This is a genomic window from Comamonas thiooxydans, from assembly GCF_000964545.1.
GTDB classification, from domain to species: domain Bacteria; phylum Pseudomonadota; class Gammaproteobacteria; order Burkholderiales; family Burkholderiaceae_C; genus Comamonas; species Comamonas thiooxydans.
The window spans coordinates 1-57671 of the sequence record NZ_BBVD01000018.1; the positions used below are offsets into that span (position 1 = coordinate 1).

General features: G+C 57.2%; 43 protein-coding genes and 1 tRNA gene (1 of these 44 running past the window's edge). 36 read left to right on the forward strand and 8 right to left on the reverse strand.

Going from position 1 to position 57671, the window contains the following annotated elements; genetic code table 11:
- The first annotated feature begins 38 nt into the window (after positions 1-38).
- Both uraD and Cth01_RS21235 read left to right on the forward strand, forming a co-directional pair.
- Entirely contained in the window at positions 39-1814 is a 1776-nt protein-coding gene (gene uraD / locus Cth01_RS21230) for a 2-oxo-4-hydroxy-4-carboxy-5-ureidoimidazoline decarboxylase (protein ID WP_034359668.1), read from the forward strand.
- Entirely contained in the window at positions 1811-3088 is a 1278-nt protein-coding gene (locus tag Cth01_RS21235) for a M20 family metallopeptidase (protein ID WP_003063718.1), read from the forward strand. Before uraD ends, Cth01_RS21235 begins: the two co-directional genes overlap by 4 nt.
- 84 nt (positions 3089-3172) lie before the next feature.
- Here the strand turns inward: Cth01_RS21235 and Cth01_RS21240 are convergent, their stop codons facing one another.
- Positions 3173-4147, reverse strand: a complete 975-nt coding sequence (locus Cth01_RS21240; RefSeq protein WP_052703412.1) for a LysR family transcriptional regulator — start codon at positions 4145-4147, stop codon at positions 3173-3175.
- Positions 4148-4274: 127 nt separating this feature from the next.
- Between Cth01_RS21240 and Cth01_RS21245 the strand changes: the two genes are divergently transcribed.
- The 10 genes from Cth01_RS21245 to Cth01_RS21290 all read left to right on the forward strand — a co-directional run bounded on the left by Cth01_RS21245 (position 4275) and on the right by Cth01_RS21290 (position 22013).
- Positions 4275-5459: an MFS transporter gene (locus Cth01_RS21245; RefSeq protein WP_045840331.1), complete on the forward strand. Its 1185-nt coding sequence runs from the start codon at positions 4275-4277 to the stop codon at positions 5457-5459.
- Positions 5460-6117: 658 nt separating this feature from the next.
- Positions 6118-7605, forward strand: a complete 1488-nt coding sequence (locus Cth01_RS21250; protein ID WP_003063711.1) for a nucleobase:cation symporter-2 family protein — start codon at positions 6118-6120, stop codon at positions 7603-7605.
- A 169-nt stretch (positions 7606-7774) separates the two neighbouring features.
- Positions 7775-10072 (forward strand): NADP-dependent malic enzyme, encoded by a 2298-nt coding sequence (locus Cth01_RS21255; protein ID WP_034359675.1) that lies wholly within the window; start codon positions 7775-7777, stop codon positions 10070-10072.
- 273 nt (positions 10073-10345) lie between these two features.
- Positions 10346-10435: transfer RNA gene (locus Cth01_RS21260), tRNA-Ser, on the forward strand.
- Positions 10436-11175: 740 nt separating this feature from the next.
- Complete coding sequence (locus Cth01_RS21265; RefSeq protein ID WP_045840332.1) at positions 11176-12093, forward strand: radical SAM protein; 918 nt, start codon at positions 11176-11178, stop codon at positions 12091-12093.
- Positions 12090-12518, forward strand: a complete 429-nt coding sequence (locus Cth01_RS21270) for a DUF6375 family protein (RefSeq protein ID WP_045840333.1) — start codon at positions 12090-12092, stop codon at positions 12516-12518. The genes Cth01_RS21265 and Cth01_RS21270 overlap by 4 nt, the downstream gene beginning before the upstream one ends.
- Positions 12511-16647 (forward strand): NACHT domain-containing protein, encoded by a 4137-nt coding sequence (locus tag Cth01_RS21275; RefSeq protein ID WP_045840334.1) that lies wholly within the window; start codon positions 12511-12513, stop codon positions 16645-16647. Before Cth01_RS21270 ends, Cth01_RS21275 begins: the two co-directional genes overlap by 8 nt.
- A 294-nt stretch (positions 16648-16941) precedes the next feature.
- Positions 16942-17853: a restriction endonuclease gene (locus tag Cth01_RS21280; RefSeq protein WP_045840335.1), complete on the forward strand. Its 912-nt coding sequence runs from the start codon at positions 16942-16944 to the stop codon at positions 17851-17853.
- A gap of 87 nt (positions 17854-17940) precedes the next feature.
- On the forward strand, positions 17941-20769 hold the full coding sequence (locus tag Cth01_RS21285) for a UvrD-helicase domain-containing protein (protein WP_233425248.1): 2829 nt from the start codon (positions 17941-17943) through the stop codon (positions 20767-20769).
- 236 nt (positions 20770-21005) lie between these two features.
- Positions 21006-22013 (forward strand): hypothetical protein, encoded by a 1008-nt coding sequence (locus tag Cth01_RS21290; RefSeq protein ID WP_139032129.1) that lies wholly within the window; start codon positions 21006-21008, stop codon positions 22011-22013.
- Between the two features lie 52 nt (positions 22014-22065).
- Here Cth01_RS21290 and Cth01_RS21295 read toward each other — a convergent pair whose 3' ends face one another.
- The 3 genes from Cth01_RS21295 to Cth01_RS24195 form a co-directional block, all read right to left on the reverse strand.
- Positions 22066-23364 carry a DUF3987 domain-containing protein gene (locus Cth01_RS21295; protein WP_055477419.1) on the reverse strand — a complete coding sequence of 433 codons (1299 nt, stop codon included), beginning with the start codon at positions 23362-23364 and terminating at the stop codon, positions 22066-22068.
- A complete protein-coding gene (locus tag Cth01_RS21300; RefSeq protein WP_169749774.1) occupies positions 23361-24557 on the reverse strand; it encodes a YagK/YfjJ domain-containing protein in 1197 nt (398 codons plus the stop codon). Before Cth01_RS21300 ends, Cth01_RS21295 begins: the two co-directional genes overlap by 4 nt.
- A 217-nt stretch (positions 24558-24774) precedes the next feature.
- Positions 24775-25176, reverse strand: coding sequence for a helix-turn-helix transcriptional regulator (locus Cth01_RS24195; protein WP_052703418.1), 402 nt, complete (start codon positions 25174-25176; stop codon positions 24775-24777).
- Between the two features lie 495 nt (positions 25177-25671).
- Here Cth01_RS24195 and Cth01_RS21310 point away from each other — a divergent pair, with 495 nt between their 5' ends.
- The 15 genes from Cth01_RS21310 to Cth01_RS21380 all read left to right on the forward strand — a co-directional run bounded on the left by Cth01_RS21310 (position 25672) and on the right by Cth01_RS21380 (position 45408).
- Positions 25672-26043 (forward strand): membrane protein, encoded by a 372-nt coding sequence (locus Cth01_RS21310; protein ID WP_045840338.1) that lies wholly within the window; start codon positions 25672-25674, stop codon positions 26041-26043.
- Between the two features lie 85 nt (positions 26044-26128).
- Entirely contained in the window at positions 26129-27121 is a 993-nt protein-coding gene (locus tag Cth01_RS21315) for a DUF932 domain-containing protein (RefSeq protein WP_045840339.1), read from the forward strand.
- Between the two features lie 147 nt (positions 27122-27268).
- The gene (locus Cth01_RS21320; protein ID WP_045840340.1) at positions 27269-28321 is read left to right on the forward strand and encodes a YqaJ viral recombinase family nuclease; all 1053 of its coding nucleotides are present in this window, start codon (positions 27269-27271) and stop codon (positions 28319-28321) included.
- A 92-nt stretch (positions 28322-28413) separates the two neighbouring features.
- Positions 28414-29526, forward strand: a complete 1113-nt coding sequence (locus tag Cth01_RS21325) for a recombination directionality factor (protein ID WP_045840341.1) — start codon at positions 28414-28416, stop codon at positions 29524-29526.
- 124 nt (positions 29527-29650) lie between these two features.
- Positions 29651-29974, forward strand: coding sequence for a helix-turn-helix domain-containing protein (locus Cth01_RS24520; RefSeq protein ID WP_082085698.1), 324 nt, complete (start codon positions 29651-29653; stop codon positions 29972-29974).
- Positions 29975-30127: 153 nt separating this feature from the next.
- On the forward strand, positions 30128-30823 hold the full coding sequence (locus Cth01_RS21335; protein ID WP_055477420.1) for a hypothetical protein: 696 nt from the start codon (positions 30128-30130) through the stop codon (positions 30821-30823).
- Positions 30824-30939: 116 nt separating this feature from the next.
- Positions 30940-33147, forward strand: a complete 2208-nt coding sequence (locus Cth01_RS21340) for an autotransporter outer membrane beta-barrel domain-containing protein (RefSeq protein WP_052703422.1) — start codon at positions 30940-30942, stop codon at positions 33145-33147.
- A gap of 506 nt (positions 33148-33653) precedes the next feature.
- A complete protein-coding gene (locus Cth01_RS21345; RefSeq protein WP_233425249.1) occupies positions 33654-34790 on the forward strand; it encodes a hypothetical protein in 1137 nt (378 codons plus the stop codon).
- 109 nt (positions 34791-34899) lie between these two features.
- Complete coding sequence (locus Cth01_RS21350) at positions 34900-35256, forward strand: hypothetical protein (protein WP_211267695.1); 357 nt, start codon at positions 34900-34902, stop codon at positions 35254-35256.
- Positions 35253-37307, forward strand: a complete 2055-nt coding sequence (locus Cth01_RS21355) for an ATP-binding protein (protein WP_045840382.1) — start codon at positions 35253-35255, stop codon at positions 37305-37307. The genes Cth01_RS21350 and Cth01_RS21355 overlap by 4 nt, the downstream gene beginning before the upstream one ends.
- Positions 37308-37482: 175 nt before the next feature.
- A complete protein-coding gene (locus Cth01_RS21360) occupies positions 37483-39267 on the forward strand; it encodes an ATP-dependent nuclease (protein WP_045840344.1) in 1785 nt (594 codons plus the stop codon).
- The gene (locus tag Cth01_RS21365) at positions 39248-41047 is read left to right on the forward strand and encodes an ATP-dependent helicase (RefSeq protein ID WP_045840345.1); all 1800 of its coding nucleotides are present in this window, start codon (positions 39248-39250) and stop codon (positions 41045-41047) included. Before Cth01_RS21360 ends, Cth01_RS21365 begins: the two co-directional genes overlap by 20 nt.
- A 157-nt stretch (positions 41048-41204) precedes the next feature.
- The gene (locus tag Cth01_RS21370; RefSeq protein ID WP_052703426.1) at positions 41205-42002 is read left to right on the forward strand and encodes a hypothetical protein; all 798 of its coding nucleotides are present in this window, start codon (positions 41205-41207) and stop codon (positions 42000-42002) included.
- Positions 42003-42500: 498 nt separating this feature from the next.
- Positions 42501-44591 (forward strand): AAA family ATPase, encoded by a 2091-nt coding sequence (locus Cth01_RS21375; RefSeq protein ID WP_139032130.1) that lies wholly within the window; start codon positions 42501-42503, stop codon positions 44589-44591.
- Positions 44578-45408 (forward strand): HNH endonuclease family protein, encoded by an 831-nt coding sequence (locus tag Cth01_RS21380; protein WP_052703429.1) that lies wholly within the window; start codon positions 44578-44580, stop codon positions 45406-45408. The genes Cth01_RS21375 and Cth01_RS21380 overlap by 14 nt, the downstream gene beginning before the upstream one ends.
- Before the next feature lie 424 nt (positions 45409-45832).
- On the opposite strand, the gene Cth01_RS21385 is transcribed toward Cth01_RS21380, so the two are convergent.
- Positions 45833-47047, reverse strand: coding sequence for a tyrosine-type recombinase/integrase (locus tag Cth01_RS21385; RefSeq protein ID WP_045840346.1), 1215 nt, complete (start codon positions 47045-47047; stop codon positions 45833-45835).
- Positions 47048-48026: 979 nt separating this feature from the next.
- Positions 48027-48794, reverse strand: a complete 768-nt coding sequence (locus Cth01_RS21395) for an IclR family transcriptional regulator domain-containing protein (RefSeq protein WP_045840347.1) — start codon at positions 48792-48794, stop codon at positions 48027-48029.
- 109 nt (positions 48795-48903) lie between these two features.
- Between Cth01_RS21395 and Cth01_RS21400 the strand changes: the two genes are divergently transcribed.
- Genes Cth01_RS21400 through tphA1I form a run of 5 tightly spaced genes read left to right on the forward strand, consistent with a single transcriptional unit; the run spans position 48904 to position 53553 of the window.
- The gene (locus tag Cth01_RS21400; protein WP_045840348.1) at positions 48904-49872 is read left to right on the forward strand and encodes a Bug family tripartite tricarboxylate transporter substrate binding protein; all 969 of its coding nucleotides are present in this window, start codon (positions 48904-48906) and stop codon (positions 49870-49872) included.
- A gap of 14 nt (positions 49873-49886) precedes the next feature.
- Positions 49887-51128, forward strand: coding sequence for a terephthalate 1,2-dioxygenase terminal oxygenase subunit alpha TphA2I (gene tphA2I / locus Cth01_RS21405; RefSeq protein ID WP_045840349.1), 1242 nt, complete (start codon positions 49887-49889; stop codon positions 51126-51128).
- On the forward strand, positions 51125-51589 hold the full coding sequence (tphA3I, locus tag Cth01_RS21410) for a terephthalate 1,2-dioxygenase terminal oxygenase subunit beta TphA3I (RefSeq protein WP_045840350.1): 465 nt from the start codon (positions 51125-51127) through the stop codon (positions 51587-51589). Before tphA2I ends, tphA3I begins: the two co-directional genes overlap by 4 nt.
- A complete protein-coding gene (gene tphBI / locus Cth01_RS21415) occupies positions 51586-52533 on the forward strand; it encodes a 1,2-dihydroxy-3,5-cyclohexadiene-1,4-dicarboxylate dehydrogenase (protein WP_045840351.1) in 948 nt (315 codons plus the stop codon). The genes tphA3I and tphBI overlap by 4 nt, the downstream gene beginning before the upstream one ends.
- A 9-nt stretch (positions 52534-52542) precedes the next feature.
- A complete protein-coding gene (tphA1I, locus tag Cth01_RS21420) occupies positions 52543-53553 on the forward strand; it encodes a terephthalate 1,2-dioxygenase reductase TphA1I (protein WP_045840352.1) in 1011 nt (336 codons plus the stop codon).
- 155 nt (positions 53554-53708) lie between these two features.
- Here the strand turns inward: tphA1I and Cth01_RS21425 are convergent, their stop codons facing one another.
- On the reverse strand, positions 53709-53846 hold the full coding sequence (locus tag Cth01_RS21425) for a hypothetical protein (protein WP_233425251.1): 138 nt from the start codon (positions 53844-53846) through the stop codon (positions 53709-53711).
- 6 nt (positions 53847-53852) lie between these two features.
- On the opposite strand from Cth01_RS21425, the gene Cth01_RS24475 reads away from it, so the two are divergent.
- Entirely contained in the window at positions 53853-53978 is a 126-nt protein-coding gene (locus Cth01_RS24475) for a hypothetical protein (protein ID WP_267884623.1), read from the forward strand.
- A gap of 167 nt (positions 53979-54145) precedes the next feature.
- Here the strand turns inward: Cth01_RS24475 and Cth01_RS21430 are convergent, their stop codons facing one another.
- Complete coding sequence (locus Cth01_RS21430) at positions 54146-54874, reverse strand: GntR family transcriptional regulator (RefSeq protein ID WP_045840353.1); 729 nt, start codon at positions 54872-54874, stop codon at positions 54146-54148.
- Between the two features lie 114 nt (positions 54875-54988).
- On the opposite strand from Cth01_RS21430, the gene Cth01_RS21435 reads away from it, so the two are divergent.
- The 3 genes in view from Cth01_RS21435 to Cth01_RS21445 are tightly spaced (at most 26 nt apart) and all read left to right on the forward strand, a layout consistent with a single transcriptional unit that may run on beyond the window.
- Complete coding sequence (locus tag Cth01_RS21435; protein ID WP_045840354.1) at positions 54989-55843, forward strand: fumarylacetoacetate hydrolase family protein; 855 nt, start codon at positions 54989-54991, stop codon at positions 55841-55843.
- A gap of 26 nt (positions 55844-55869) precedes the next feature.
- A complete protein-coding gene (locus tag Cth01_RS21440) occupies positions 55870-57645 on the forward strand; it encodes an FAD-dependent monooxygenase (protein WP_045840355.1) in 1776 nt (591 codons plus the stop codon).
- A 24-nt stretch (positions 57646-57669) separates the two neighbouring features.
- Positions 57670-57671, forward strand: partial view of a VOC family protein gene (locus Cth01_RS21445; protein ID WP_045840356.1) — a 2-nt sliver only. The gene runs 973 nt beyond the window's last position; just 2 of its 975 coding nucleotides fall inside the window; only part of the start codon is in view: it crosses the right edge, with 2 bases visible at positions 57670-57671; the stop codon falls past the right edge of the window.

The window sequence follows — 57671 nt, forward strand, 5'->3', positions numbered from 1 at the left end:
CTGGGCCGAGCGTTTCCCTTGCAAGGATTGATTGCGACATGGCTTTGACCCTGGAACAACTGAATGCCGCCGATGCGGCCACCGCCACCGACCTGCTCGATGGCCTGTACGAGCACTCGCCCTGGATTGCCGCCAAGGCACTGGAGCAGCGACCCTTCAAGTCCATGGCGCATATCAAGCACGCCATGGCCAAGGTGCTGGCCGAGTCCAGCGAGCAGGCCCAGCTCGATCTGATCCGCGCTCACCCGGAGCTGGCCGGCAAGCAGATGGAGACCAACACGCTCACCGCCGAATCGACGAATGAGCAGAAGAAGGCTGGCCTGACCAACTGCACGCCCGAAGAACTGGAGCACATCCGCAAGCTCAATGCCGAATACGGCAAGCGCTTCGGCTTCCCCTTCATCCTGGCCGTGCGCGGCGCGCGCGGTCTGGGTCTGAGCAAGGCCGAGATCATTGCGACCTTCGAACGCCGCATGTTCAACCACCCTGCCTACGAACAGGCCGAGGCACTGCGCAACATCCACCGCATCGCCGAGATCCGCCTGAACGACAAGTTCGGCTACGAGCCCGTCGAAGGCAACGAAGTCTGGGACTGGCAGGAACGCCTGTCCACCAACAGCGACCCCGGTTACGCCGAAAAAGGCCAGCTGACGGTGACCTATCTGACCGACGCCCACCGCGCCTGCGCCCAGCGCATCAGCCACTGGATGCGCGAGATCGGCTTCGACGAGGTCGAGATCGACGCCGTGGGCAATGTGGTGGGCCGCTACAAGGCCGCCACCGAAGGCGCCAAGACCCTGCTGACCGGCAGCCACTACGACACCGTGCGCAACGGCGGCAAGTACGACGGCCGCCTGGGCATCTTTGTGCCCATGGCCTGCGTCAAGCAACTGGCCGAGCAAGGCAAGCGTCTGCCCTTCAACATCGAAGTGGTGGGTTTCTCGGAAGAGGAAGGTCAACGCTACAAGGCCACCTTCCTGGGCTCGGGCGCCCTGGTGGGCGACTTCAAGCAGGAATGGCTGGAGCAAAAGGACGCCGACGGCATCACGCTGCGCGAAGCCATGCTGCATGCCGGCCTGTGCATCGACGACATCCCCAAGCTGGAACGTGACCCCGCCAAGTACCTGGGCTTTGTGGAAGTTCACATCGAGCAGGGCCCCGTGCTCAACGAGCTGGACATTCCCCTGGGCATCGTCACCTCCATCAACGGCAGTGCCCGCTATGTCTGCGAATTCATCGGCATGGCCAGCCACGCAGGCACCACGCCCATGGACCGCCGCCGCGACGCCGCCGCCGGCGTGGCCGAGCTGTCGCTGTACATCGAAAAGCGCGCCGGCCAGGATGGCGACAGCGTGGCCACCATCGGCCAGCTGAACGTGCCTTCAGGCTCGGTCAACGTGGTGCCCGGCCGCTGCCAGTTCTCGCTGGACCTGCGCGCGCCCACCAACGAGCAGCGCGACGCAATGATCAACGACATCATGGCCGAGATGGCTGCGATCGCCGAACGCCGCGGCCTTCGCTACACCACCGATCTGTCCATGAAGGCAGCGGCTGCGCCCAGCGCTCCCGAATGGCAGAAACGCTGGGAAAACGCTGTCGACGCACTGGGCGTGCCCCTGTTCCGCATGCCCAGCGGCGCCGGTCACGACGCCATGAAGCTGCACGAAATCATGCCTCAGGCCATGTTGTTCGTGCGCGGCATGAACGCCGGCATCAGCCACAACCCGCTGGAAGCCTCCACCTCCGACGACATGCAACTGTCCGTGGATGCCTTCACCCACCTCCTCCACCAACTGGCTCAAGAACAGCAATGACCAATATGAATCAAGACAAGCAAGCCACCTACGCCGCCATCGATGCATGGATTGACGAGCACTTCGACGAAGAAGTGAAGTTTCTGCAGGCCATGGTGCAAGTGCCCACGGACACGCCTCCCGGCAACAACGCACCCCACGCCGAACGCACTGCCGAGCTGATCAAAGGCTTCGGCTTCGACGCCGAGAAGCACGTCGTGCCCGAAGCCGACGTCAAGGCCTATGGCATGGAGTCCATCACCAACCTGATCGTGCGCCGCCCCTACGGTGACGGTGGCCGCACCATCGCCCTGAACGCCCACGGCGACGTGGTGCCTCCGGGCGAAGGCTGGACCAAGGATCCCTACGGCGCCGAGATCGAAGACGGCAAGCTCTATGGCCGCGCCGCTGCCGTGAGCAAGAGCGACTTCGCCTCCTTCACCTTCGCCGTGCGTGCTCTGGAAGCCGTGGCCAAGCCCTCCAAGGGCGCGGTGGAGCTGCACTACACCTACGACGAAGAGTTCGGCGGCATCATGGGCCCCGGCTGGCTGCTGGAAAAGGGCCTGACCAAGCCCGACCTGATGATCGCAGCAGGCTTCAGCTACGAAGTCGTTACTGCTCACAACGGCTGCCTGCAGATGGAAATCACCGTGCAGGGCAAGATGGCGCACGCCGCCGTGCCCCACACCGGCGTGGACGCGCTGCAAGCCACGGCCGTGCTGCTGACTGCTCTGTACGGCGAAAACGTCAAGTACAAGCAAGTCACTTCGCAAGTGCCCGGCATCAAGCACCCCTACCTGAACGTCGGCCGCATCGACGGCGGCACCAACACCAACGTGGTGCCCGGCAAGGTCATGCTCAAGATCGACCGCCGCATGATTCCTGAAGAGAATCCCGTGGAAGTCGAAGCCAGCATCCGTGCTGTGATCGCCAAGGCCATCGAAGACTTCAATACCCAGGGCGGCTACACCGGCGAAGACGCCGTGCGCGTGGACATCAAGCGCCTGCTGCTGGCCAACGCCATGACCCCCCTGGACGGCAACAAGCCCCTGGTGGACGCCATCCAGAAGCATGGCGAAGCCATCTTCGGCGAAGTGCCTCCTGCAGTGGGCACGCCTCTGTACACCGACGTGCGCCTGTACGTCGAGCGCGGCATCCCCGGCGTGATCTACGGCGCCGGCCCCCGCACCGTGCTGGAATCGCATGCCAAGCGCTCCGACGAGCGCCTGGTGCTGGAAGACCTGCGCCGTGCCACCAAGGTGGTGGCCCGCTCGCTGGTGGACCTGACTGCCTGAGCACCAAACACCGTTTGAACGCCTAGCCTTCTTCTGTCTGGATGGAGGTTTTTCAAGGAGCCGGGATTCGTCCGGGCTCTTTTTTTATGTGCGCGACACCAGCAGGCCGGCGGGCATTTGCTCGGCATGGCTCAGGTCCACATGGCTGGCCAGAAAATCCAGCACCGCCCGCGTCCTTACTGGCAACTGGCCGGGCTTGCCCACATACACGGCATGGATGGGCTGCAGATCCCCGGGATTGAATTCCTCCAGCAACACCTGCAGCCTGCCCGCATGCAAATCGTCCCAGGCGTGATAGAGCGACAGCCGCGCCAGGCCCGCCCCGGCCTTGGCCAGATTGGCCATGGCTTCGCCATCGTTGACGCGCAGCACCTCCCCCATGCTCACCGTCACCGCCTTGCCCGCCACCACAAACGGCCAGTGCGGTATGGCTCGCGGGTAGTTCCAGCCGATGCGCACATGGCCTGCCAGCTCATCGGGATGCGCCGGTCTGCCAAAGCGCTGCAGATAGTCCGGCGAGGCCACGATCACCTGGCGCGTGTGCCCCAGCTTGCGCGCCACCATGTCCGAAGACGGCAGCTCTCCCCAGCGCAAGGCGATATCGGCGCGAGCCGCTATCAGGTCCACGACATGATCGGTAAAGCTGAGGTCCAGCTGCAGGCCCGGCCAGGTCCGCATCAGCGGACCGACCAGAGGCACCAGCAGGCGGTTGCCCGTGGACGAGCTGGCATTGATGCGCACCACGCCGGTGGGCTGGCCCTGCCGGGTGACCGAGGATTCCAGCGCCAGCCAGTCCGCCAGCAACTGCCGGCCCTGCTCCAGCAACTGCTCTCCCTCGGCCGTCAGCTCCAGCCGCCGGGTGCTGCGGCGCAGCAGTTGCACGCCCAGCCGGGTTTCGAGCCTGGCCACGATCTTGCTGACCGCCGAGGGCGAGACCTCGCGCAGACGCGCCGCTGCCGAGAAGCTGCCCTGCTGGGCCACCTGCACAAAGGTCTGCAGCTCCACAAAGCGGTCCGCGCTGTGCTCCTGCAGCGAAGGCATAGCCATGGAATTCTTCATGAATCACATCATAAAGATGCCATTTATTCCCCACAGGAACAAATGCATGTCCGCATCAAGGGCTAGCGCACCTTCTGCCACAGGTTCACAGTTCAGCCCTTCGCGGAATTTTCACAAGGACGTTTTCATGCCTGCAGCATTGCTTGCTCTGGCCGCCGGTGCCTTCGGCATCGGAACCACGGAATTCATCATCATGGGCCTGCTGACCCAGGTCAGCCAGGATCTTCATATCTCCATCCCCACGGCGGGCACGCTGATCTCGGGCTATGCCGTGGGCGTCGCCGTGGGCGCTCCCGTTCTCACTCTGGCCTCGCGCCGCTGGCCGCGCAAGCTGCTGCTGCTGAGCCTGATGCTGCTGTTCATCGCCGGCAATGCCGCCGCCGCCCTGGCGCCCAGCTATGGCTGGCTGCTGGCAGCACGCGTGCTGACCTCGCTGACCCACGGCACCTTCTTCGGCGTGGGCGCAGTCGTCGCCACGCAACTGGTGGCGCCCGAGAAGAAAGCCTCGGCCATCGCGCTGATGTTTTCCGGCCTGACCCTGGCCACGCTGCTGGGCGTTCCCTTCGGCACCTGGATCGGCCAGCACTGGGGTTGGCGCATGGCATTTGCCAGCGTCAGCGGCATAGGCGTGGTCGCACTGCTGATCCTGCTGCGCCATGTGCCACGCGCACTCAGCATGCCCAGCCCTCAGGGCCTGACCCAGGAGCTGACCGTGCTGCGCAATGGCGCCATGTGGCGTGGTCTGCTGTTGACGGTGATCGGCTTTGCCGGCGTCTTCACCCTCTATACCTATATAGAGCCGCTGCTGACCCAGATCACGGGAATGGACAACCGCATGATCGCCTTCACCCTTCTGCTGTTCGGGGCGGGCCTGGCCCTGGGCAACCATGCGGGCGGCAAGCTGGCCGACCGCTTTGGCGTACAGCGCGCACTATGGGTATCGCTGGCCGCCCTGATGCTAGTGCTGATCGCGGGCCGCTGGATGTTTGCCAGCACGCCCCTGGCCATTGCCTTTGTGCTGCTGCTGGGCATTGCCGCCTTTGCCACCGTGGCGCCGCTGCAGATGGGCGTGCTGCAATCTGCAGGCGAGGCCGGTATGAATCTGGCGTCCAGCCTCAATATCGCGGCCTTCAATCTGGGCAATGCCCTGGGTGCCTGGCTAGGCGGAGCGGTGATCGCGCAGGGCATGAGCCTGACTTGGCTGGCCTGGGCTGCCGCCATGCCTGCAGCAGCAGCGCTGCTCATGGCCAGCTTCGCGCCACGTCAGAGCAGTCCAGATCAGACTTCGGCCATGGCGGCGGGAATGCACTGAAACTCAGGCGCGGCACCAAGGCGGCACAAGGCGGCAGCCTGCCTGCAGCAACGCAAACGAACTCCACTCCAAGGCGACCTCAAGGTCGCCTTTTTTGCTTGTGCAGCAACTCGGCATGGTTTTTGCAGCAGCTTAGGCCCCATGGCAAGGCATGAACTCTTTGCAGGCCCCATGCACGCTTTTGCACAGCGGTGCACCAATTCTGGGCTTGACGCCTTTTTTTTCACCTTCTTCAACGCTAATGCATGCAAGCTGCCTCAAGGTGGCAACGCACTTTCTTTCACTAGATGTTTCAAGACCCGAAACCTGCGCACGCATAACCGGAGCCAGATTCCTTGCAATTGCATATCGCGCAATTTTTGCTATTAAAAACAAAGCATCAATCGCTTGATATCAAATGATTTCAATATGTTTCATTCTGAAAATTAGAAAAACAAAGAGTCAGAAGCTACACATTTAATAGCAATCAGTAATTACCTTAGATGGTTATGCGTGAAAAACATAACTATTGATACCCCATCCAGAAACTGAATTTTGAGCAGGGTTTACCGCTAGATGCTGTGCGTTATGAGCTGTATACACTTTTTGTATGGATTGCATGCCATTCGCGAATCGCATGCCAACCTGAAGCCAATATAGAGTGAGGAGACATGTTTTTATGACATCCCAAGTGCATCCCGTGGATGAGGTTCTGCCATTTGGCAAGCTCACCGCCTTAGGTCTGCAGCACGTTCTGGTCATGTATGCCGGCGCCGTCGCCGTGCCGCTGATCGTGGGCCGTGCCCTGAACCTCCCCCCTGAGCAGGTCGCGCACCTGATCTCCGCCGACCTGTTCGTCTGCGGCCTGGTCACCCTGATCCAGGCCATGGGTGCGACCCAGTGGTTCGGCATCAAACTGCCTGTGATGATGGGCGTGACCTTTGCCAGCGTGGCCCCCATGGTGTCCATGGCACAGAGTACCGGCGGCAATGCCGGCGCAGGCCTGATCTTTGGCTCGGTGATAGGCGCGGGGGTGATCTCCATCCTCATTGCGCCGCTCATCAGCCGCATGCTGCGCTTCTTCCCACCGGTCGTGACCGGCACCATCATCGCCGTCATCGGCATCAGCCTGATGCGTGTGGGCATCAACTGGATCTTCGGCAACCCCGTGGGCCCGACCGCCCCCTCCGTGCCCAACCCCGAGCACCTGAAGTGGCTGGCCGAGGCCCAGGCCATGGCCGGCGCTCCCGGCTCCTCGCTGCCCGCCATCCCCAAGGGCTTCTCGGTGCTGCCCACCATGCCCAACCCCAAGTACGCCGATCTGCAAGGCGCGGCGGTCTCGGGCATCGTGCTGCTGTCCATCCTGCTGATCGCACGCTTTGCCAAGGGCTTCCTGGCCAATATCTCGGTGCTGATGGGCATCTTGATCGGCGGCGTGATCTCCGTGGCCATGGGCCTGATGAACTTCGAGAAGGTCGCCAAGGCCGAGTGGTTCACGCTGGTACTGCCCTTCCAGATCGCCATGCCCGTCTTCGACCCCATCCTGATCCTGACCATGAGTCTGGTGATGGTGGTCGTGATGATCGAATCCACCGGCATGTTCCTGGCCCTGGGCGACATGGCCAAGCGCGACATCACACAGGACGAACTGACCCGCGGTCTGCGCACCGACGGTCTGGGCACCCTGATCGGCGGCATCTTCAACACCTTCCCCTACACCAGCTTCTCCCAGAACGTGGGTCTGGTGGCCGTGACCGGCGTGCTCAGCCGCTGGGTCTGCGTGGCCGGTGGCGTGATCCTGATCGTTCTGGGCGTGCTGCCCAAGATGGGCGCGCTGATCGAATCCCTGCCCACCGTGGTTCTGGGCGGCGCGGGTCTGGTGATGTTCGGCATGGTGGCCTCCACCGGCATCCGCATCCTGGCCAACGTGGATTTCCGCAACAACAAGAACAACGCCATGATCGTGGCAGTGTCCATCGGCGTGGGAATGATTCCTCTGGTTGCCCCTAATTTCCGTCAGTGGATGCCCCATTCCATCCATCCGCTGATTGAATCCGGTATCCTGCTGTCCTCGATTACCGCCGTGGCATTGAATCTTTTCTTTAACGGAGCCGCCAAAGACAACAGCGCTGCCATCAACGCAGCACGTGAGGCTGACGCTCACTAAACGCCAGCCCGAAGCAAACGCTGGCTTACCCGCCGGCCCAAGCCCCCTGCCGCCCCACAGTGCGCCAGGGGGTTTATTGTCGATATAGTTGAAGCAAAACAGACCTGACTCAAAATGCTTCTTGCCATCCGGTAAGCTCCGAGAAGCAACTTGCTGATAAATATTTCGTATGACACAAAACCTGTCCTCCGCCGAACAAGCCCTGCGCGATGCGGCCCGCGAATACCACCGCAGCCCCGTCAAAGGCAAGATTTCCGTCACTCCTACCAAGCCCCTGTCCAACCAGCGTGACCTGTCCCTGGCCTACTCGCCAGGCGTGGCCTATCCCTGCCTGGACATCGAGGCGGACCCCTCCACTGCGGCCGAATACACCTCGCGCGGCAACCTGGTCGGCGTGATCACCAACGGTACCGCCGTGCTGGGTCTGGGCGATATCGGCCCGCTGGCTTCCAAGCCCGTGATGGAAGGCAAGGGTTGCCTGTTCAAGAAGTTTGCCGGCGTGGACGTGTTCGACATCGAACTGGCCGAGCGCGATCCCGACAAGCTCATCGACATCATTGCCTCGATGGAACCCACCCTGGGCGGCATCAACCTGGAAGACATCAAGGCTCCCGAGTGCTTCTACATCGAGCAGGAGCTGTCCAAGCGCATGAACATTCCGGTGTTCCATGACGACCAGCACGGCACGGCCATCATCTCCAGCGCCGCTTTGCTCAATGGCCTGGAACTGGTGGGCAAGGACATCGGCTCCGTCAAGGTGGCCGTCTCCGGCGCCGGCGCGGCAGCCATTGCCTGCGTCGACGTGATGGTGGGCCTGGGCATCAAGCGCTCCAACGTCTACATGGTGGACTCCAAGGGCGTGATCTACGAAGGCCGCCCCGGTGGTCTGGACGCCTCCAAGCAGCGCTACGCGCAGAACACCGAAGCCCGCACCCTGGCCGACGTGGTCGACGGCGCCGACGTGTTCCTGGGCTGCTCGGCTCCCGGCGTGCTGACTGCCGACATGGTCAAGACCATGGCCGACAAGCCAATCATCCTGGCCCTGGCCAACCCCGAGCCCGAGATTCGCCCCGAACTGGCCAAGGCCATCCGCCCGGACTGCATCGTGGCCACCGGCCGCTCCGACTATCCCAACCAGGTCAACAACGTCCTGTGCTTCCCCTACATCTTCCGTGGCGCGCTGGACTGCGGCGCCACCAAGATCACCGAAGCCATGAAGCTGGCCTGCGTGCGTGAAATTGCCGCCCTGGCCAAGCAGGACGTCAGCGACGAAGTCGCTGCCGCCTACCAGGGCAAGGAGCTGACCTTCGGCCCCGACTACCTGATCCCCACGCCCTTCGATACGCGCCTGATCCTGCGCATCGCTCCCGCAGTGGCCCAGGCTGCCGCCGAATCCGGTGTCGCCACCCGCCCCATCGAGGACATCGCCGCCTACCGCGAAAGCCTGACCCGCTTCGTCTACCAGACCAGCATGTTCATGCGCCCCGTGTTTGCAGCCGCCAAGGCCAATCTGCAGCGCGTGGCCTATGCCGAAGGTGAAGACGAGCGCGTGCTGCGTGCCGTGCAGGTTGCCGTGGACGACGGCCTGGCCAAGCCCATCCTGATCGGTCGCCCCGCCGTCATCGAAGCCCGCATTGCCAAGGCCGGCCTGCGCATGCAACTGGGCAAGGACGTGGAAATCTGCAACCCCGAAGATGATCCCCGCTTCCGCCAGTACTGGGAAACCTATCACAAGCTGATGGGCCGCAACGGCGTCACCCCCGAAGCCGCCAAGGCTGCGGTGCGCCGCTCCAACACCCTGATCGCTGCCCTGATGGTGCATCTGGGTGATGCCGACGCCATGCTGTGTGGCCTGGTGGGCCGTTTCGACAGCCACCTGGCCCATCTGGAAGACGTGCTGGGCCTGAAGAAGGGCACCAACGAGTTCGCAACGGTGAACGCCGTCATGCTGGAATCCGGCACGCTGTTCGTGGCCGACACCTACATCAACGACGCTCCCAGCGCCGAAGAACTGGCCGAGATCGCCAAGATGGCTGCCGACGAAGTGGCCCGCTTCGGCCTGCCACCCAAGGTGGCCTTCCTTTCGCACAGCAACTACGGCTCGTCCACACGCGGCTCGGCCCGCAAGATGCGCGCTGCACGCGACCTGTTCGCTGCCGCCAACCCCGGCATCGAATGCGATGGCGAAATGCATGGCGATGCGGCCCTGGACGCCAACGTGCGCAGCCACTCACTGCTGGAGTCCTCGCTGACCGGCGCAGCCAACGTGCTGATCTGCCCCAACCTCGACGCCGCGAACATTCTGTTCAACGTGCTCAAGACCACGGGCGGCCATGGCACCACCATCGGCCCCATCCTGATGGGCTGCTCGGCTTCCGCCCACGTGCTGACCCCCTCCTCCACCGTGCGCCGTGTGGTCAACATGACCGCTCTGGCAGCAGCTCAGGCCATCGCACTGCGCAGCTGATCCTGCGCAATCTCTCGGGCATCCCGCCCGAGGCAGCAACAGAACGCCCTTAGGGGCGTTTTGTTTTGCCCTATGCCGAGCCTTGAGCTTTGAACCCTGCGTTCATTCACGACTGCCTGTAACGCGCGCAGCAAACGCTCATGTCAGGCGCCAAGATGAAAAATGAACGCCAGTCGAGATACAGCAAGCGCCATGTGCTATGGTTTTCATAAACAAAGCAAAATGCGCGCAATGCCGAACGGCGCACAATCCTTGTGTAGAATCCTGCCATCCGGAGGTTTGGGTGAGTGGTTTAAACCAGCAGTCTTGAAAACTGCCGAAGGAGTGATCCTTCCGTGAGTTCGAATCTCACAGCCTCCGCCACGACAAAGAAGCAACCCCTTGATTTATCAAGGGGTTTTTCTTTTTCAAGCCTCAACGGTATGCCATTTGGTATGCCATGGCATGTTAGCTGCAGTTAGACCTGTTTGGAGATAACCGCCACAAGCACCTGCGCCTTGATCCCCGTGTAACAGGCCCAACCTCTAGCCATTGATTGCATGCAGGGAGTGCAATTTCCGCTTAAGGCTGATATGAGTCACTGGCTGCACATTGCCTGGATCACCGCGTTTTTAATCAGCGGTCACTTGACTTCTAAGACGAGGCGCCAGCGCAAGCTGGTCCCCGTCGTTATTATCTTGGCTCAAGCGCCCTAGGTGCTCGGTTGCCACCTGCGCCGCGGCATGAGCTATTTCCAGAGATCGCGGATCGCCAATCTGTTGCTCCATCCCGATTTCGATTGCAGGCGCGGGACATGGGCCAATGATCGATTGGACTGAGATGGTGTCAGCGTAGATAGAGCTGTTCTCAAGGGGGTTAGCTTCGACCTATTGAGAACATGGTGGCAGTTCATTTCATGACTTGCATTATCAGAGGTCGTGGATTTTCGATTTTTCATAGGTTCCGCGATGAGTCGATGTGCCGAAGATTGCGTCGCTGTGTTCAGTCACGGCAAACTTCATAGTTGTATGGCGATTGCAGGCTCGAGTCTGAAAGGCAGGCCCTTATCGCCCGGAGAAGCGCACTGCAGTCAGAACATGCCCGCCCATCAGTAACAATACGCTGTGAAACTCAGAAATGGCCCCCACGGTGTCCACCTTTTCGACCGCGATACCGGCATCAACGTCCTGCTTGACGAAATCCGGCCGGACCGCAATGCATGGTCAAAGGCCCCGCGCCAGGTCTCGATCGCACTGCTCAATCTCTGTGACCTGCACTGCGGCTACTGTTACGCCCCCAAACACAAGGCCTGCCTGACGCCGGCTCAGGTCCTGGCTTGGCTCCAGGAGCTGGACCAGGCTGGATGCCTGGGGGTGGGTTTTGGCGGTGGCGAACCCACACTGCACCCGCAGTTTGCCGACATCTGCCAGCAGGCCGCTGCAAACACCCAGATGGCCATCACATTCACCACCCACGGCCACCGCCTCAGCCAGGGCCTGCTGGACCAGCTGCAGGGTGCGGTACATTTCGTGCGTGTCAGCGTGGACGGCGTGGACGCCACCTATGAACGACTGCGCGGCCGCAAATTCACAGCCCTGCGCCAGAACCTGGACCGACTCTCAGCTCGCATCCGCCTGGGCATCAACGTGGTGGTCAACCAGCACACGGTCGCAGAGCTCGATCAGCTCGCCGCAATGGCAGCGGACGTTGGAGCGCGCGAACTGCTTCTGCTGCCGCAGCAGCCCACTGCGTCAGTAGCGGGCCTCGATGCCACGAGCTGCCAGCAACTGCAAGACTGGGTCAGCAGCTACGATGGCCCGGTGAGGCTCGCTGTCAGCGAGGCCGGGGCGGATGGACTTCCTACTTGCGACCCGCTGCCGGATGAGCGTGGCCTGCAGGCCTATGCTCACATCGATGCCACCGGCCGGTTGCGGGCCAGCTCCTATGGGACTGCCGCCGTCGCCATCGAACACACCGGCGTGATGCATGCACTGGCGCGCTTGCGCACCATATCGACCATCCAAAGGGAGGCAACCACATGAAGGTTTGGGACGGATACGGGTCCGAGCACTCGATGAACCTGGTGTTGATCGGGAAGTTCAAGGAGGCGCTGGACGCCGAAAAGGCCAACAAGGCGATCGACGCGCTGATGCAGCGGGTCGCGCACGAAGACGCGCAATCGCATTTCCCGATGCAGCCCCAGAACCAGCGTTACTCAGACGAGATGCTGACGCTCTTGGGCAAGCTTGAGCTCTTCACCCTGAGCCCCGAGGATCTCGAGCAGTTGCGCTTCGACCATGACGTCAAGCTCGATGGCGACCAGATCACGGTCAAGACGGACGAGGCTGACGTGTCGGTATTTTTGAAGATCTTTGTCGACGGCGGAGCCAAGGTGGAGGTGTTTTCGCGGCACGATTACCCAAGTCCTGCGGCCCCCAACGCTGAGGGGCCGAGATCCCATGCCTGAGACCAACTGGGAAGTCTTCACGCAGCTGCCTGGTGCTGCCGAAACCAATTTCGAAAAGCTCTGCCGTGCACTGGTGCGCCGCCATTACGGGCGTTTTGGCCACTTCAAGGAGCTGGCCAACCAGGCCGGCGTTGAATTTCATCTGCAGCTGACCCAGTCCTGTGAGCTCGGAGCCCCACCGCAATGGATCGGCTGGCAGTGCAAGTGGTACCAGCTCGAGCGCGGCAGGGCGCTGGGCGCCAACCGCCGTGCCAAGATTCGTGAAGGCATCGAAAAAACCCGGGAACACGTTCCGGGGGTGAACGTCTGGAAGCTTTGGACACGCCACCCCTTGACGCGCGCCGACCAGACCTGGTTCTACGGGCTGGCTGCCGATTTTCCCGGTCTCACGCTGGAACTGCTGACCGCCGACGACATCGACGACCTGCTCACCGGCCCTGGCGCGCTGCTGCGCGCCTCGTATTTCGGCGAACTGGTACTCACTCCGACGGCCTTGGCGGAACAGTACAGGCTGGCGGCGGCTCCCTTCAGGCGCCGCTACCAGCCCGAGGTACATGTCGTCGGCAACACCGAGCGGCAGGTGCAGCGCCTTCTCGGCGGGGCGGGGGCCTGGGGCCGACTGACCGAAATTGCCCGCGCAATTGCCCACGATGCGACAGTGATCGAGGCATCGATTGCAGACTTGCCGCAAGCACTTGCACAGCAGGTCCAAGACCTACTGAAATCGGCCAGGGGCACGGCAGACCTCCTCCAAGCGCTTCACGCAGCCCTCGAGGCCGGCAATTTCGATGGCGCCCACCAGTTGCTCGGGGCTCACCCGCCGGAACCGATCCGGTTTCGCACCATTTTGTCGAGACTGCGCAGCGTGCGATCTCCGGCGGCCCTGCGCAGTACCAATCTGGTCGCTGACCTGCACAGTGCGGCCCTGCAGCGGCGCCGCCTCGAGAAAGCGATCAGCCTGGGCGCGGTTGCCATACTCGCCGGTGCCGGCCAGGGCAAGTCCGAACTCGCGGTGCGACTCACGCAGCCCGATGGAGATTTTCCGGGCGGGGTCCTGCTCCTGGGCAAAAACCTGCATGCACGCCAAGGGCTCGATGAGCTGGTCGGGGCCTGCAAGATCGCAGGACAGCCGCCCGGTTCATTCGAGCGGCTGGCCGAAGCAGTCGATGCAGCGGGCCAGCGCGCCGGCCGGCGCCTGCCCATCGTCATCGACGGCCTCAACGAGGCCGAAGACCCCCGCGTCTGGCGTGATGAGCTCGCCAGGGCGCAAGAGCTGTTGCAGGCATTCCCCTACGTCCTGCTGGTCGTGACGCTGCGCGACGAGTTCACGCCGATGTGCCTGCCCGAGGATCTGCCGACGATGCAGCACAAGGGCTTCGACAGGGACCGACAGGTCGCGCTCGACACCTACTTCCAACACTACAAGATCGACGCCACCGATGTGGAGCTACCGCTGGAGTTCCTGCAGCATCCGTTGACGCTGCGCATCTACTGCGAGGTGGCCAACCCGACCCGCGCGCATTTCGTCGGGGTTGAGGCCCTGCCCAACTCCCTCACCGCACTCTTCGAGGAACATTTCAAAAGGGTCGCCGCCCGTATCGCCGACCTGGCCCCAAGCACCCATCGCATCCACCAGGACGAAGTCCAGGAGGCGCTGCTGAAGATCGCGGGACACCTCTGGGAACACAACACACGCAGCATGGAGTTCCAGGCCGCGCGCAGCGCAATCAACCAAGGCGCTCCGTGGGACCAGAGCATGCTGTGCGCGCTGGAGTCCGCAGACGTTCTAATCCGCACCAGCCAGGCCGCAAACGACCAGGGCGTGGCATTCCCGTACGATTTAATGGCCGGGCATCTGCAGGCGCGTTACCTGCTCACCAAGCCGGAACTGGCAAGCTGGCTGCGTAGCGCGGAAGCGGAGGGTTTGTTCCAGCATGATCCCTACCAAAGCAGTCACACGTTTGGACGCGATGTGCTGCAAGCACTGGTGTCGCTCTATCCAAGCTACCGCCAGGGCCGACAGCTCTGGCAGGACCTTCCCGACAGCCTGCAGCAGATAGCCGTCCTGATGACGGTCCAGTCGGACCCTGCCCACATCCGGCGAGAAACGGTCGAGCGGTTCGGCCACTACATGGCCGCATCCGAGGAGTTCTCCAAGGCCGCTTTCGGATGGCTGCGCCGCACACGCGCGGCTCGTGGCCACCCCTACGACATCAACTTCCTGCACTGCGTGCTGGCCGGATGGAGCAATACCCGGCGTGACCTCTGGTGGTCCTCCTGGCTCCTGCGAGAGGCCGACACCATCGAAGAGGATCTGAAGTCTCTGGCGGTCCGATGGGAAGCGGCTTCGCCCGACGAACGTGATATCCGTCGCGCGCGCTGGGTCATGTGGACGCTGACCACGACCTCGCGCCACATGCGCGATCTAGCGACCAAGGCACTGTTCCAGTTTGCCCTCGCCCGGCCGACAGAGTATTTCCGCTTGGCCATCGATGCCCTGGGCATTTCCGATCCTTACGTACCCGAGCGCGTCCTGGCCGCCGGCTACGGGGCGGCCCTGAGCACCTGGTCCGACCTGAACGCATGCGAGATGCGGACCGCCCTGCCTCAGGTGGCCCCGCAGATCGTCGCGACCATGTTCCACCCCGACGCGCCCCACCCGAGCTGGCATGCGTTACTGCGCCAGTACGCCCTGGGCATCATCGCCCTGGCGCGCCTAATCGACCCGGGGTGTATCGCGCACGAGGATGCCAGTTTCCTGGTCGCCCCATTCGCACACCTGCCGTCTCCCTTCGACCAGTTGCCCGCCTATGAGGAAGTGGCCATCGAAGAGACTGCCGACTCCGCCATCCGTATGGACTTCGGCAACTACACCATGGGCCGGCTCATTCCGCATCGCGCCAACTATGACGACGAGCATCCGGTGTACCAGCAGGTGCGCCGTGCCGTCGTCGCGCGCATGTTGCAACTGGGCTATGACCCTGAGCAGTTCGATCCTGTCGACCATGGCACGCCCTCGCGCTCTCGCATGCACGAGCCTGGAAAAATCGATCGTTTTGGCAAGAAGTACAGCTGGATCGCTTACTTCGAGATGTGGGGCACGCGTCACGCACGGGGCCTGCTCGACGAGGACCGCGACGGCCGGCCTTCGGACGCAGACATAGACCCCACCTTCCCACCGGAAGCCCGGACGCTGGCCTTGCCAACTGGTGAGCTGTTTGCAGGCGAACTCAATGACATTGGCGCATGGATCTTGCAAGGTCCGAGCCCCGACTATCGGCACATGCTGATCCTCGACCAAGTCGACGGCATGCCAGGCCCGTGGGTGGCGCTGGACGGATTCATCAAAGAAAACGCCCCCGACGATGACCGGCAGGTCTTCACGTTCTTGCGTGGTGTGTTTGTCGCGAGCAGCAAGGTTCGGACGCTGGGCCAGGTCTTCGACGACATGGAATACCCCGGCAACTACGCGATCCCGGAACAGCCTGAACACCATTACACCTACGCAGGGGAAATGCCATTCAAGGAAATTCCGGGTCTGACCGACGCGCCACACCACGTCCGCATGGTTGGACGCTACCGTGATGGGACTGCCTCGGATGACGACGAGTTCGAAGAAGAGGACGACCGCTACGAGCCGGACCAACAGCCCCGTGTGGGCGAGCGGGGATGGGGTAGCGGCGGCGTCCCGGTGGAACTTCCCGTGCAGCAATACTGTTGGGAGAGTTATCACAGCACACTCAACACCGCCGATACAACGAGCCTGCCCTCGACGGCTTTATGTGAGGGGCTGGGCCTGAGATTCCGCGCAGGACAGTGGGACCTGCATGACACACGCGGTGCCGCTTCGCTCTACCGCCAGGTGAGCCGCGAAAACGCAGCAGACGACGAACAAATCTCCGGCTGGATCTGTTTTCTGCGCGCGGACCTGCTCGAACGCTATCTCCAAGACAACGGCAAGTCGCTGGTGTGGCTCATGTGGGGCGAACGCGGTCTCCACCATCGCACCAGTCGCAATCGTTCCTTGCGCGAGTTCATCGCGAACCACAAGCACATTCACAAACGCAGAGACATCTACCGTTTCGCGAGGAGCGGAACAGTAGAACAGCTGGCCTCCTCGGCCCCATGAAGCCGCCGCGTGGGGCGGAAATGCCACAGGCTTGCCCCGACGCCACACGTCCGACATCAATACCTACCATCTGCTGCGAGGTCATGCCTTCCTGCATCAACCAGCCTGCCGTCTGCGCTAACGACTGCTTTATGCCAGGCTGCGTGAATTTGACGACTAAATGCCGATGACAGCAACCGCTGCGGAGCTGCCGCTGGGCAACCATCGGCGGCTAGAAGCTGGTCGATTCACATTGCATGACTGTTTGCTTCTGTGCTGCAGCTTGTATCTTTTTGTTGCAGGTATGCTTAGGGTATGGCGATTCCAGACTACCAATCTTGCATGCTTCCGTTTTTATCGTACCTAGCTGACGGGAGCGAACATTCGTTGCGAGAAACAGAAGAGGCTCTCGCAGAGCAATTTGGCCTTACACCTGCTGAAAGAGCGGAGCTATTGCCGAGTGGTCAGCAAGGTGTGTTCAAGAATCGGATTGGGTGGGCAAGAACGTACCTGAAAAAGGCTGGGCTGATTGAGGCTCCGAAGCGAGCTGTCTTCAGGATTACGGCTCGTGGGCAAGAGGTCTTGGCCTCCAAGCCATTGCGTATCGATTCGAAGTATCTGGAGCAGTGGCCAGAATTCATAGAGTTTCGTGACATCTCCAAAGCTGGTGCAGCTTCATCAAAAGTGGCAGAGCCAGCGCAATCTCCCAGTACCCCTGAAGAATCGATTGAAGAGGCATACCAAGGATTGAAGGAGCAGCTTGCGCAGGAGCTGCTGACCAAGATCCTGTCTTGTTCGCCAAGCTTCTTTGAGCAGCTTGTTGTGGAGCTGCTGGTCAAGATGGGGTATGGGGGCTCCCGCAAAGATGCGGGCGAGCGAATCGGCCAGACGGGCGATGGCGGTATCGATGGGATCATCAAAGAAGATCGACTTGGACTGGATACGATTTTCATCCAAGCTAAGCGCTGGCAGGGGTCAGTAGGTAGACCTGAAATCCAGAAGTTCGTCGGAGCACTGCAGGGCCAGAGAGCTAGGAAAGGTGTGTTCATCACCACCTCGTACTACACGGTGGACGCAATTGACTATGCATCGCGGATCGACACCAAGGTAGTACTGATTGATGGCAAGCAATTGGCAGCTCTGATGATTGACTTTGATGTTGGTGTTGCGGCATCAGCAGCCTATGTGGTCAAGAGAATTGACTCGGACTACTTTGAAGATATGTGATATGCCTTCGTAGGTGATCTTGGTGTTTTTACCGAGCCTTTCATCGGCGGTCGAGATCTGAAAAAGCGACGTGACGTTTATCACCGCGTGAAAAAAACATACGGTTCGGTGCTCGCGTTGGCGCAGTGGATTGAAATAAAAATGAGAAAAGAATGGAGCCCGTCATGGTGGGGGCAAAAGCTAACAGGATCGTCCGATTGGAGCTTACGGCTGGATGGTTTGAAGCTTGCGGTGACTTTGTCCAGTGGTGCACATCATGTCAACATTGAGAACGAAAGCAATTACCGTGTAAACGCTGGCATCTTCTGGACAGATATCACGCTCCATCCAGGACAAGATCACCAGGTAAAAGTTGACGGGCTTCCTAATGCTCAAGGAGCCGATCTCACCCAGGCACTGAACGTAGCCTTGGCAGGGAAGCGTCTGCGTGATGAGGCAGCATTTCTCCAGAGGGAGCATCAGAAGATTCAGCATTGGTTAGACCACAAGGCTAGTCAGGAGCGGGGTTGTATTGAAGACCGACGGTGGTTCACTCACGAGCAGCAGCAAGCAGTCTTGGCTGCACGGCCAAATGTGAATGTTGCAGATCTCCGAGCACGACTTAGCAAACCTGATATCGCGACTCATCTAGGCGCTGTGACGAACTTGATAAAGGCCTCATTAGAGGTTTTTAAGTTGGACCACAGCGCTGGGTGGGCTGAGTTCAACGCTGCTCATGTGGAGCGCGAGCTGGTTGCCTGTAAGGATTTGCTTGATCGGGTGGAGAGCAAGCCATTGACCCAGGAACAAGCGAGATCGGTGGTGTGCTTCGACAATCGTGTGCAGGTCATCGCATCGGCCGGTTCAGGCAAGACGTCCACCATGGTGGCCAAAGCAGCCTATGCGATCCATCGAGGGTTCGTTAAGCCTGAGCGCATTGTGTTGTTGGCTTTCAATAAGCAAGCAGCCGAAGAGCTCAAGGAACGTGCTGCCAAAGCATTTGAGCGCTTGGGCATGGGAAATGTAGTTGTAGAGGCTTCCACGTTTCATGCCCTGGGTTTACGCCTCATTGGCAAGGCAACCAAAGAAAAACCCGACATTCCGGATTGGGCTACTGACGCAGCTGGTGGGGTAAGAAAGCTTACCGAAATCGTCGATCAGTTGAAGGATCGCTATCCAACGTTCCGTCGGCAGTGGGATTTGTTCCGCTTCGTCTTCGGGAGAGATCTTCCGTCCTTTGGAGGAGCTGAGCCATCAGATGTATGGGATGCCGAAGGCAATGGTGCATTGGTGACTAACCGGGGAGAACGGGTAAAAAGTCTTGAAGAAGTAATGATTGCGAATTTCCTCTTCTTGAACGGGATAGATTACGAGTACGAAACGCCCTACGTACATCGGACTGCCAACGAGGACTATCGCCAGTACCGCCCAGATTTCTATTACCCCGATCTTGATCTCTACCATGAGCACTTCGCTCTCGATGCTCAAGGTGTTCCGCCACCTCACTTTAAAAATTATTTGGAGGGGGTGCACTGGAAGCGGCAACTGCATGCGGAGAAGGGTACTGAGCTTTTTGAGACTACCTCCCATGGTCTGCGTAGCGGTGACGATTTCACTCGTTTGGAAAACCAACTGATTGACCGTGGTCTGGTGCCCGATCCCAACCCCGATCGCGAGATACCCCAAAACGGACAAAAGCCCATGGAGTCAATTGAGCTCATTGGCTTGGTGCGCACCTTCATGAGTCATGCCAAAAGCAATGGTTTGTCCATTGACATGCTGAAGAATCGGTTGGATGCAATGCCTAGGGATGCCTTTAAGCATCGCCATCAGATGTTCTTGGATATTGCCGCACCGATCATGACTGCCTGGGACTCTGCGCTAGCTGCGGAGAATGGGATTGACTTCGAGGACATGCTTAACCAAGCTGCGGAGCACTTGGAAAGTGGCCGCGTTGAGTCTAGTTACGATCTGGTGATGGCGGACGAATTTCAAGACGCATCGCGCGCTCGGGCTCGCTTGTGTCGTGCTCTGGTTCAGCAGCCGGGCCGTTTCTTATTTGCCGTGGGCGATGACTGGCAATCTATCAATCGGTTTGCCGGAGCAGACGTATCGGTTATGACCGCTTTTCGGGAGTGGTTTGGGCATGGCCAAATACTGAAGCTTGAACAGACTTTCCGCTGCCCGCAAGCGTTGTGCGATGTTTCTAGTGCCTTCGTATCCAAAAATCCAGGTCAGATTTCCAAACGGGTGCGTTCAGTTACCCCTGCTCAAGGTCCTGTAATTCAAGCACTCCAAGTAGATCACAAAGACAAACTGACCGACGCAATTGATCAATTCGTTATGGGGCTTGCCGAAGGTGTTCGTGATGGTTCAATTGCCCCCGGTCGAAGTGGAAAGTTATCGGTTTATGTCCTGGGGCGCTACAACGCAGATAAGCAATACGTGCCAGCAGATCAGCGTCGTTACAACCAATGGGTTGAAGTGTCGTTCCTCACCATTCATCGGTCAAAAGGGAGCGAGGCTGATTATGTCATCTTGCCAGAAATGCTTAGCGTCTTAAAGGGCCGCAGCTTTCCCAACACCCGTACTGATGATCCCATTCTGGCCTTGGCTATGCCAGATGGGGATAGCTTTCCTTTGGGAGAGGAGCGTCGCCTCTTCTACGTAGCCTTAACTAGGGCGCGGCGCATGGTAGCAATGTTTACTGTCCGTGGTCGATGTTCAACGTTCCTTCGCGAGCTCGAAGACGAAGGCAGGCTGGTAATCACCGACACTGACGGAAAGTCAGTTGAAGAGCAGCCCTGCCCAGCCTGTAAACAAGGAGCGCTGTTGCTACGAACAGGTCCTTATGGTGAGTTTCGATCATGCTCCAACTACCCTCTGTGCAGCTATAAGCCGCAGAAACGAGGCTCAGTTCAAAGACGAAGGCGGTAATCGTTGCGAGCAAGGTGAGCCAATAGTCCGCCTTGCTGGCAGTGGGTGTTTGCCAAGCTGCTGGAAACTCAGCGCCGCACTGCAGATGGTCGACGGCGAGCGCACGGGCAAAGACGCGCATGCCTAGACCCTGCTGGCGCAAGCCGATCACAGCAAACTAAATTTACTGTAAAAACATCTTAATTAAGTTCAAGCATCCATCATCTATTATTTTAAAAGACATCAGGTGAAATTAATTGGCGATAAAAAGAATTCGTGGAATCGAGATCATCAATGATTTTGATAATAGCAAAGAAAATTATACCCCATCAAATTTCATTTCATTTTTTGAGATAAGCAATCCAATATCACTCAGGCCGCTATTAGAAGAATATATCAAAATACAAAAACTACCTAATCAAGAAGAAGTTTTTGAAAAATTCGCTTATTACTATTTTATTTGGAATTTATCCACAGAAATCATTCTTAATCTAGAAAAAAGCAGAAACTCAACAATCAAGAGATGGTGGGGTAAGATAGATAAAAATATCAACCCTTTTAAGACAAAATGCATTTTAAACAAAGCAAATTTTGCATATGAGAAAAATCTATTAACTAGCAGCCATAGCTTGTCTCTCAAGTCAACCTATTTCAGCCTCTTGTTTTTATGCGTCAAAATACAAAGAGCTTGGTCCATGACCATAGCATTTCATGATGCTGAATTTTTTGAAAAATTCATAAGGAATGAAATTTTTCATGAAATGATCATTTCCGAAGATCTGAAAAAATCAACAAAACATCTTTTTATCAGATTATTAATTACATCCAAAAGACTATCTGAATTGTCATCTAAGAAAAAAGGAATTCCAGTAGATGACGAAATAAGAAAGCAAAGATCATCAAAAGCAAACGCTGCACGCCACAGCGGAAGGCAAGAGCTAATTAATGAATTCAAAAATTTATTAATTCGAATTTATTTGAATTTAAATACAATTCCTAAAAATAATAATAACGATGATCTAGAAGATGAAAAAATCAAGAACTTTGAAAATCTTTATGATCTTCTTCAACTAGACTTCATAAATTTAATAGAAGAATATAAAAAATCTGCCAAGCAAAGAAACAACAACTACGGACTAGAAATCAAGCCAGAAAATCTCGATAAGAAATTTAAGGATTGGTCAAAAATAGATGAAGATTTCAGAGTAGCAATTGATAAATTGTATAACTCTGATATGCCAAGAAAAAATAACGCCCCGTGGTAGGGCGTTATAAACATCGGGCATCAAATTTATTCGCCCAATTATTGGCTACTGGCTAGGTTTTTGGATTCATAGCTGCGATTGATGCAGCCGTCAAAACTACATTCTTGCGAGTGTTCATCGGATAAAAACCGACCTTGCCTTCCAGTTCCAGTTGGTCAAGCGCCATGTCAAGTTGATCGGCTTTACGCAGGCTCAGCGGCGCACCACGGATTAACGTGTTGCGAGGCGTCGCAGTGGCGTTGTACTTGACTGCGCGGCGCATCAGATAGTCATAGAGCGTCCGTGCCAATTCTTGCTGCAACGCCTCTTGAGGAAGCTTTCCGAAGCCCGTCCGGGCTTGCAGCAGATGCCAATGCACGACGTCAATCGCGGTCTCCATCGACTTATGCTCGATCATCTCCTGCGGGGCTGTAAACCACTGCAGGACCCCAGCCATACGCAATGCCTGCTCTCCTGCACGACGAACAAACGGACGAATGCTTTGCCACATACCGTCCTGCAACAGTGCCTCCCATTCCCCAAGAGCCTGTTTCCACAGATGTTCTGCATCAGCGGCCAAACACATCTTGTCGCGTGGCAGCCCCTGCATAAAGAGCTCCTTGTAATCCCGCATAAGAGCTCTTATGCGCTCATGAAACTCATGGTTATGGATATTCATGCTGCACGGGGCTGGAGGCAACGCCACCGGCATTGAGGCAAACGACATGAGCATACGCGGCAAAAGCCCAGACTCGATCAAATATGCACCTTTATCGCCTTTCATCATGCGGCTGAAGGTCAGGTCCTGAACCAGCATGCACAGTGCGCCACGCGTATCAGCCACGTAGGTAGCCCCCCGTGTACGGCTGAAGTTGCGGATATCTGCACCATCGAAGCGCTTGCACAGAGCGGGCACATCCAGGTTGCGGGTCAACATACCCCCTTCATCCAAAGCATAGAACAGGGATTTGGCTCCCTTGGCGTAAACATCGACTACGCCCTTTTCTGTTGCCTCTTCCACAAGAAAAGGATGCGAACCCCATGCGCGGAAACTCATCTCCGGATCGACATAACCCTCCATGCCCCGCTCGAACTCCTCCATGCCACGACATGCCAATTTCAACACCGTGGACTTGCGATCACCCGACAAGGCCACAACACCAGTGAACAAGCTGGTAGGCATGTCGGTGCCAAACGGCGTCAGGACATCTGCAACGCCTTGTACTGCAGCCGAAGCCACACTGATCACCACAGGGCCAACCAAGGCCTCGTTGGCCTGTGTTGCGTGCATCACGCAGTAGATGAAGTCACGCATCATCGGCGGTAAGGATTCCGTCGGATAAAACAGCTGACCTTCTTTCAAAATACTCATTTCTTATCTCCCTTCACCTTGCGCCCACCTTGAGGGCCACGCACCTGCTTGATATCTGCCTCTGTCATCGTTTTGCTTCTCTTGGGACCACGTTTCTTGCATGATTCATTGCGAAGCTGAGTGCCTCCGAAGCTGTGCATATTTCCCGGCATACGCAGCTTGAGGAAGTAATCCACTTTGGTCAGATAGTCGGCATAGACACCTACGATGTCCCACAGCAGCGGATCGTGATAATCAATCACACGCAATATGGGCTCACCCGTAGACGGGATGGCATTGACGTTCCATATGTAGGATTTCTCGTTATCAATTACAGCTTTCCACATCTCCGCTATGGCACGAGCTGCCCTGATGCGATACTGATGCTTGGAACCATTCAAGCCAATCATCCAGTGCAGATGCAGGCCACGTTGGGAACCAAACTCGATCTTCCAAAAGTAAAAAGCCAGATCCGATCCATAGCGTTTCTTGAGAATTTTAAGCATGGCATCGCGATGCTCGATCACCTCCATTAATTTATTCTCGAAATCTTCTTGATTTTTAAATTTTGCGCGCAAGTCAGGGATTGAATGACGCAACCCCCAATCCAGACGAATCAACAGAATCTTTGAAAATTTCTTCCATGCTTTACGGGTGACCTTCATCACCTGGCCGTAGCGCTTTGTAGAGTTTTTACGATAGTTTTTTACAGCTTCACGCATCCCTTTGTTCAAGAGCATTTTCCTCAATGCAAGTGCCAGCTCATTGAGCGCGGATTGAGCCGACTGGAGCTCCCAACCGGTCAAAGTCAGAAACTCCGGTATTCCTAACCCGAGCAAGACACAGCTCTCAGCACCTTCCTCCTGGGAGCTATTCAGCAGAAGGTATATACGAGTTATCTCGATGATTTCTTCAATCATCGGGTTAATATCAAGACAACTCCAAACTCCTACATACTTTTCTTGCAGAAGCTGTGTGCCAACCTCATCCACCAAGGTGATAAGTGCACCAGCAAACTTCGATATATATTTTGGTTTTTTCAGCTTCTGATCACTACTCCCAAAAGGTTCCTTGTAGTTATGCTTGATGAGATGCTGAATCAACTCATCAAGGGCACGTTTCATTCCTGGACCTTCAAAGCCAGGAAGATGATCTTCATCATCATCTTTCGCGTACTCCAGAGATATGTTGTTATGCACAATAGAGTTATGCATGACGTAATGTGACTTCATAAGTAATAATCTATAGAATGGCTTTACTCTTTCTCTGAGATATATTCCTCTTATATATCTTAGTTACTAAGAAACCGAGTTTTTTGACTGAGTATTAAATTGCCTATTAGCGTTAAATACTCCGCTTTCCACGAAGAATTAACCAACATGGAAAGGTAAATTCACATGTGAGTAGTTCCAGCTATTTAGTACCCCTTAATCAGCAAGCTTGTTGCTTTTTCTTCAAGTGTTCGATGTAGTCATACACATCCGACAGCACCCATCCCACAGCCTTTGCGCCAAGGCGGATGGGCTTCGGAAAGACGGGGTCGTAATACTTGGATTTGGGGTCGATGCGCAGGTACACCGTGGAGCGAGAAATCCCTAGAGCCTGAAGAAGTTGGCGCAGACGGAGGACTGTGCTCAGACGCATGGCATTGCTGCCTATGGCGGTAATGGCTTGGACTTCATCCTCATCACAGGGATGCGTGCGCAGGATCCCTGCCGTCACGGTGGCTTGGGTGTGACCAGAAAAAGGAGTGCTTGCCTGGGATGCCTGCGTAGGGAGGAAGCTGCGCTCCATCAGGCTCTTGGATTGAGGTGCGTAAGGGGTGAGGTTCATCGCAATCAGTTCGTGTTGAGAAGAACCGCATTGCAAAGCCTGCTGCCTTTGAAATCGAGATTGCTGCTTGGGTCGAAATGCAAAGCCAAGGAGGCATCTTGACTTTTCACTGAATTAATGAACTCAATAAAAAAGCACTCATCGCACCCACGATGACCTCGCCATGCGAACCTGCGAAAGGTCGCAAACATTTAGTTCCCCCACATTGGAAAAATCGAGTGTTTCGGGCGCATGCGAAAGCTTCGCTTTTTGGCATGCGAAGCCGCATGTGATGCAAGGCTTGCGACGCATCACCAGCTGTGTGGTATCGAGACAAACGCCTCTTCGAGCCCTCCCAAAAGCTGATTCTTTCAATCAACAATCAACTTTTTTTCAACCACATATCACCGACCTGAGCAGACACAAGTCTGCCGTCCAGGTCGTGGTGATGCGCCTGCCTCCCTCACGACAGGCGCTCCAGCACCTGGCTTCTTGTCATTCTTCCAAGGAGTTTTGATGCCTTTTTCCTCTATCCCTCCCACCTGCCCCCTGTGCCATAGCCCACGGGTCGCCTCCCGCAACTGGGCACGCAAGACTGCAGGTGCCATTGGCTGCGCTGCTGGCGCCACCGGTGGCTTTGTCGGCGCCCTGCGCGGTGCGCAGATTGGTATTGCCTCGGGCCTGATGACCGGCCCCGCAGGTTCGACCATCGGTGGAATCGCGGGTGCGGTTTTAGGTGGTTTGGCTGGCACGGCCATTGGCTGCGAAGTGGGCACCTCGGTAGGCAAAACGATTGATGCCCGGATGCTGGACAACTTCAAGTGCCTGGAATGCGGGCATGTATTTGCCCGCCAGGAATCGACCTCCGGCTATGTCGATTCGGATTGAGCGACTCACACGGCTCAGTCCATTTCTTCTTTTTTCCATCGCTTCCCCTTTTGGTTTTCGCTTCTCTTATTGAAGGAGTTTTCTCATGGCACATTTCGTAGAAACCATGGCCTATGCTGGCCAAACCCCTTGGCATGAACTGGGCCATGCACTGCCCGCCAAACAAGGCATCGATGTCTGGGCCCAGGCCGCAGGCATGAATTGGCGTATCCAGGAAACGCCGGTGCGTTATCTAGCTTGCGAAGGTGATTCGAACCTGTCTGGGCTGTCGAGCCTGTATGCCGAACCGAAGGAGTTTCCCGAGCAGAAAGTGCTATACCGCAGCGATACGCAAGCGCCGCTGTCGGTGGTCGGCAGCCGCTACCAGGTGGTCCAACCTCGTGAGGTGCTGGAGTTCTACCGAGATCTGACCGAAGTGGCCGGCTACGAGCTGGAGACCGCAGGGGTGCTCAAGGCCGGGCGCAAATTCTGGGCCCTGGCCCGCACTGGCAAGTCGGCTGCGCTCAAGGGCAAGGATGTGGTCAACGGCTATTTGCTGCTGGCCACATCCTGCGATGGGACCCTGGCCACGGTGGCAATGCCCACGACCGTGCGGGTGGTGTGCAACAACACGCTGACGATTGCGCTGCGTGATGGTGTGGGCGCCGTCAAGGTGCCGCACAGCACGACTTTCGATGCCCAGGCTGTCAAGCGCCAGTTGGGCGTAGCCGTGGGCCAATGGGACAGCTTCATGTACCGCATGAAGACCCTGGCCGAGCGCAAGGTCAAGACCCATGAGGCGATGAACTACTTCCTGAAGGTGATCTGCAATGCGGACAGCCACACCGATTTGTCGGTGGGCTTGACCAACGAGCGAGCCCTGAAGAAGGTGCAGATGCTCTACGAAGGCCATGGCCGTGGGGCCGAGATGCATGCAGCCAAGGATACCGCCTGGGGCCTGCTGTGCTCCGTCACGGAATTCGTGGACCACGAGAAGCAGGCCCGCAGCCAGGACAACCGCCTGGACAGCGCCTGGTTCGGACAGGGTGCTGTGATCAAGCAACGGGCCTTGGACCATGCCTTGCAGTTGGTGGCCTGACCGTGGCAGATCGTTTCGGCCTTTGGACAGCTTGGAGCAAACGCGCCTTGTTGCGTCCACCCACTCTTCACTTTTTCCCAACACCACAGGCCGCCTTCTGAGGCGGCTTTTTTATGCCCGCAATATTGGCGGGCCAAGGAGTCTGGTATGTCTTTGCACTTGGTAAGCCCTTCGGGGCATGCTGCTCCAGCAGCACCTGCCCCCCTGAGTCGTTCGTCCCGCAAGGGCGCAGCCTTGCGCCTGGTGTCCACCAAGGACTTGCAGCGTGAGGACTGGCTGGAAGTGCGCCGCACCGGCATTGGCAGTTCCGATGCTGCTGCGGCCGTGGGCCTGAATCCCTATCAGTCGCAGTTAGAGCTGTGGATGCAAAAGACCGGCAAGGCCGATCTGTTGCCGGCGGTCGATCCCAGCGACGACTCCAGCCCCATGTTCTGGGGCTCGCTGTTGGAGCCCATCGTGGCGGCCCATTACACCAAGCGCACCGGCAACAAGGTGCGTCGCGTGAATGCGGTGCTGCAGCACCCTGAGCATCCCTGGATGCTGGCCAACGTGGACCGGGAGGTGGTGGGAGCATCTGATGTGCAGTTGCTGGAGTGCAAGACGGCGGGCATCCACGGTGCCCGCCTGTGGCGCGATGGCGTGCCTGAGTATGTGCAATTGCAGGTGATGCACCAGTTGGCCGTGACGGGCCACCAGGCCGCCGATGTGGCCGTGCTGGTGGGCGGCCAAGAATTGCGCATCTTCCGCATCGAGCGGGACGAGGCGCTGATTGCTCGGCTGATTGCCTTGGAGCAAGCATTCTGGGACATGGTCCAAAGCGGTATTGCTCCGCCTGGTGATGGCTCAGAAAGCAGCGAGAAGGCTTTGCGTTGCCTCTACCCCTTCGATACCGGCGACCAGATGGACCTGAGCGACGACGAGGCGCTCGACGCCACCTTTGCGCAGCTGCTGCAGGCCCGCCTGGAGCTGGATGCGGCGCAAAAGCGGGAAGCCCGCTTGCGCCAGCACATCCAGATCCACATGGGTGAGGCCAGCAAGGCCATGTTTGCCTGCGGCGGCTCGGTGACCTGGAAACGCAGCAAGGACGGCCAGGTGTTCAACACCAGCCAATTTGTCCAAGACCATCCCACGCTGGCTCAACGCTACATGAGCGTGCGAGCAGGATCACGGCGGTTTTGTGTGTACGAACCTGAGCAGTGAAACGGCTCAGGATGAAGTTCAGCTCGGTTTCTTTCCTCTCCCCATGCCCTCCTTGGCCTTGCCCTGGAGGGCTTTGTTATTTGGAGCCCCTCATGATCAAAGGTTTGATGATCACCCCCCCGGTGATTGGCCGCATTGCCATCGGCAAGCTGGTGGAGCGCAACGGCAAGCGTCTGCCAGAGAAAGACGATGAATTCACCATCACCACGCAGGTGCAGTCGCGTGGGCAGTGGATTCTCCATCCCCTGGATGAAACCCTTCGCCAAGCGCAGCACAGCGGCATAAAGGAAGGCTTACAGCCTTCCTCTGGCGGTGATGTTCTGGAAGGCGATGCTGCATCTGCACCAGCATCTGTGCCAGCCTCCCAACAGACTGCAGTCCGTCCAGCCAGCAAGCGATCGCTCAAGGACAAGATGGGTGTCGCCGCGGACGCCAAGCCAACGGCGGACACCAACGCGGTGAAGCCACTCGCAGCAGCAGCCCGGCGCAAGCTGCGCAGCATTCCTGTGCGAGTGCTCTTTGATGACCCTGATCTGAATCTGCGGGCCAACTACACATTGTTCGATCGGACCACAGCCAGACCCGTCTGCGTAGGGGATGGCGAGGGCTGCAAACGAGTGACAGGCCAGGGACTGGAATCACTGCCTTGCCCGGGACCGGATGCTTGCAGCTTCGGCAATCAGGCCTGCAAACCCTACGGGCGCTTGAACGTGGTGATTGGCGACAGCGATGAGCTGGGCAGCTTTGTGTTCAGGACCACAGGCTTCAACAGCATTCGCACGCTGGCCGCTCGGCTGCAGTACTTTGCGGCGGCCTCGGGTGGCCATCTAGCCTGCATACCGTTGGAGCTCAAATTGCGGGGCAAATCCACCACGCAGTCCCACCGCGCAGCCATCTATTACGCCGATCTGGTGGTGCGCTCCGGCATGTCGTTGAACGAGGCCATCGCACAGGCAAAGGAACTTGACTCTCAGCGACAGGCATCTGGGTTTGATCAGACGGCTTTGGATGCGGCAGCCCGCCTGGGTTTTGCCAACGGCAGCTTTGAAGATGCGCCCGATGAAGCAGCAGAGATCGTGGAGGAGTTTTATCCAGCAGATGCGGCACCCCAGGCAGACCCGGCCTCCGAATCTGCGGGTCTCACACCTGCTGCCCAAGCGAGGGGGCGAGATGGTACGCATAGCCCGTCGTCACAAAGACCGTGAACTATCAAACCGTGGCATTCAACCCCGTGTTTTGAATGACCGTGGGTGCGATGTCCGTGGTCTTTTGCACTGTGGTCAGCATCGATACAAATCGTAACCATAGCGCCCCATGGCAATCCAACCAATGACAGATACAGACCGATCTCCCGTGCTCAAGGCATTCGGGCAGGCCGTGCGTGAATGTCGAAAGGCACAGGGGTTTTCTCAGGAAGGCTTTGCGCATTACTGCGGACTGGACCGCAGCTATATGGGAGGTGTGGAGCGCGGCGAGCGCAATGTCACGCTCGCCAACATGGAACGCATCATCAGCGCCCTGCACATGAAACCGTCCGAGTTCTTTCTGGCTCTGGATGCGCACTTCAGGGGCATCGCCGTGCAACGCGGCAGCACTGTCCCCAGCGGATTCGCTCCTCACATCCTGCCAGGCACGCCCCGGCAAACACCCTGAAGCCCACCGACTCTGCCGCCGACGCGGTGGCGGAGCCGGTGCGTATTTCCATTTTGATTTCAAAGCCCAAGAGAGGGATACATGACAAAACGACTGCTTCTTTGCTCAGCCTTGGCTTTGGCTGGCTGCAACTCAGCGCCTGGAAACAGCGATTTGGAGAACTTCCTGGAGCCCAAGTTCGCATCCTGCCAAAACATCAAGCTCGTGGACATCCAAAAGACCAATGGCTACGAAGAGGACGGCTACTACCGGGTGGAGTTCACCTACGGAGTTGCGCTCAAGGATGCGAGCCAGCTCAAGGAGATGAAGGCGGTTTGGCAGCAAGAGCAAGAGCGCTCTTCACAAGCTCAAGCGGCCTCAGCCGAGCGAAACCAGCAGGTCGCTGCGCTGCGCAAACAAATCGAAGCGCTGGAAGAGGAATCCGCCCCACGCTACGAGCAGTTTGACGATGGGCAGTTACACCATTCGCGGGGCATCTCCGCCACCCGGGTGCTGACACCCCAGGAGCAGTACTCGGCCGCACTGGATGCCTGGCGCCGCAATCCGCCAGAAACTTTGCGTCAAAAGCAAGAGGAGCTCAAGGCTTACGAGCAGGCTTTCCGCGATCAATGGGGAAACAACAGCTACCAGTTCTTGGGGCAAGTCGGCGCTGCCGTTTCCAAGTTCTATCGCCAAGGCTGCGCGGATGCTTCCGACAAGTTCACGCGAAGCATGTTGCAGGACCACGCACAAGCAGCCGATCAAAGCAGCGATCCCGGCCACTGGTTTGAAGCACGCGAGATCCAGATGAAGGGCTCAGTGGCGATGCGCAAGACAGAAAACGGCTGGCGCGCACTCAGCGATAGATGAATCTGACGATCAACAGTACTCCTCCGCCCGGCGCTTGGTGCGCCGGGCTGCAGGGGTCACTGGCTTTTTTTTCCCACGAAACCTCTTGATTGATTTTTAACCACCCTGAGACCTTCATGTCCTCTCGCACAACGACACGTTTTCGCCCTTCTCGCATCTCCTGCGCCATACAGGCCGCACTTGCCACCACCGCTTTGGCTGTCCCGCTGTGGTCCCACGCTGTTGCCCCCATCGATGCGACCGGCAATGTGGTGAATTCCAATGGCGATGCCAGTAGCCTCCCCGCCTCTTCGGTCATTGACCATCCTTTCGAAGCTGGCGAGAAATCCATCATTGGAGGCTATGCCCAGTATGGCGGCAACGCCACAGCCAATAGCGTGACGGTGGGTGGTTCCTCAGCCAGCAGCGCCGTGCCAACAGGCTTTATGGGCACGATCGTCGGTGGCATGAGCGACGGCGGCAACGCGAACAACAACAGCATCACACTGCAAGTGGGTGACTATGCAGGCGTCAAGGAAATCCTGGCCGGGCAAGTCATCAGCGGCACAGGAACTGCGTCAGGCAATAAAGTTGAAATTCACGGCATACAAAGCGATGCCTGGGTAGCTGGCGGCGTGGTCGATACCGGCACTGGCGGGGACGCCAACAACAATACCGTCATCATGCACAGCGGCACTGTGGGGAGCATCAACGGCGGTTCGGCCAACGGGCTGGGCAACGCGCGAGGCAACCACGTGGAAATCAACGGTGGCACAGTAAGCGGCCTATGGGATGAAGATGCCCAAACGCAGATACTGGGTGCCATCGTGGGCGCAGACGTTTTCCACGGCGCAGCCACGCAAAACACCATTTTGATCCGCGGCGGCACCATCTCCGGCTTGATTGCTGGCGGCTATGTTGACGACGCCAAGGACTACGACCAGAACCGAGCCACGGGCAGCGTCACGCACAACACCATCACCATCGAGGGCAGCAGCGCCGACCTGCGCAATGCCTCGCTGTATGGCGGTTGGGGGGCCACTACCACAGGCGATCTGTTCACCGGCAACACCTTGAACCTGGTGAATGCCAAAGGCCTGTCGGTGCAGAACGTGGGCAACTTCGAGTTCCTGAACTTCTTCCTGCCAGAAAACACCCAGAACGGCGACACCATCCTGCACGTCACCGGCACTGCTGACATCCAGGGCAGCACCATTGGCGTGAATGTGCAAGGCAACGCGCCGGTCATGGCTGTGGGAGACAAGGTCAAGCTGATCGAGGCTGGGACGCTGCTGGCAGATGCGTCAATCAAGACCCGTGCCTTACAGGGCTCCACCATCGAGTACGAGTTCGATACGAAGCAGGAAGGCAACACCCTGTCTTCCACCGTGACCCGCAGAGGCGCTACGGAGTCTTCCAAGAGCCTGTCCGAGGGCTTTGTAGCTGGTGCAGCGGCATTAACGGCAGCGGCTGACTTTGCGGCGTCTCAGGGTACGGCTGCGGCAGTGAGCGCTGTCGCCAGCGCAGGCGGCAGCACGGGTGGTCAAAGCTTTGGTACCACAGGCGGTGGTTCGGTGCGCAACAACACCGGTTCACATGTGGATGTGCGCAGCTTCAACCTGGTAGCGGGTCTGGCCAAGGGCTTCAAGCAGGCCAACGGCGAGTTGACGCTGGGTGGCTTCTTTGAATATGGCAATGGCAACTACTCGTCGTTCAACGACTTCTCCACGGGTGTAGCACGCGGCGACGGAAAAACCCGTTCCTACGGTCTGGGCATGATGGGGCATTACGCACTGGACAGCGGCATTTACATGGAAGGTTCGGTACGCACGGGCCGTGCTGAGCAGGATTACCAATCCAACGACCTGGTGCCAGGCACTCGGGTGAGCTATGAATCCAAGACCCACTATGTAGGCACACACCTTGGTGCAGGCAAGGTCTGGCCCCTGAGCGACAGCCTGAACCTGGACACTTATGCCCACTACATCTGGCAGCGTCAGGGCGGTGACACGGTGCAGATGTCTTCAGGCGAGACCCTGGCCTTTGATGCAGTCACATCACAGCGCGTGCGCCTGGGGGGCCGCCTGACCAAGAGTCTGAGCACAGCCATCAGCACCTATGTGGGCGCTGGCTATGAGAATGAATTGGACGGCAAGGCCAAGGCCACGACCAATGGCATGCCCATCGAATCGCCCAGCATGAAGGGGGCCAGCGGCTTGGTCGAGCTGGGTCTGAACGTGCGCCCGCTCAAGAACAAGGCTCTGCTGGTAGGCATAGGCCTGCAGGGCTACTTTGGGCAAAAAGAAGGCGTGACTGGTAGCTTGCAGATCGGCTACAAGTTCTAAAAGAATGCGGATGGCCGCTTTGGTGTGGCCATCCGCAAACCTGTTCTGGCCTGATCCCGAATACTGGCTGGCGGGATTAGGCTGATTCCAGCCATCCAGCTCAGAGTTACCTATGGCAGCTGAGACACAAAGCGGGCATGACGAAGACGCCTGATTGGAATTCAGGCCTGCCAAGACCTTGAAAAGGTAGGCTTGAAACAAAATGAATGACCACATGCGCCGCCTAACGCATGCTCTCGGTGAGGATGGGGAGTTTAAGCAATGTTCATGGGCCAGCGGTGGTGAGGGCTAGACGGGTCACCTCATCACCCGATCGCGGCCTGCAGCAATCGCCCCCCGAGCCTGCCATCCCTCCGGTTCTGAACATTTCACCTTATGCCTTGAATTGCGCCATAGGCCTGCACATATGACTGTGTTTGTGCACAGCACAGAACGCTCAATTTAGCCCGTTCTGTACAAAGCCCAGCAATGTCGCTCACTATTATCGAACTGTTATTCGTTATCGAATGAGCGGTTTGCTTTACAAGCAACCATTTGTATCAAACAATGCACACAAACTAGACACCGCACGGTACATTTACGCAGCCGCCGATGAGGGAGGACCGCTTGCGTACAGAGTTGATCTCTACAAATCTCGTTTACCAAACCACGTTATCACTGCTTCCCTCAAAAGCGGTGGTCGTTGGCATTCTCATGTCGCCTCGCGACTAATCGAAACCGTGTTCCATACTGCATATGGCCCATTTGATGGGAACAGTTGGGAGCGGTTGTGCCAATTGGTCTTCAAGCGCAAGTTCTCCGATGACGGCTACATCCACATACCAGCAACCCCTGGCGACTACGGTCTTGAAGGGTTCACCAAGACCACGGGATGCGGGTTTCAGTGCTATTGCCCAGACAGGGTTTATCCGACGAAAGACTTGCACGAAAAGCAGCGAGACAAGGTCACAACGGACCTTAAGAAACTTCAGAGCAATGAAACGGACCTACTGAAAATTCTGGGCACGACCAAGTTACGGCGATGGCATCTAGTGACGCCGACCATCGCGCACAACGATCTCATCAAACATGCCCAGACAAAAGAGGCCGAGGTCCGGAACTGGAATCTGTCGATCATCGCTCCGGACTTCCAAGTTTTAATACACGACGCGGACCACTACGCGACCGAGATTCGAGACATGCAGGCTGCAGTCGGCAATTCGCTCGATTTCGGTGGCATAGCCACGGTTCTGCCTGAACTGAACGATAAGTCAGAGGTTTACGAGCAGAACGTCTTGCGCAAGACGCGAGCACGACTGGCGAATGTCGCGTCTGACAAGCTAGAAAACAAGGTCAGCCGCCTCTACGCAAAAACGCTGCGAGAGTTCCTCGCGCACGGCCCCCACCTTAAGCAGATTAACGATACAGCACCTACTCTTCATTCGAGGTTGGTGCGACTCATCAATGGCTACGAAACGAACATTGGAGAGACATGCGACACCTGGGAAGGTACACCTCAGGAACTGACAGAGAAGATTCGCACGGGCCTCACAGAGCGAATCGTCAAGGAACTCTCGCCCTCCATCGATGAGACTGGTGCAGCACACATCGCCCAGATGATCGTCGCACGGTGGATAGCCGTTTGCGAGGTTGACTATGACTGAGGCAGTCATTCAGCAGCCTCGGCGTCTACGTTTCGTCCGGCGGCCTTCACCGGTTCTCGTTGAGCATCGGCCGCTGTACAAGATCACCCAATTGCTCTTGGTTCTGCACATGTCTTCTCGTGGAGGGAAGTCAACGTTGCCACGTCTACATCTGTTTAACTGGGCATTGAAAAGTACCGAGCGCATTCAGAAACTGGTAGAGGCAGCCAAGTCAAAGGCACTCAGCATGACTGCCTGGGGCTTCGACCCAGCACTAGCCATTGCCATTGGGTTTGCTGTAGCCGAAAACTTGGTCGAGCCAACCTCTACCGGGTACCAACTGACCGAAAAAGGCCGTTCCTTCATTACGGAGGTTTTGAAGGAAGCTAGTGCCTTTGCCCCCGAGCGAAAGCTTCTGGCGGAGATTGGCAAGGACATCACTGAAGCCATGGTCGAAAAAGTCGCAAAGGGATGGGAGTCGGCATGAAAATCAAGGCCGTGAAACTAAGAATTTCAACCGCCCAAGGCGAATACGGGTTCAAGTTTGAGTTCAGTCGCAACTTAACCGTCATCCGAGGCAGCAACTCGAGCGGAAAGAGCACCTTCTACAACACCCTGCTGTACGGCTTGGGCATGGAAGAACTCATCGGTGGGAAGGGCGAAAAGGTGTTGCCCTACGCAGTCAAAGACTACTTCGTACAAGGCGAGCACAGCGTCACGGTAGACAGCTCCGAGGTCCTTGTCGAGTTGGAAAACTCCTCAGGACGTAGCGTCACGCTGCGTCGATCAATTCGTGACTCGGTACGCCAGGTCAAACTCGTGGAAATTTTCGAGGGAGCTCACCTTACTGAAGACATCGAGCTCAGCACACCACAACCGACCTACCTTTTTGACGCTGGCAGTGCTCAGAAGCAAGAAGGGTACTTCCAGTTTCTCGAAAGGTTCATGGGTTACCAACTGCCTCAAGTCCCAACAACAAACGGCGGTATGGCAAAGCTGTACCTGCAGACGATCTTCGCCGCCCTTGCTGTGGAGCAGAAACGTGGGTGGACCGACTACATCGCCAACATCCCCTTCTTCGGAATTCGCGATCCCCGGATACGAGTCACGGAATTCCTGCTCGGACTTGGAGTGTTCGAACGACAGGCCAAGCGTGCAGAGCTAGATGCTGCCTCTATGTCGATTGACGCGGACTGGCGCAAAACCTACGACACCTTTCGGCAGGCTGCCACGGCGAACAATATCCTCATTGAAGGGCTGTCACCAACTCCCGTATCGACGCTCGATCCAACAACAGTCCTACTCCTCAAGTCCGATGGAAGGACAAAAATCTCTCTGCAAGAACAGGTGAGCAAGCTGCGCGGGGAACATGCAAGGCTCGGGGAGAAGGCTGAGGCCTACGGCAAGGCCACGGGCGCAGAAGCGCTTCAAGAGCTTGAGACGACCTCTGCTGAGCTCCAGCGGCTCAGTGTGCTGCATGAACGCGCGACAACGAACCTAACGCTACAGAAGGCCGCCCTGGATGAGATACGCCTTCTTTTGGCCGCCGCCAACGAAGACATTGAGCGCAACAAGACGGCGCAGAAGCTGCGCAACCTGGGTGCTCAGATGGAGTTGGAGGTCGCAACAGACCACTGTCCAACCTGCCATCAAGAAGTCGACGACACCCTGTTGCTTGGAATCGTGACGGGGCCGCAAATGGACCTTGAGACCAACATCGCGTATTTGGACAGTCAGCGCAAGATGCTGCAGAGCCAGATTAATGGTGCAGTCGAGGAGATTCGTCAGTCCGAGATTGCTGTCACCAACATAGGAGCTCGTCTGGCTGCGACTCATGACTACCGCAACTCACTACGCGGAGATGTGAGCACCGGCGTTGCCGAGTCGCGCGCCATCGTTCGGCGACAGATTCAAATTGAGCTTGAGCTGTCAAACCTGCAGGCGCTCGAAGTGCAGGCTGAAGCGCTGGTAGCCAAATTTAAAGAGATTGCGGATCGCTTAGCGGCAAATCAAGTCGCGAGGCGCGCCCTCCCGAAGGATACTTACAGCAGCACTGACGTCGCCAGGATTTCTCTCTTCGAAAAGAACTTCAGAGCCAATGCCAGTTCGTTTGGTTACGAGAGCGCGGACATAGCGAATATCCGCATAAGCCTCGACACCCTGACGCCAATCCTTTCTGAGCTGGAACTACGCGAAATTCGCATGAAGGTTCAGACGAGCCTTACCGCAGACTCAAGTGCTAGTGACTTCGTCCGCTTGATCTGGAGCTATCTACTGGCTTTGTATCAAACATCAACGACCCGCGGATACGAAGGACATCACCCTGGACTCTTACTCATGGATGAGCCCGGCCAGCATTCAATGAGGCCTGCTAGTCAGCGCTCTTTGCTCCAGTTGCTCATTGCGCAGAAAGGCCTTCAGGCCATCGTTGCGGCATCATTCGATGAAAACGAGTCAGTATTCATGGAGGCGACTACTGGGCTCGATTTCAAGCTGATCCAATGGGAAGGTAAGGTCATTCAACCGATGGTGTCGTAGCAAGGCCCTGTACATGGAGTCTTGCTATGGGACAGATGTGAGCTAGTCAGAGCACCCACCGATCATCGCGCACTAAAGCCAATGCTTGTGAAGCACTTTCCGTGCAGCGAGGAAGTATGAAGTATGCCCAGGTTGATCCTGAGCCCAACGACACTAAAACTAAGAGGGAGGAACAATGCGCATCTGCCGCATCACCGTTGAGAACTTCGCAAACTTCAAGCATGTCGACTTCGAGACTGACGGCAGCTTAGTCATCGTCGGAGAGAACAAGGTAGGTAAGAGTAACCTGCTGCGTGCTCTGAGGCTCGTGCTTGACCCGCTGCTTCCAGACCGTGAGAGGCAGCTAGGTCTCGAGCACTTCTGGGATGGCCTTGGGGAGAACAAGCTGGGTGCCACGGTCAGGGTGACCGTGGAACTCACTGACTTTGAGGAAGACGACAACCTGCTAGCCGTTCTCGCCGGCAGCTTGGTCGATACCAACTCCCCGGTGGTCGCGCGCCTCACATACCTGTACCGACCAAAAGCCGAACTTGAGGGTACCTCACCTGAGAGTATGGCTGACTACGAGTTTCTAGTCTTCGGAGGAACTGACGAAGACAATGCGTTCACTGCGGCTCAGCGGCGTGAACTGCCCATGGACTATCTCTTCGCTCTGCGTGATGCGGAAGGCGACCTGCTGAACTGGAGGCGTTCGCCGCTTCGCCCCATCATCGAGGAGTTAGCTTCCAGCTTGGACGAGGAAACACGGGAGGAACTACAAACACAGGTCAGCGATGCTCAGAAGTCCCTGGCCCAGCGTCCCGAAGTCGCCGAGGCGGCCGCCAAGGTCTCGGGGCGTCTCAAGGAAATGGTAGGTCCAGAACATGCCGTTGCGCTGACGCTCGGAGTAACGCCGACCAATGTCGATGTGTTGCTGAGGAGTTTGAGGCTTCTGATTGACGGAGGCGCCCGCGGCATCGGGGACGCAAGCCTAGGAACCGCAAACCTGCTATTTCTAGCGCTCAAAGGCTTGGAACTAGAGCGGACGGTAGAGGCCGGTGAGCGCAGCCACACGTTCCTGGCCATCGACGAGCCAGAAGCCCATCTGCACCCGCACGTCCAACGACTTGTGTATCGGCATTACCTCGGTGAAGCGGAAACAACTCTAGAAAACGTCACCACTATCTTGACGACGCACTCACCGCACATCGCTAGCGTCGCGCCGTTACGCTCCATTGTGCTGCTGCGTGACGAGCATCATGAACCGGCTACCGTCATCACGTCGGCGGCTGAGGTTGAGCTCACGGAGGACGAAGAAGATGACCTCCAGCGATACATTGATGTGACCCGGGGAGAGCTTTTCTTCGCGCGCGGAATCATCTTCGTCGAAGGCGACGCAGAGCGATTCCTCATCCCAGCGTACGCAGATAAGTTGGGAATTGACCTTGATGCACTAGGCGTGACGATTTGCTCTGTCGCCAGTGCCAACTTCCTCCCGTACGTGAAACTGGTCGGACCCGATGCTCTAAACATCCCCTTTGTGGTCATAACCGACCTAGACCCGCGGGAGGGCGACACGCCACTCGCCGACCTCCGTGTGCGGAACATCCTGAAAGTGTGGATGGATGAGCAGGATATCGAGGACGTTGTCGAAGACCTTCTCGAACAGGCCGAAGGTGAAGGAATCTTCGTTAACGACATGACACTGGAAGTCGAGCTTTTCAAAGCGGGAATGGGTCCAGCCATGGCCACGGTGCTGTCTAAACACGCGAACTCCTGGGGAGCGCAGCGCAAGGCGTGGATGAACGCCTGGATAGCGGCTCCCACAATCCTGGATGAGAAAAAACTTCTTGGTTGGGTAGAAGAAGTGGGCAAAGGTAGATTCGCCCAAGCCCTGGCCGGGCATGTCAATGCTGCGTATTGCCCCGACTACATCAAGAGGACGCTGGAGTATGTCAAGAATGGCTTCACATCGCTCTAGTTCCAAGTACCTGCAGGCAGCGCGCCAGCTTAGGGGCAATCCCGGTCAATGGGAAGCTTACGAGTCCACAGGTAGCTGCTGTGTCCTGGCGGGACCAGGAAGCGGTAAGACCAAGACGCTTGTCACAAAGCTAGCCCGAGTCATGGCAGAAGACGTACGCGCGCCACGCGGGGTAGCCTGCATCACGTTCAGTAACGAAGCTGCTCGCGAGCTATCTCGCCGCCTGCGACAGCTTGGACTGGAGCAGTCGCCGCGGCTCTTCGTGGGAACCGTTCACTCGTTTTGCCTACTGCACCTGCTGCTGCCCTTCGGAGAGCTCGCCGACCTGCCGCTACCATTTCCGCTCAAGGTCGCCACGGAGTCTCAAGCAGCGAGCATTTACAGGGCGGCGGCGGAGGAGCTTCGAGGAGTTGGCCAGCCGACTCGCAAAGACGAGGTCGACCGGTATCGCCGAGTAAACCTGGACCGCGACAGCAATGCCTGGACACAGGACCCTGAATTGGCGGCGCTGGCCGAAGCCTATGAAGAGGCGTTGCACGAACAGGGACTCATCGACTTCGATGACATTGTCCATTACGGTCAGCGACTGGTTAACGAGCATGACTGGGTACTAAATGCAATACGCGCGAAGTTTCCGGTCCTGGCTGTCGACGAGTACCAAGATTTGGGCGGGGCGTTAGACCGCATCGTTAGGCGACTTACCTTTGAGGGAGGCGTGAGGCTGATTGCAGTGGGTGATGTCGACCAATCGGTGTACGGGTTCACCGGAGCAAATAGCGAATTACTTGCAGAACTATCTCAACTGGACGGCATCCAGGCTATCCCTCTCACGGTGAATTACCGAAGCGGGACCGGCATCATTGAGGTCGCTCAGCTCGCTCTCGGCAAGGACAGAGGGTACACATCGTCAGAACCAGACAGGCAGGCCTCGGTCCAGACACACAAATGTGACGAGGGCCTGCAGCACCAGGCCGAGTACGCAATGCAGACGTTGATTCCTGCCGCGCTTGCAGCAAAGGCGGGGCGTCAGCTCGGTGATATTGCCGTCCTGTACCGAAACCGGAATGTTGGAGACGTGGCCGCCATCCAGGCACTCAACGCCAGGTATCCATTCGTGCGCATCGACAATGCCGCACCATATCGCAAGGTCCCTCTCACGAGTTGGGTTGAGGATTGCGCCATCTGGTGTGCCGGAGGCTGGAAAACCTCTGCGCCACCATTGCGCGACCTACAAAGCCGGTGGCGGTCATTCCATGGTGCTCTAGCCGACAGAGCTGCGCGCGATGCATCGGCGAGGCTTACAGCATTTCTTTGGTCGCACCGTGGCAACGGCTTGGCACTAGGTTTCGTTGAGGCCCTTAGAGAGGAACTGCTCGACACGCTGATTGCTGCGCGCGGAGAACTGGCAGACCAAGCTGCACATGTCGAAAAGATGCACAAAGCCCTTCACCCAAAGGCACCGCTTGCCGGGATGACGAAAGCACAGCTCGGTCGACGAGACGGAGCACCTAAGCAGCTAAATCTATTGACGCTTCACTCCGCTAAAGGCACTGAGTACGATGTTGTCATCATCCTGGGACTAGACCAAGGCGATTTTCCTTCCCCAAATTGGTTTGACAACACTCCGGAGAAAATGGAAGAGGCGCGAAGATTGTTCTACGTCGGTGTAACGCGTGCCCGCGATGAAGCTCACCTTATGTACAGTGGCTTTAGGCAAAACCAGTACGGCAAAATTTATCGCGATGGACCTTCCGAATTCTTGAATGGTCTGCTGCCCTAGACCTACCGCTGTTCATTGGTGAGCTGCGACCTGGACTGCCCCCGCTGCAGTAGACAAATCCCAGCCTCACGCTGGACTGCCCGTAGGTAGGTCCACCGCTAGAATAAAAACGCGCGATAGATTTTTAGCCCTACCATCTTGATTCTGATTGATCCAAATGAAAAAGCTGTATCTTGATTTCAACGTTATTAGCTATTTGAGATCGGGCCAACAACCGACATTGACATCGGCTTTCAACGAGGCCACCAAGGAACAGTTGGTGGTCTTTAGTCCCGCTCACCTTGAAGACATTGCTGCATCGGCGATAAGGGACAAGACGCCACCATCCATTACCAACGCCGAGCTCGAATTCCTGGGAAAAATCGCCGGAAGAAATGCGCTCCGCCCCATTACGCGCGACAGGGTCGAACTGCATGATGAATCTCCCCTTGACTGCTATGCGCGCGTCGTCGATCAATACGACGTCAACGACTGGGCCGAACGTGTAGAAGCTGATGTCATCGCCGACGCGCACGATAGACCTTTTGGGATGCCCGCAGAGGTGAACAACATCTCCCCAGCGGACATCTTGAGCAACATCGTGCACCGTGAACTCATTGCGCGCGGCCTTTGGAGCCAGAGATTGATCACAAGGGACGAGCAAATCAAAGTACTGTCCTGGCAGTTCGACGACTTGAAGAGTCGATTCAGTGTGTTCGAAGCATATGTGAACCTAGCCGCAAACCTATTGGAAAAGCTAGGCTACTACAGGGAAGCGAGGGATAGATCACGTGCCCGTCTTCACGACGTGACGCACATCATTTACGCGGCTTACTGCGACACATTGGTCACGGCAGATAAGAAGCTGATAAAAAAAGCTCAGGCAATCTACAGCCTACTCGGTATCAGCACGCAGGTTCTTTCCAATAAGGAATTTGAGGCCTCACTATTGATTCCTGACGGTGGCCGCCGCTGAGGGCGTCAGTCAAGGCCCACATCTGCATGACCCAAGGCGACTTACATGTGCGATCCCGACCGCCCAATTGGCGATCTGAAACCGGCTTCAGGCCGTAGGCAATACGCTGTGCATCTTAGATGCACCAGTATTGTTCGAGTGGCGGCAATGGTCGAAACCGCCGGCACAGAAAACCGTCAAGCGGGCCTTGGAGCTACTAGCAAGCCCTATGACCGTAGTGCCTCGGACAGCTGTCGTTAGCTGTCAGCCTAGCCTCCGAAACCAACGGCCGCTATCTGGCCCGCCGTGTGAGTGCGCTTGACCAACTCCATCGTCAGGAATCGCTGCAATGCCGACCTAGGAGCCAGAGGTCGGCTTCAGGCTGGTAGCGACAGTTCATTAACGGCTGCTTTGCGGCTACCCACTTGAAGCTCACGGTTGGTCCAAGGAACCTGTCTCGATTCAACGTGACCGCTAGCTAGCTCGGTAGACTCGAGGAAACTAGCTAGAGGAGCGAGAGTGACACCAATTGACCGGCCGCCATGTTTACCTTTCATGGTCAGGTTTCTGGCGGATAGGCCGGCTACCGACCCTGCAGGCATTGATGATTTCGAGAGACTCAGCAATAGCGCTAAAGCGGGACTGCCAAGGGTCCTAGGTAAAGACTATCCAAAATTTCGCGAATACCTGACGGAGACGTTCGCCGGAAAGTGCTGCTACTGCGAGTCTCCGCTCGGTGCAGCTACCGAAGGAGAAATAGAACTCTTTCGACCGAGGATCGTCGATGATCCTGGTCCATCCGCCCGAAAGGAGCTGTACTGGTATCTCGCGCAGGATTGGCGCAACCTGTACCTGGCTTGCCCATCTTGCAATCGCAACAAGGCCGGTCGCTTTCCGGTCCAAGGTGGTGTACGAGCACAAGAAGGTATGCCTTACAGCCAAGTCGTAAACATCGAGCGGCCGCTTCTTTTGGATCCCTGCGACGTTTACGATGATCCTGACGCACACCTCATGTTCCTAAATGATGGCAGCGTAGCTGGACGAACAGAGCGTGGTCGGGCAACCGTAGAAATTCTAGCGTTGAACCGGCGGGCTCTGGTCGAGACCCGTGCCAGTGAGGCCCTGCAGTTTCAGGCTGCGACCTCGAACGAACGCCGTCGGCGAGCGGATGGCCGCGGGCCCTACGCAGCTGTGTGGCGCCAGATGCTTTTCGCAGAGAGACATCCGGAGTTCTCGCGTGAAAGCCTCGATGCATCCAGCGAACAAAGAGCATTTGATGCGCGGCGATCGGATGTCTCTACGGAGGACGCAACTGGCTTAGAAAACTATCGTGCTGTGGCTCGATACATCGAGCGAATAAGAATCGAAAACTTTGGTGCAATCGGACTGCTGCAACTCGATTTGAGCGGGTCGATGTCGTCGCTCGCGCCTTGCTTTGCACTGTTAGGTGAAAACGGTGTCGGCAAGAGCACGGTCTTGCGTGCGGTTGCTATGGCGCTTTCGGGTAAGGCCTATACGAGACGCTTGGGGCTTAGCAGTAACGCCTTGCTTCCTTCAAACGCGTACAAGGGGGAAGTGCGCGTGTCGATCGTAGGCCAGCCCGATCTGGTAATGACCTTGCGGCGCAACCGGCCGATCGATTTCAGCAAGCAAACGTCGAGTTCACTTGTGCTTGCTTACGGTGCGACGCGCCTGCTGCCTCGGGGAAGACACAAGCCAAAGAGTGGAGAGCGGCATGCCAAGATCGACAATCTGTTTGATCCCTTCTTGCCTTTAACGGACCCAGAGCAATGGCTCGCTGGCCTTGACCCTCACCGGTTGTCAAACGTCAACGGCGTCCTGCAGCGTTTGCTCCCACCCGAACAGAGACTGGAGTTGGTTAGGGACGACACAGGCCAAGGGCTGAAAGTTCTGATCGCAGGTGATCCAGAACGAAGAATCTGTGAACTCAGCGATGGCTACCAGTCCATGCTCGGGATCGCGGTGGACATCATGCAGGTGATGTTCTTGGCATACGAGTCAATGGAGTCGGCACAGGGGGTCGTCCTCATCGACGAATTGGGTAACCATTTCCACCCGGCTTGGCGCCTCAGATGCGTAAGCGCCCTTCGCACGGCCTTCCCGCGAGTGCAGTTTATTTTCAGTACGCACGATCCGCTCTGCCTTCGTGGCCTTGTTGAGGGCGAGGTGGCAGTATTGCGGCGCAACCGCCTTCGCCAGATCTATGCGCTGGAAGACTTGCCGCCGGTGCATAAGCTTCGCGTGGAGCAGCTTCTCTCATCCGAGCACTTCGGCCTGAACAGTACGCTTGATCCTCTACTGGAAGAGACCATCAAAGAGTACGAAAATCTCATAGAGAACAGTGGCCGTACAGAGGAAGAAGAACGACGGCTTGACGAAATCGTCGGTGAACTTACTGAGGCCCAGTATCTGGGTTCTTCGCGCAGAGAGCGCATGGCATTGCAGTTGCTCGATAACGAGAAGGATCTTGATATCCCCACGCAGACGACAGTCAATGTTGCCGAGCTATCAAAAGCCACAGTTGCGAAGTTGAAGCGGTTGATGGGAGAGATCGCACCGGCCCAGGGAGCGCTCGATGATCAAAATTAGCAGACCCGTAGGTAGCGCCCCGCCGGGCCTTGCTAAGTCAGCGGCAAGAGAGCTGCGCTCGAACCGCGAGGCGCTGAAGAAGAATGAGAAGCTGGCCTTCAATGCCTATTCAAGCGACGCGGTGAAGACTGCCCTAAAGAAGATTTTTGGGCGTAAATGCGCGTTCTGCGAATCGCTGTTGTTGGGAAATCAGCCCGGCGATATAGAGCACTATCGACCGAAAGGTGCGGTCGTAGTAGTAGATCCGGTCACGCATGTAAAGACGACCGTGGCAGGCTACTACTGGCTCGCGGCGAAATGGTCGAACCTTCTGGTTGCCTGCGCAGACTGCAATAGACCCCGAACACAGACGGATCACGACGGGGACGACCGGGTAATCGGAAAGTCGAGCTTCTTCCCGCTCGAGAATGAGAGTCACCGAGCGGCCAATCCGAAGGGAATGGGCCTTGAGGTGCCGCTGCTGCTGAATCCGTGTGAGGACGATCCTGCTGAGCATCTGGAGTTTTTGCACGATGGTCGTGTACAAGCAGCGAGGGTCGCTGGAGTCATAAGCCCGAAAGGGGACGCGACGATTCACTACTGCGGCTTGGCACGCATCGAGCTTTTGCAGATGCGTTCCCGCCACCGCCGGATCGTAATGGCAGCGATCCGGCACACTGTCGCGGCGCTGGAGGCAGGACATGATCCTGGCGCAGATTTAGATGACCTCGTTGCTTTTATGCATCCCCACGAGGCATACGTCGCACTTACGCGTTCGTTGGTCAAGACGCATTTGAGCCAGTACCTACATTCCTTAGGACTAAATCAGCTGCTGTAGATCGCCTTTGCTAAGCCATGAATCGCCTCGACCTTCCTAGACACCCGTGAGCCGCAGGCCAACACTCCACTTCAGCGTTGAGCTGCAGCTTTCGGGCGTCGAGTTCGCGGAAGTTAGAGACCGCACCCGCTGCATAGCCGACTTCGCTACGAAAAAACTGCTTCAGACTGAACTGAGTCAAACGCGGGGCAGTGCCTGAGCAGCACCAATCGCCAACACCAGCCCCTCGTACCAGGGCCATGCTGCCCACGTTGACACTAGGCTTGGCACAGCAGGCAGACCAGCACCTCGGCCTTGAATTACTCGCTATCCACACGTCGCCGAGGGTGGTCTTGATTCAAAAATTTCCCCATCGTCTCCACGATGGAGGATCGTGGAAACGATGTTCTCTTCACCCGCAGCCTTCGAGGTGGGATTGCAGCGCTTAAGCATGCTGACCGACCACACCTCCAGTCACGAAAGTTGCCCAAGCATTCATGAGCTCGCGGCGCTGTTCAAGCAAGTCGGTCCGGTGGTAAGCGGCCTCAACCTTATCCTTGATCGTGTGTGCCAATGAGCGTTCAGCCAAGTCCCTGGAATAGCCTTGCTCACTGCACCAGTCACGGAAGCTAGAGCGAAAGCCATGGGCAGTAGCCACTCGCCCTGGCACATCACTTTCAGCGTTCAGTCGACGAAGCAACGCTGTGATCGTCATGTCTGAAAGCGCTACCTGTGCTCTTACAGAAGGGAACACCAAGCTTTCATGCTGATTTTTTTGCCCTTCGAGAAGCAGCAGAGCTCTTGGAGACAACGGAACACGGTGAGGCAATTTCGCTTTCATCCGCTCAGCAGGAACTGTCCAAACCGCATTTTTCCAGTCCACTTCGGACCATGTCATACCGCGTGCTTCACCTGAGCGGCAAGCCGTCAAAATCACGAACGCAAGCAACTTGCGAGTTATATCTACACGCCCTTCCAAGCGCAGATTTTCCCGTACAAAAGCAGGAACTTTTCTCCAAGGCATTGCCGGGTGGTGCTGCGTCCGCACGGCCTTCCCTTGCTGCTGCGGCAATAGGTGAGTTACCACATCGACTGGATTGGATTGGCAGTGACCATGCGCCCAGCCCCAAGCCATCACCGTATGAATTCTTTGCTTGACCCGGCTCGCAGTCTCAGCTTTCTCAAGCCAGATAGGCTTGAGAGCATCCGCGACATCGGCAGGCTGGATGTCTCCCAGCAGCTTTGCACCCAGCTTGGGAAAGACGTATTCAGCAAGGGTATTGATCCATTGCTGTCCATGTTTGGGATTTTTCCATCCTGGTAGCAGGTCCTTGTGCAAGATTTCAGCGGCTTCTTTAAAGGTTGGCGCCTTAACAGCGGCCTCCGCCTGAGCTTTCTCCATCAAAGGATCTTTCCCCTCGGACAAAGTCACCCTCATGGCGGTTGCCCGCTTCGCAACCTCAGCGATACCGACCTCAGGATACGAGCCCAAGCCTGCATTTCTACGTTTGTTGGCAACAGGACTGACATAGCGCAGCACCCATTTGCCCCTGCCTTTTGTTTTTGATGGATGAAGTGCCAGGCCGGTCACTCCTCCATGCGGGATAGCCGCATCTTCAGGTTTGATATTTCGTGCTTTTGCGTCAGTGATCACAGCCATTGGAGACACCTGTCGGTATGCCATCCAGTATGCCACGAAACGTTAGACACCCTTACACCGATTTGAACAAAAAAGAAAAAATTCACTTTTTATACAATGACTTATCTACCAAAATCAAACATCATTGGATTTCATTGAATCAATATTTGGCAGACACAGCCTCCGCCATAAATTTAATTAAATCAAAGACTTACGATAGATATAAGAATCTATCCCACATAAGAACCCACATAAAAAAGCCTGTTGCGGATGCCGCAACAGGCTTTTTTCACGCCCATAGGGAGCTTCGAAGGTGATATCTCACGAGCGTCTCACGTTCGGTGCCAGCACTTAAACGAGCAGTTCGTCTTGTACCTCTTCGCACCACGAATTCTGCACACAGTTACAGGTGCCGGCGCTGGCCTCGATTGACCATCATTCCGATACGCGATGACCGGCTTGCTTGTACTGACCAACGGCAGTAAACGACCCATTGCGGTGTTAATTTCCACGCATAACTGACCCGCCGGGGATGCGGACAAAAACTTGGACTACCAAGAGGTAGTTCATGTACTCATACGCAGACAGGATTCGTACAGTTGAGCTTTACATCAAGCTTGGTTGGCGTGTCAGAGCCACGGTTCGCCAGTTGGGATATCCAACCAAGAACGCATTGAAAGGCTGGTATCAGCACTACCTGAAGCATCAGGATTTGCCAGCGAGCCAAGCGCCAAGAGCATCGAAATTACTGCTGCGACGATGAAGACTTTGGGTTGCCCTGGTCGAAGAACGTTGACTGCGTGAGTTCGGAAGGACTGTTCCGAGACCAGCAAATTGATAGTAGGCAGCTCTTGCCCAACCGGGAGAAGACACGGCTGATTGACGCCATCAAGGAGCACTATGGTTCTGCCAAAACTCCTTGCATAGTTGGCTCTTGCGCGTAGCTCCTACGTCTACCGTCGTGCTCGCACAGCGGTAGCAGCAAGAACATCGTGGAGCACTACAACCCTTGCGGATATAGCTTTTTTTCCAACTCATTGCGAGCGCGCTTCAGCGGCATCAAAAAAGTCTCTTTGAACTCGCTCATGCTCAGTCTCTCTGCCCTAACTGCAATGCTCATGGCAGCAATTGTGTTGCCTTGAGGGTCGCGCACTGGCGCAGCCATGGAGCGCACACCCAGCTCCAACTCTCCATCGCTGCATGACCATCCGGATTGCCGGCAAGTATCAAGCAGGCCCAGCAACTCCTCCAAGTCAGTCACTGTCTGGTGGGTCAGAGCCACCCGCTCAATCATCTCCAGCCTTGCACGCGCCTCCTGCTGGGGGAGTCCTGACAACAGCACCCGACCAATCGCAGAACAGTACACCGGCAACCTGGATCCTATTCCTAGGCCCGTGCTCAAGCTGCGCCGTGCGGTCGAACGGCCAATGATGATGGCATCGTCTTCCAACAAAGTACCAAGCGAAGCGGATTCTCTGGTGCGCTCCGACAGTGCATCCAGTAGCGGCTGGGCCAACGCAGGCATGGGGCGCGATGACAGAAATGAATAGGCGATCAGCAGTGACTTGGGCTGCATCCAAAACAGCTTTCCGTCACTCTCTAAATAACCGAGCTGAACCAGTGTGCTGAGCGAACGTCTGGCTGATGCTGGCGTGGACTGAGTGAGCCTGGCCACTTCCGACAGCGTGAGCCGGGTATGCCGACGGTCAAAGCAAGTCAGTACGCCCAATCCCTTGCGCAGCGATTCCACAAAGTTCTTGTCCTGCATAGCGACCAAATCAAGGTGTTTTCAACATTTTTGCGCATAGCGCAAAAACAGGTTTAACACAAAGTACGACATCCCCATACTGCAGTTCCCCACACAAGAAGGAGACAAGATGCGCAACGCATCCATTCGCAGACGCGAAGCATTGATCGGCATTGCCGCTGCGGTCGCTGCAACAGGTAGCCTGGCTCAGTCAAATCAACCTCTCAAGATCGTCGTGCCTTTCTCAGCCGGAGGTACCGCCGATGTACTGCCGCGCCTAGTAGCCGAAAAAATCCGCGCGGACTACGCAGGTGGCGTGATCATTGAAAACAAGCCCGGGGCTGGTGGAAACATCGGTGCCGATCTAGTGTTCCGGGCACCGCCGGACGGAATGACTGTGCTGGCCTCCCCTCCGGGGCCCATCGCCATCAACCACAACCTCTATCAGAAGCTCAGCTTTGACCCGACTCGCTGGGTACCGGTGACGATTTTGGCCACAGTGCCCAACGTCCTGGTCATCAACCCGAAGCTGCCTGTTAAGTCACTTGGCGAGTTCATTGCATACGCCAAAGCCAATCCCAAAAAAGTGACTGTGGCGACGCAAGGCGACGGCTCGACATCCCACTTGACTGCGGCCATGTTTATGCAGCTGACGGGTGCTGAGCTAACCGTCGTTCCCTACAAGGGAACGGCCCCGGCTCTGATTGACCTGATCGGTGGCAATGTGGATGTGTTTTTCGACAACATCAGCTCATCGGCAACCTATCACCATGCCGGCAAGGTGCGCATTCTGGCCGTTGCCGACGAGCAGCGTTCCCAAATATTGCCCCAGGTCCCCACATTCGCCGAGCAGCAATGGCCAGCCATGCAGGCCGTGACTTTCTTTTCTGTCGTCGCCCCCCCAGGCACGAGTGCAGAAATCGCACAGAAGCTTCAGAGACAGATGGCCCAGGCTCTGTCATCAAACGACATCCGCAAGCACTTTCAGGAACAGGGTGCCGTGCCCTGCGGCTGGGATCCCACCAAGACTGCTCAGTTCATCCATCAGGAAACCGAGAAGTGGAAGAAGGTGCTGAAGGCCGCCAACGTCAAGCTCTAACCCGGGAAATCAACATGCAAGAATCCATCGTCCAGTGGCATGGGGCCACCAATACGCGCGTGCCTTTCGGTATCTATACCGACACAGCCAATGCGGATCAGGAACAGCAACGTATCTATCGCGGCGAGGTCTGGAACTACCTGTGCCTGGAATCCGAAATCCCCGAGGCAGGCGATTACCGCACCACCTTTGCCGGCGAAACACCGATCGTTGTCGTGCGGGATGCTGACCAGGAAATCTACGCCTTCGAGAACCGCTGCGCGCATCGCGGCGCTCTCATCGCGCTGGAAAAATCGGGCCGTGCGGATAGTTTCCAGTGCGTCTATCACGCCTGGAGCTACAACCGACAGGGAGATCTGACCGGCGTTGCCTTCGAGAAAGGCGTCAAGGGCCAGGGTGGCATGCCGGCCTCGTTCTGCAAAGAAGAGCATGGCCCGCGCAAGCTGCGCGTGGCCGTCTTTTGCGGTTTGGTCTTTGGCAGTTTTTCTGAGGATGTACCCAGCATTGAGGATTATCTCGGCCCTGAGATTTGCGAGCGCATAGAGCGCGTGCTGCACAAGCCCGTAGAAGTCATCGGTCGCTTTACGCAAAAGCTGCCTAACAACTGGAAGCTCTACTTCGAGAACGTGAAGGACAGCTATCACGCCAGCCTACTGCATATGTTCTTCACCACCTTCGAGCTAAACCGCCTCTCACAAAAAGGCGGCGTCATCGTTGACGAGTCGGGGGGGCACCATGTGAGCTATTCCATGATCGATCGCAGCGCCAAAGACGACTCGTACAAGGACCAGGCCATCCGCTCCGACAACGAACGTTACCGACTCAAAGATCCCAGCCTTCTAGAGGGCTTCGAGGAGTTCGAAGATGGCGTGACCCTGCAAATCCTTTCTGTGTTCCCAGGCTTTGTACTGCAGCAGATTCAGAACAGCATCGCCGTACGTCAGTTGCTGCCCAAGAGCATCTCCAGCTCGGAACTCAACTGGACCTATCTTGGCTATGCAGATGACAGTGCCGAGCAGCGCAAGGTCAGACTCAAACAGGCCAACCTTATCGGCCCGGCCGGATTCATTTCCATGGAAGACGGAGCTGTCGGTGGATTCGTCCAGCGTGGCATCGCTGGCGCTGCCGACCTTGACGCGGTCATCGAGATGGGCGGAGACCACGAAGGCTCTAGCGAAGGCCGCGCCACGGAAACTTCGGTACGCGGCTTTTGGAAGGCCTACCGCAGGCACATGGGACAGGAGATGCAAGCATGATCAATGAAATTCAAATCGCGGCCTTCAATGCCGCTTACGCGAAGACCATAGACAGTGACGCCATGGAGCAATGGCCAACCTACTTCACGAAGGATTGCCACTATCGCGTCACCAATGTCGACAACCATGCTGAAGGGCTTGCTGCCGGCATTGTCTGGGCGGATTCGCAGGACATGCTCACCGACCGAATTTCTGCGCTGCGCGAAGCCAATATCTACGAGCGCCACCGTTATCGCCATATCCTGGGTCTGCCTTCGATCCAGTCAGCCGATTCAGCACAGGCCAGCGCTTCCACTCCGTTCATGGTGCTGCGCATCATGCATACCGGGGAAACGGAGGTCTTTGCCAGCGGTGAGTACCTCGACAAATTCACCACGATCGATGGCAAGTTACGTCTGCAAGAGCGCATCGCTGTGTGTGACAGCACGGTGACGGACACACTGATGGCATTGCCGCTATGACAATAGTGCACCGTAGATTGGCCTTGGCCCTCGGCGATCCCCACGGCATTGGCCCAGAAATCGCACTGAAGGCTCTCCAGCAGCTATCTGCCACCGAAAGATCCCTGATCAAGGTCTATGGACCGTGGAGCGCTCTTCAACAAGCGGCGCAGATCTGCCAAATGGAGTCCCTTCTTCAAGGCCTCATTCATGAGGAAGCCGGCTCGCTTGCACAACCAGTGCAATGGGGAGAGATCACCCCGCAGGCAGGCCTATCCACGGTGCAATCTGCAACAGCAGCCATCCGGGCGTGCGAAAACGGCGAGGTCGATGCCGTCATTGCCTGCCCCCACCATGAAACGGCCATTCACCGCGCAGGCATAGCGTTCAGCGGCTACCCATCTTTGCTCGCCAATGTTCTTGGCATGAACGAAGACCAGGTATTCCTGATGCTGGTGGGTGCTGGCCTACGCATAGTGCATGTCACTTTGCATGAAAGCGTGCGCAGCGCATTGGAGCGGCTCTCTCCTCAGTTGGTGGTCAACGCGGCGCAGGCTGCCGTGCAGACATGCACCTTACTCGGGGTGCCTCAGCCACAAGTAGCTGTATTTGGGATCAACCCTCATGCATCTGAAGGGCAGTTGTTCGGCCTGGAGGACTCTCAGATCACCGTTCCCGCTGTCGAGACACTGCGCAAGCGCGGCCTAGCAGTAGACGGCCCCATGGGAGCAGACATGGTTCTGGCACAACGCAAGCACGACCTGTATGTAGCCATGCTGCACGATCAGGGCCATATTCCCATCAAGCTGCTGGCACCTAACGGAGCCAGCGCACTATCCATCGGTGGCAGGGTGGTGCTTTCCAGTGTGGGCCATGGCAGCGCCATGGACATTGCTGGCCGCGGCGTGGCTGACTCCACAGCCCTACTACGCACGATCACCTTGCTCGGAGCCCAACCGGTCTGAGGACCCACCATGAACCACCAGATCCAAATCCACGACTCTGATATCGCGTTCCCCTGCACGCCCGGGCAATCCGTACTGGATGCTGCTCTGCAGGCCGGCATCGAACTGCCTTATTCCTGCCGCAAAGGTAGCTGTGGCAACTGTGCGAGCGTCCTGCTCAATGGAAGTATTGCGTCCTTCAATGGCATGGCCGTGCGCAACGAACTCTGCACCTCGGAGCAGGTACTGCTGTGCGGCTGCACCGCCGCCAGCGATATCCGTATTCAGCCGAGCTCCTTTCGCCGCCTTGACCCGGAAGCCCGAAAACGTTTTACGGCCAAGGTGTACAGCAATACACTGGCGGCACCCGATGTCTCGCTGCTGCGCCTACGCCTGCCTGTGGGAAAGCGCGCCAAATTTGAAGCCGGCCAATACCTGCTGATTCACCTCGACGACGGGGAAAGCCGCAGCTACTCTATGGCCAATCCACCCCATGAAAGCGATGGTGTCACGCTGCATATCAGGCATGTGCCGGGTGGCCGCTTCAGCGCCCTCGTTCAGCAGCTGAAGTCTGGTGACACGTTGGAGATTGAACTGCCATTCGGTAGCATCGCACTGAAGCCTGACGACAGCAGACCCCTGGTTTGCGTGGCAGGTGGCACGGGATTTGCGCCCATCAAATCCGTCCTTGATGACCTAGCCAAACGCAAGGTACAGCGTGACATAACGCTGATCTGGGGTGCTCGCACCCCCTCGGGCCTGTATCTTCCTAGCGCCATCGACAAGTGGCGCAAAGCTTGGCCGCAGTTTCGCTACATTGCAGCCATCACCGACCTAGGCGATATGCCTGCGGATGCTCACGCAGGTCGGGTGGATGACGCGCTACGCACACACTTTGGCAACCTGCACGACCATGTGGTGCACTGCTGTGGCTCACCAGCTCTGGTTCAATCAGTGCGCACAGCTGCTTCCGATATGGGCCTGCTTTCACAGGACTTCCACGCGGATGTTTTTGTGACAGGCCCTACTGGTCACCACTAGAAGTAGCTATCCATGCGATATCAACACGGCGGGCTTGAGGCAGGTATAAAAGCATTCACGGCATTGACAACGTACTTGCTTCCTTGCTACCTGTGCTGATGTTGGTACCGATATTGATCCTTGTTTGCGTAAATCATCTTTCACTCAGTGCTGAGTCAGCCATTCTCGGTCTTGTGCATGGTGATCTTGCCCTTCATCTGAAGCTGCTGCTCTTGCAGCCAGTACAAGACTTCCTGTGCCTTGGCGGCTTCGTTACGGGCAAGCCCATCGAAGCCATGGATGCGATGGTGCACTTACTCATGGACAGAGCTTACGAAGGCGATGAAACGCATGTAGTAACTGCAGCACGTAACTTCGTGCCCGTGGTGCCAGCCAATCCACAGCGCAAACAGACATGGCTGCTGGACAAGCACTGGTATCGCTAGCGCAATGAGGTGGACGCCTGTTCCGTAGGATCAAGGCTTACAGGCGGGTGTTCACACGCTACGACAAGCTCGATGTGATGTTCGCTGCCTTCCTGTACACCGCATTAGTTTGCGAACACTTACATTAATGTGAACGCGCCCTAGTGCCCTAGGCTAAGGGTTGTAATTCAATTATTTTTTTGCAACACGTTGCTCATCTTGGGCTGGGACAATTCGAGAACGAGGTTAGAGGTTGCCCATAAGTGCTCCGCAAGCAATTTCGTTGCAAGCGCTACATCGCGCGCGAGCACGGCATTCAATAACTGCAGGTGTTCATCGGCCACATCTCTCGCCAGACCGTCGGCTGACTCTGCCGAGGTTTCGGCATGCAGATTTGCCACTGACAAGTGACGATACCTGGTTGTCTGGTCGCGTAACAGTTCGGCCAAAGCATTGAGCCACTTGGAGCCAGAGGCGCTGATAAGCGCCCCATGAAATGCGGCATGCGCCCTCTCCCACTCCGGCTCGACACCCTGCCCCTCACCAAGCATTGGCAGCCGACTCAGGCGGTGATAGGCCCCAGCCAATTTTTCTTCCCAGTCCAGGCCACCGTTTGCGATGGCCAAGCGCAATGCCTCACATTCGATGTGAACGCGGGTGTTGGTGATGTCAAGCAACTCTTTTGCCGAGACCGATGCCACACGAAAGCCCTTTTGGTCCTCTGCAATCACGAAGCCGCTGGAAGCCAAGCGTGACAACGCCTCTCGCACAGGAATCGCGCCACTGTCATAGCGCTCACACAAGTCCTTGATGCGCAATCGCGCGCCAGGGGCGAGAGTGCAGCTAATGATGTCTGCGCGTATGCCATTGGCTAAGGCCGAGGCCGTGGTTTTGAAGGTTTCGGAGGCTGCCGTCATGCTGAAGTGACTGGTTGGTGTGCTAGCTATTTTAGGTTTCATATAGGGAAAACCTAAATATATATTTTTCAGAAAATATATACGATCCAATCATTGCTCGCTAAAGGACCTCACATGAAGCTCACCACACTCCTCATCAATGGCACACGCCGCGCTGCAGCCCTCACCGATCAAGGTCTGGCCTTGCTCCCTACAACTCCAGGAACGGACATCGGCGACTTGCTGCGTGCCGGCACCAGCCTCGTGGACTTTCAGCGGCTGGCATTGGAGGCCACTCAATTCGTCGCCCCCCAAAGTGCCACTTTTGCCACTCCGATTGCCGAACCTCCTAAAACTTTCTGTGTCGGACTGAACTACGCCGATCACACCAAGGAAAGTCCGTACGATCAGCCCGACTACCCCACGTTGTTCCTGCGCGCCTCTACCAGCCTGGGAGCTCATCAGGCCGTGGTTGAACGCCCTCAGGTCAGTCATTCGCTGGACTTCGAAGGTGAGATGGTTGTGGTGCTGGCCAAGGGAGGGCGCCACATCTCCAAGGAAAAAGCCCTGGACTGCGTATTCGGCTATGCCGTCGGCAATGAAATCTCCGTGCGTGAATACCAGTTCAAGTCCCCGCAATGGACGGTGGGCAAGAACTTCGATGGAACCGGCACCTTCGGCCCCTATATCGTTACCGCCGACGAGCTCCCTCCCGGCGGCAGCGGCCTGAAGATTGAAACCCGACTCAACGGCGAGACGGTGCAATCCTCCAACACACGCGACATGCTTTTCGACGTGGCTACGGTGATTTCCACGATCAGCGAGGCCATCACACTTCAGGCTGGAGATGTGATTTTCTCGGGCACGCCTGCAGGCGTAGGTTTCGGCCGCACCCCGAAGCTCTATATGAAACATGGTGATGTGGTGGAAGTCGAGATCGAGCAGTTGGGACTGCTGCGCAACGACATCCGCGACGAACAGGCCGTCTGAGCCAGCGGCCAGGAAAAGGAGACAACATGCGCCAAATCGAAACCCCGGTGCTGATCGTCGGAGCCGGCCCCACTGGACTCACTGCCACCGGGCTTCTCGCCCGTTATGGCGTCAAGACGCTGACCATCACCCGCTACCCAGGAACCGCAAACTCCCCTCGCGCTCACATCACCAATCAACGCACCATGGAGGTGTTCCGCGACCTGGGCATCGAGGACAAGGTCAAGGCTGTGGCCACGCCCAATGCACTGATGAGCAACAACATCTGGGCCACCAGCTTCGCAGGCACCGAGATCGCACGCCTGCAAACCTGGGGTTCAGGGCCCGAGCGACGCATGGACTATGAGCTGGCCAGCCCTTCAGCTATGTGCAACATACCCCAGCATGTGATGGAGCCTGTCCTGCTCGCCCATGCCCGCGATCTGGGTGGCGAGTTTCTGTTCAACACCGAGCTGCTCTCAATGCGCCAGGATGCGCAACGCGTCTATGCCGTCTGCCGCGACCGCATCACCGGCGAGGAATTTGAAATCGCCTCGCAATATGCGATTGGCGCCGATGGCGACAACAGCGTGGTCTGCCAGTCCATAGGCTTTGAAACCGAGGGCCAGATGGGCCTGGGCGCCGCAATCAACGTGTGGCTGGAGGCAGACCTGACCCAATACACGGCACACCGCCCAGGTACGCTTTACTGGATGACACAGCCCGGCAACAACTACTGGGTAGGCAGCGGCACCTGGATCTGCGTCAAGCCGTTCACCGAGTGGGTGCTGCTGTTCATGTACGACCCCAACCAGGGCGAGCCCGACCTGAGCGAGCAAGCGCTGATCGAGCGTGCACAGTCCACCATCGGTGATCCACAGGTCAAGGTCAAGATCAAGGCCGTGTCCAAATGGACCATCAATCAGGTACACGCCAAGACGATGAACAAGGGGCGCGTACTCATCGCAGGCAATGCCGCGCATCGCCACCCACCGGCCAACGGCCTGGGCACCAATACCTGCGTACAGGACAGCTTCAACCTCGCCTGGAAGCTGGCCTACGTGCTGCAGGGAAAGGCCAGCCCCGCCCTGCTCGACACTTACAGCGCAGAACGCCAGCCGGTCGGCCAGAAGGTAGTAGAGCGAGCCATGAAATCCGTGCGAAACATGCTGCCGATCTCCAACGCCATGGGCTTTGCCCCGGGACAGGATACGGAGGCAGGCTGGGCCAACGTGCATGAACTGTTCAGCAATAGCGCACGCGGCCGCGCTCGGCGCAAGGCCCTGCAAGAGGCCGTGCAGTTGCAGAACTACCAGTTCAATTGCCACGGCGTGGAACTGGGGCAGTGCTACACCTCCGATGCTGTGGTTGCCGATGGCCGCACCGCCCCCGTCCCGCTTCGCGATCCCGAACTGTACTACCAGGCCAGTACCTTTCCCGGACGCAGCCTCCCCCATGCATGGCTGCAGCGCGGCCAGGAAAGTCTCTCCACGCTGGACCTGGTTGGACAGGGCCGCTTCACGCTCATCGTCGGTATCGGCGGCGATGCATGGCGCGCGGCTGCAGCCCAGGTGCAAAAAAACCTGGACGTACCGCTGCAGGTGATTTCGATTGGTGGCCCGGACTGCGATGCACAGGACGTATACGGCCGCTGGCAGCAGCTCAGCGAAATCAGCGACAGCGGTGCCTTGCTTGTACGGCCCGACCGTCACGTCGCATGGCGCATTGCCGAGATCGACTCCTGTACCCAGCCCGCTCAGACCTTGGAGCAAGTGCTGCAGCAGATATTGGCATTGCCGGCCAAAGCTTCCGCAGCAGCGTGAGCCCGGCAAAAAGAGGAGACATACAT

What these genes read in the sequence shown, in the direction of transcription:
- Cth01_RS21440 (WP_045840355.1), top strand. Translation starts at nt 55,870, where the DNA reads ATGCGCCAAATCGAAACCCCGGTGCTGATCGTCGGAGCCGGCCCCACT.
- Cth01_RS21435 (WP_045840354.1), top strand. Translation starts at nt 54,989, where the DNA reads ATGAAGCTCACCACACTCCTCATCAATGGCACACGCCGCGCTGCAGCC.
- Cth01_RS21380 (WP_052703429.1), top strand. Translation starts at nt 44,578, where the DNA reads ATGATCAAAATTAGCAGACCCGTAGGTAGCGCCCCGCCGGGCCTTGCT.
- Cth01_RS24195 (WP_052703418.1), bottom strand. Translation starts at nt 25,176, where the DNA reads ATGAACCTCACCCCTTACGCACCTCAATCCAAGAGCCTGATGGAGCGC.
- Cth01_RS21370 (WP_052703426.1), top strand. Translation starts at nt 41,205, where the DNA reads ATGAAAAAGCTGTATCTTGATTTCAACGTTATTAGCTATTTGAGATCG.
- tphBI (WP_045840351.1), top strand. Translation starts at nt 51,586, where the DNA reads ATGACAATAGTGCACCGTAGATTGGCCTTGGCCCTCGGCGATCCCCAC.
- Cth01_RS21270 (WP_045840333.1), top strand. Translation starts at nt 12,090, where the DNA reads ATGAAGGTTTGGGACGGATACGGGTCCGAGCACTCGATGAACCTGGTG.
- Cth01_RS24475 (WP_267884623.1), top strand. Translation starts at nt 53,853, where the DNA reads ATGGACAGAGCTTACGAAGGCGATGAAACGCATGTAGTAACTGCAGCA.
- Cth01_RS21280 (WP_045840335.1), top strand. Translation starts at nt 16,942, where the DNA reads ATGGCGATTCCAGACTACCAATCTTGCATGCTTCCGTTTTTATCGTAC.
- uraD (WP_034359668.1), top strand. Translation starts at nt 39, where the DNA reads ATGGCTTTGACCCTGGAACAACTGAATGCCGCCGATGCGGCCACCGCC.
- Cth01_RS21315 (WP_045840339.1), top strand. Translation starts at nt 26,129, where the DNA reads ATGGCACATTTCGTAGAAACCATGGCCTATGCTGGCCAAACCCCTTGG.
- Cth01_RS21360 (WP_045840344.1), top strand. Translation starts at nt 37,483, where the DNA reads ATGCGCATCTGCCGCATCACCGTTGAGAACTTCGCAAACTTCAAGCAT.
- tphA1I (WP_045840352.1), top strand. Translation starts at nt 52,543, where the DNA reads ATGAACCACCAGATCCAAATCCACGACTCTGATATCGCGTTCCCCTGC.
- Cth01_RS21340 (WP_052703422.1), top strand. Translation starts at nt 30,940, where the DNA reads ATGTCCTCTCGCACAACGACACGTTTTCGCCCTTCTCGCATCTCCTGC.
- Cth01_RS21310 (WP_045840338.1), top strand. Translation starts at nt 25,672, where the DNA reads ATGCCTTTTTCCTCTATCCCTCCCACCTGCCCCCTGTGCCATAGCCCA.
- Cth01_RS21245 (WP_045840331.1), top strand. Translation starts at nt 4,275, where the DNA reads ATGCCTGCAGCATTGCTTGCTCTGGCCGCCGGTGCCTTCGGCATCGGA.
- Cth01_RS21300 (WP_169749774.1), bottom strand. Translation starts at nt 24,557, where the DNA reads ATGCATAACTCTATTGTGCATAACAACATATCTCTGGAGTACGCGAAA.
- Cth01_RS21350 (WP_211267695.1), top strand. Translation starts at nt 34,900, where the DNA reads ATGTCTTCTCGTGGAGGGAAGTCAACGTTGCCACGTCTACATCTGTTT.
- Cth01_RS21345 (WP_233425249.1), top strand. Translation starts at nt 33,654, where the DNA reads ATGAGCGGTTTGCTTTACAAGCAACCATTTGTATCAAACAATGCACAC.
- tphA2I (WP_045840349.1), top strand. Translation starts at nt 49,887, where the DNA reads ATGCAAGAATCCATCGTCCAGTGGCATGGGGCCACCAATACGCGCGTG.
- Cth01_RS21275 (WP_045840334.1), top strand. Translation starts at nt 12,511, where the DNA reads ATGCCTGAGACCAACTGGGAAGTCTTCACGCAGCTGCCTGGTGCTGCC.
- Cth01_RS21255 (WP_034359675.1), top strand. Translation starts at nt 7,775, where the DNA reads ATGACACAAAACCTGTCCTCCGCCGAACAAGCCCTGCGCGATGCGGCC.
- Cth01_RS21240 (WP_052703412.1), bottom strand. Translation starts at nt 4,147, where the DNA reads ATGAAGAATTCCATGGCTATGCCTTCGCTGCAGGAGCACAGCGCGGAC.
- Cth01_RS21235 (WP_003063718.1), top strand. Translation starts at nt 1,811, where the DNA reads ATGACCAATATGAATCAAGACAAGCAAGCCACCTACGCCGCCATCGAT.
- Cth01_RS21400 (WP_045840348.1), top strand. Translation starts at nt 48,904, where the DNA reads ATGCGCAACGCATCCATTCGCAGACGCGAAGCATTGATCGGCATTGCC.
- Cth01_RS21385 (WP_045840346.1), bottom strand. Translation starts at nt 47,047, where the DNA reads ATGGCTGTGATCACTGACGCAAAAGCACGAAATATCAAACCTGAAGAT.
- tphA3I (WP_045840350.1), top strand. Translation starts at nt 51,125, where the DNA reads ATGATCAATGAAATTCAAATCGCGGCCTTCAATGCCGCTTACGCGAAG.
- Cth01_RS21365 (WP_045840345.1), top strand. Translation starts at nt 39,248, where the DNA reads ATGGCTTCACATCGCTCTAGTTCCAAGTACCTGCAGGCAGCGCGCCAG.
- Cth01_RS21355 (WP_045840382.1), top strand. Translation starts at nt 35,253, where the DNA reads ATGAAAATCAAGGCCGTGAAACTAAGAATTTCAACCGCCCAAGGCGAA.
- Cth01_RS21430 (WP_045840353.1), bottom strand. Translation starts at nt 54,874, where the DNA reads ATGACGGCAGCCTCCGAAACCTTCAAAACCACGGCCTCGGCCTTAGCC.
- Cth01_RS24520 (WP_082085698.1), top strand. Translation starts at nt 29,651, where the DNA reads ATGACAGATACAGACCGATCTCCCGTGCTCAAGGCATTCGGGCAGGCC.
- Cth01_RS21325 (WP_045840341.1), top strand. Translation starts at nt 28,414, where the DNA reads ATGATCAAAGGTTTGATGATCACCCCCCCGGTGATTGGCCGCATTGCC.
- Cth01_RS21320 (WP_045840340.1), top strand. Translation starts at nt 27,269, where the DNA reads ATGTCTTTGCACTTGGTAAGCCCTTCGGGGCATGCTGCTCCAGCAGCA.
- Cth01_RS21395 (WP_045840347.1), bottom strand. Translation starts at nt 48,794, where the DNA reads ATGCAGGACAAGAACTTTGTGGAATCGCTGCGCAAGGGATTGGGCGTA.
- Cth01_RS21250 (WP_003063711.1), top strand. Translation starts at nt 6,118, where the DNA reads ATGACATCCCAAGTGCATCCCGTGGATGAGGTTCTGCCATTTGGCAAG.
- Cth01_RS21295 (WP_055477419.1), bottom strand. Translation starts at nt 23,364, where the DNA reads ATGAGTATTTTGAAAGAAGGTCAGCTGTTTTATCCGACGGAATCCTTA.